Here is a 56053-nt window from a genome sequence, read left to right as displayed (position 1 = left end):
TATGCCCTGTCGATTCAAAAAAAGGCATTGTAACAGATGTCACGCAATAGGATGGAACGTTCGCCGTCGCCCAGTTCCACCGCGCCTGAAGGGTCAGCCGGTCCTCTTCGTCCGGCACCAATAACAAACCGCCGGGGCTATCGAATATATCGGCCAGCGACTTTATCACGCGTTCGTAAAAGGGGGCGGCTTCCTTCGATGGGAAACCGATCGTATCGGCAAAGCGCATCCATTCGGACCTGTAGTCATAGCGATGCTGGAAAAAATTCTTGGCAATTACCACATTGAGCCAGCTTTTGAACCGGCCTGACGGCAATACCAAAAGCGCGGTCAGCGACATGCCGAATATCAGCGTGATCTGGGCCAACCGGACATATGTCCCGCCGACAATCTCCAGCGCGGTGGCCAGAACGACCATGCCAAACATATAGACCGCAATGGCGACAAGCGACACCGACCGAAATGCAACGGACCGTGACAAACGCAGCCCCCAATTGCTGTTCCGGTGGGCGGCCATGACGAACACCGGTGCCAGCATCGCGGCGGCAAGCCCCCGGGTTTGCACCAGTTCGGCCGAAGGTTCGGCGGTGATATAGCTGATCGTGTACAGATTGAGATCATAGGTCCACATTGCGGCCAGCGCGGCCATGGGCAGGCTGATCCCCCAGCGCGCCTCGGGTGCGGATACTGTGTAGAGATTGTGCACCACAACCAGCGCGCCCACGGCATAGATCATCCGCAATGTCATTGATGACTGGATTGCAATATCCGTGTTGAAGCCGCGCATTCCAAACAACGCGACAACCGCATCGTTCGCCGGTTGGAATAGCAATATAATCAACAGCACGGCGTAAATCATGTTGATCGTGCGCGGTTGTTCCCTGCCCTCTCCGCTTTTCAGAAGGAAGAACATGAAACACAGCCACGCAAGATTTCGCGCGCTTTCGGCCAACAGCGCGGCAAGGCTTAACGGCCCCGAAAAAAGCGCAGCAACCCCCCATAAGGATGTCGCCGCCATCGCACTGATCAGCAATATCTGCTGACGATTACTGGTGCCATATTTGTGGAACAGCCAGATTGCGAGGGCCGCATATCCAAAGCCTACCGCTGCGTGCCCCCAAAATCCGATGAAGGTCATCATACCGTCCATCAGCGCGCACCTTCGGGCCAGATTATGACCCGGATCGTCTGCAACAAGATCAACAGATCAAGGAACGGCGTATAATTTTTGGCGTAATACAGGTCATATTCCAGCTTGTGCCGCGCGTCTTCTTTGGATGCCCCATAGGGATAATTGATCTGCGCCCATCCGGTGATACCCGGCTTGACCATATGTCGCTCTGCGTAATAGGAAAGCTGCTGTTCCAGATCCGCCACAAATTCGGGGCGTTCGGGGCGCGGCCCGACGAAGCTCATCTGGCCTTTCAAAACATTCCAGGTTTGCGGAAGTTCGTCCACCCGCACTTTGCGGATAAAACGCCCGACTTTTGTAATGCGCGGATCATCCTTTTCCGCCCAGACAGCTTTCCCGCCGATTTCCGCATCTTCGCGCATCGAACGGAGTTTCAGCACAGTATAGGGCTGGCCAAAAAGCCCGACCCGGACTTGCCGATAAAAAGCAGGCCCTTTGCTTTCGAGTTTCACCAATATGGCGAACAGGAAAATGATCGGTGCCGTCAGGAACAGCAAAAGCGAACTGGCCGCAATGTCGAACAATCGCTTGGACAGTCCCGAAAGCCGCCGGCCCGATGAAAACCCGTCGGAAAAAATAAGCCAGCTCGGGTTGACGCTGTCCAGATCGACACGACCGGTTTCCCGTTCCAGAAAGGTCGAGATATCGTTGACGTGCACACCGGTGGTTTTGATCCGTAACAGATCGTCAAGCGGCAAGGCGTTGCGACGTTCTTCAAGCGCAAGCACGACTTCGCTGGTTCCCAGTTTCACGACATAATCGGACAGGTTATAGATGGCGCTGCGGTTGATCGCTTCGGGTATAACGCGCTTGTTTTCGTCCATCGCGATATAGCCAACGACGACAAATCCAGACCCTGCCTTCGCTTCCAGATCCTTGATCCGTTGCGCCCTGCGCCCGGCGCCCAGCACCAGCAACCGCCGCTTGAAACTCTCGCCGCCAATCAAGCTGCCCAGGATGGCGCGGCTTGCGGCCAGATATATGAACGCAAGGATCATCGCGTATAAGGAATTGGACCGCCACAACGTCATTCCGGGCAAAGCAAACGCCATGACCGATTGAAATATGACGCCCAAGGACACCGCAACCAACAACCGCGCAATTGCAAATCGCAAGGATTGCAGGGCATCAGGCCCATAGACACCGACTGCCATTGCGGCGACATGGACCGATGCCGCAAATGTGAACAACTGGCCAAACCGGTTGCCTATATAGTCGACATGCATCCCGATCTGGTTCGCGCGGATGACCCACGCGGTTTCCGCTGCAACGATCAAAAGGCAAAAATCGATTATCGCGAGAAACAACACCGCATAAGGTATGTAATGCTTGAAAAGGCGGATCATGTCGGGATTTTTAACAGGCAAAAGTAAAGTGTCGATTAACTTTACACATTTGTTACAACATTCTGGAATATTTCTTTTTTTTGATGTTTGACGGTGACTATTTCGGAAGTATTAAGCGCACGGATTGAACAACATCTGTATTGGGGAAAACGGTGACTATTACGCCTGTAATCTTGTCCGGCGGCGGAGGCACGAGATTGTGGCCGATGTCCACACCAAAAACGCCAAAGCAGTTTCTGGCGCTGACCGGTGAGCACACGATGTTTCAGCTGACTGCGTTGCGCGTAACAGACCGCAGCCGCTTTGCTGCGCCGATTATTGTTGCCAACGAGGCCCATGCTGAAATTGTCGAGGCCCAATTGCGCGAAATTGGTGTCGATGACGCGGTGATATTATTGGAACCTTGCGCCCGCAATACGGCTCCGGCAATTGCGTTGGCAGCATTGGCCATGCGCGATCCGCAAGGCGCGATGCTCGTCATGCCAAGCGACCATGTCATCCACGATCTTGATGCATTCCATGCGGCAACAGATGCGCTGTTACCTATCGTTAATCAGGGGTGGCTTGCAACTTATGGCATCAGCCCGACGGGTCCGGAAACGGGCTATGGCTATATCCAGATGGAAACCGAACAGGCTCAGGGCGTATTCTCTGTCAAGCGCTTTGTCGAAAAACCCGACAGTACACGTGCTGCCGAAATGATCGCCAGCGGGGACCATGTCTGGAATGGCGGCATATTTTTGTTCCGTGCAGATATTTTCCTGGGTGAATTGGCAAGGTTTTCACCGGACATGGTTGAAGCTGCAAATATCGCAATGAAAGCCGCCGATACACATGGATGCTGTATTACACCACAATTGGCTGCTTTTGAAAAATGCCCGTCAGACAGCATCGATTATGCCGTTATGGAAAAAGCGGACCAGGTCGCCGTCGCCCCTGTCAGCATGGGGTGGTCCGACGTCGGCAGTTGGGATTCCTTGCATGAAATCAGGACCAAGGATGAAAACGGCAACGCCTTGTCGGGCGTGGTCCGGATCAACGATAGCAACGGAAATCTGATCCATGCCGACGGCATACGGGTTTCTGTGCACGGGGTCAGCGACCTGATTATCGTGGCAAACGGCAATGAAGTCATGATTTTGCCGCGAGGAACCAGCCAGAACGTCAGAAACTTCGCCAAAGATTAGGCTCAGTTCGAGGCGTTGATCTTCATCAAATTGTGGACCTGTTGCCATTCAAAACGCCGGATCATGTAGCGTGTCGACGGCAATATAAAGTCAAAAACCACTTCGCTTCCCAATGTTGCTGGATCCACAGCTTCAAAGCGAATGTTGCTCAGGCCCATTTCGTCCGCTTCCATTTTGGCGACGATAATGTCTTCGGCACAGGCATCAAAGCCGGTGAAGCGACTGTTGGGATAAAGTTTGGCCAATTGATTGATCGCCTGACCAGTGCCGCAGTTGATGTCGGCAACATCAATCCCGCGCTCCAGTCTGTTTACAAGTCCGGGTTCAAGTCGCATAATATGATCTTCCAATGCCATTACAGCGGTGCGATTATTTTCATCGGCAATATAATCATAAGAATAATTGCCATCCAGACGGGCGCTTTTTTCCATGCCTTGTCTGTCAATCAAATCTTGTTTGCAGATGGCGTCCTGCCGATCCAATCCGTTAAGCTTGTTATACATGAGTCGCTCCTTTACATAGCTCACGCCCTATATTACCCTTTCTGCAACGACCGTTTGTTTCACCGTTTGAACCAGCGTTGTAATTTTATAATTTACCGTATGAATTTGGAGCAAAGGAGATTTATTTGCCGCTTGGTTTGCAAATCCATGCTAACCTGCTCGGTGAAATAGCGTTATTCCGCGGCGGTGAGCCTTTGGAATTACCTGCATCGCGCAAAACACGCGCATTGTTTATCTATCTTTTGCTTAACGCCAAGCCGGTGCGTCGGGAACGGCTATGCGAGATTTTCTTCGACATTCCCGATGACCCGCGTGCCGCATTGCGATGGTCGCTATCCAAATTGCGGATAATGCTCGGCAAAGACGCCCATCGCCTTGATGCGGATCGCGAACGGGTGTCGCTGGATGCTGCCGGGTTCAATCTCGATATCGATCATCTTGATGCCGAACAGGCCTTGGAATCGCCGTTACCGGGAATCGATTTACCCGGACTAGATGAATATTCATTGTGGCTGGGTGCCGAACGCGCGGCAATTGACAAAAAACGCGCGCGCAGGCTGGATGAAGCGGCCCGTAACGGGCGATATTCGGATGCCGAACGCAAACGCTTTGCTGCTGCCGCGCTTTCCCTTGGGAACGACTTCCCTGCCGAAGTTCAGCCGGTGGCACATCAAAAAATCCAATATTGTTTTGCCCAAGACGGCACGCGCATAGCCTATGCCGTTACCGGTTCCGGCCCCGTGATGGTCAAAACAGCCAATTGGTTGAACCATTTGGAGCTGGACTGGGGCAGCCCATTATGGGGCCGAATGGTTGGTGGCTTGTCCGAAAACTTTCAACTGGTGCGCTATGATGAAAGGGCCAATGGCCTGTCAGATTGGGACGTCAATGACCTGTCATTTGAAACGTTGGTCAGCGACCTTGAAGCGGTCGTCGATTCTTTGGGGCTAAAACGCTTTCCGCTTTTCGGGCTTTCACAAGGTGCAGCGGTCAGTATCGAATATGCCGCACGTCATCCCGACAGGGTATCGCATCTGATATTGCTGGGTTGTTATAGCAGCGGATGGCGTCATTGGGCCGATGCCGAGGACGCTGCCGAACGGGAAGCCGTTATGACGCTCGTAAAAAACGGATGGGGCAAGGATTCGCCATTATATCGCCAGATATTCTCGGAATCATTCACCCCATCGGCGACACCTGCGGAATTGGAATGGTTTAACGATTTCCAGCGGCAGACCGTTTCCCCATCCAACGCCGTCGCCTTTCTTGAAATATTCAGCCGCCTTGATGTCCGCCACCGCTTGCCTGACCTAAATGTTCCGACCCTTATCTTTCATGCCCGTGGCGACAAACGTGTCGGTATGGAGCATGCGATCGAACTGGCATCCACGATCAAAGGGGCATCTCTCGTGACGCTGGACACCGACAACCACATATTACGCGCGCAGGAACCCGCAATGGAAGTCGTGCTGGAACGGATCAGGGAGTTTTTGGGATTTTAGGTGGGGGCGCTGCTGCATCCCTCCCTTCACCTTCAATCCGACTCCCCATCAAATCCCACTCACCCGTCACCCTGAACTTGTTTCAGGGTCCATCGTACAGCGGTATCCATCGTGTGAATGAAAACCCACCCCCGCGGCCCTGTTTAGCGGGCCACGACAGGGCAGGAAGTGACTGACAAATAGACCCTGAAACAAGTTCAGGGTGACGGTAAGGGTGTGGGGTATGTTAGATTACTCCCCTCCCGCTTGCGGGAGGGGCTGGGGGAGGGTGAGACGGTGAGGCCCCAAGGCGCGCCTGCGGCCCGCACCCTCCCCTAACCCCTCCCGCAAGCGGGAGGGGGATTGATCTCTTTTTCTCTCGCCCCTTCTTTCTTATTCCTTCTGACGAAAAAATCCTTGTCACTCCATATCGAAAGAAAATGGTGACAAGCCTCGTTCGCGCTCGTTGAATACCAGCACCCTTCCCGCAGGCGGGGCGCTGCGTTGGGGGCATTCGGCGCGGGTGCAGGCGGGGCAGCCTAGGCCAATCGGGGTTGCTGATCCTGCATTCAGGTCAATGCCTCGGGCTGCTGCCAAAGGTGCCGCCAGTTTTGCATCCAGGCCCAGACATATCGCAAATTCCGCTTCTACCGAACCGCTTACCGCCGTTTGCGGGTGTACCGTGCGTGACAAGGTGAACCATCGGTCGCCGTCTTCCAGTTCGACGAGATGCGGCAATAACGTGCCGGGGCGGGCAAACACATTATGCACCTGCCACAAGGGGCAACGCCGTTCCGTCCCGACGAGCGGCGATGCGCTGGCACCGGCAAAACGCTTGCTGCTTTGGCCAGCGCGATCAATCCGCAGCATGAAAAAAGGCAAGCCGCGTTGGCCGACGCGCTGCAACGTCGTCAGCCGGTGGGCAACTTGTTCAAAGCCTGCACCAAAGCGGCGTTGCAACAGGACGATGTCATAGCCGGTTGCCTCGCACGCACGCAGGAAACGGGCATAAGGCATCATGACAGCGGCGGCGAAATAGCTGGTCAAATGGCGGCGGTACAACCGTTCTCCTGCGCGTTCGGCAAAGCTGGCCCCTGCCACCAGTGCATCGATTTCGGCCTTTGCCTCGATCAACGCGAGCTGGAACGCGGCGGCAAAGGTGCGGCTAGCCGGATCAAGCAGTTCGGAAAGCTGAAGCTGGCGAGCATGAAGATCCAGCTTTCTCAAATGGCCGGGCATGACGTCAAAGGGCAGGATACGGATGCTGAGTTGATGCTTGACCCGCAACCGTTCGGTAATCGCACCATAAAGATCGGCATTGGCGAGGCGCAATTCATCGGCCAGCTTTTCGGCCGCGACATCAAGGTCGGCAAAATGGTTACGCCACCGTTCGATCTCGCGCCGTGCCGATGCGATGGCTTCGGGTTCTATGGTCGAACCACGTGCAGCACTGCTCTCGCCGCTGCTGCCATGCGAACCGCCTGATATCCGATCAAATGCGCGGGCGAAGGCTTCGGCGGCGTCGGGGCTGGCGGCGATCCAGTCTTCGATCTGGACCCGTTCGATATTAAGGTCGGCGAACATCGGGTCGGATAACCGGCGGCGAATGGCCTCCACCCCGCCACCCGGTGTGGATCCGGTCAGGGTGCGCGGGTCAAAATCATAGCGTTCGGCCAGTTTGAGCAGCAAGGATGCCGTCAACGGACGCTGGTTGCGCTCAATCAGGTTCAGATAAGAGGGCGAAACATCCAGTGCTTCGGCCATTGCGGCCTGGGTCAGGCCATTGGCCCTGCGGATACGGCGGACGGCGTGGCCCGCAAAAAGCTTTTGCTCGGACATAGGAAGGCATTTGTCACATTATTTACAACATTACAACGTTAATCTTATTTTGTGCGACGCACACACAACAAATATTACAATCCAGACTCGCTTTTTCCGGCATTTTATGCTACCCCAAGCTTCAGCCGAGTTAACAACCTCGAAGGAATTGTAAATGTCGTACAAAGAACAGATAGAACAAACCAGCAAGCTGATCGCAGCGCAAAATGGAACCTGGGATTCAATCAGCCCCGAATCCGTCGCCAGAATGCAGCTGCAGAACCGCTTTCAAACCGGCCTTGATATTGCCCGCTACACCGCCAATATAATGCGGCAGGACATGGCAGCTTATGATGCAGATCCCGCTTATTACACGCAGTCGCTCGGCTGCTGGCACGGGTTTATTGCGCAGCAAAAGATGATTGCCGTGAAAAAACATTTTGGCACGACCAAACAACGCTATCTGTATCTGTCGGGATGGATGATCGCGGCCCTCCGCAGCGAATTCGGTCCCCTGCCCGACCAGTCGATGCACGAAAAAACCAGTGTTCCTGCGCTGATCGAAGAACTCTACACCTTCTTGCGCCAAGCCGACAGCCGTGAACTCAACATCTTGTTCCGTGACCTCGACAAAGCCCGTGAAACCGGCGATGCGGCGCGCGAAACCGAGTTGCTTGCCAAGATTGAGGGCTTTGAAACCCATGTCGTTCCAATCATCGCAGACATTGACGCAGGCTTTGGCAACGCAGAAGCAACCTATTTGCTCGCCAAGAAGATGATCGAGGCGGGCGCCTGTGCCCTGCAAATCGAAAATCAGGTGTCGGACGAAAAGCAGTGTGGCCACCAGGATGGTAAAGTCACCGTGCCCCACGAAGATTTCTTGCAGAAAATCCGCGCTTGCCGTTACGCTTTCCTCGAATTGGGTGTGCCCGATGGCATCATCGTGGCCCGCACCGACTCGTTGGGCGCTGGCTTGACAAAGCAAATCGCTGTTTCAAAAGAAGCGGGTGATTTGGGTGATTTGTACAACAGCTTCCTCGATTGCGAAGAAATCGATCCCGCGACCGCACAAAATGGCGATGTTATTTTGAACAGAAATGGAAAGTTGCTCCGTCCAAAGCGTTTGCCATCGAACCTGTTCCAGTTCCGGTCTGGCACCGGCGAAGACCGCTGCGTTCTGGATTGCATCACCAGCCTGCAAAATGGCGCTGATCTGATCTGGATCGAGACGGAAAAACCCCATATCGAACAGATTGCAGGCATGGTTGACCGTATTCGCGAAGTCGTTCCCAATGCAAAACTGGCCTATAACAACTCGCCTAGCTTCAACTGGACGTTGAATTTCCGTCAGCAGGTATTCGACGCCTGGAGCGCCGAAGGTAAGGATGTTTCGGCCTATGACCGCGCCAATTTGATGAGCGCATCCTACGACGAAACCGTACTGGGCGAAGAGGCGGATAACCGTATTCAGAACTTCCAGCGGGATTCGGCAAAGCGTGCCGGTATCTTCCACCATCTGATCACCTTGCCGACATATCACACCGCGGCGCTCAGCACCGACAATCTGGCCAAGGATTATTTCGGCGAAATGGGCATGCTCGGCTATGTTGCAGGCGTTCAACGCAAGGAAATCCGCCAGGGCATCGCCTGCGTCAAGCACCAGAATATGTCCGGATCAGACATTGGTGACGATCACAAAGAATATTTTGCCGGTGAAGCCGCGCTAAAAGCGGGTGGCAAAGACAACACCATGAACCAATTCGCCAACGCCGCTTGATATTGGGAGAATTCAGATGAGCGAACCACAACGTGCAAGAGCAGTGCTTTCAACCGAAGATCTGACCTTGTTGCGTCAAGCGTTGGTCTTTTATCTGGAAGCTATCAAAGACAAGCCGGAATCGGTGAAATTTGCGAGGCTTTACCACAGGTTAGGCAGCGCAGGCGGCAAGTAACCGCGCGCCCTTAACTTACAGGTTTCCTGGGGAGGAAAACGCCTAAGCCGCCGACAGAGATGTCGGCGGCCTTTTTCATCCGGAGTGTATGCATCGCTAATATATTATTAACAGGCTTGCGCTAACACGAGCGCTTGAAACAGGTCGGGATCGAGTATGGACAACATCTTGAAATTGCTATTGGGCGTGCTTGGTGTTGCCGGGCTGATCACCTTTGTGACCTCTAGCCTTACGTTCGAAGAGCCGCCGGTCGCGGTCGCGCAGGCCGCACCTGCCCCAACTCCTGCGACTCCGGTCGCCGAAAATGCAGCTTTACCGAACCCCGACGAGGTAACTGACGAAGGCTCTCCTGAAGAAGATGGAGAGGATATTCTCGCAATTGGTGTGCCCGTAATTGATGGCAATCCCTATGGCAGCAGCAACCAGCAATCGCTTCAAAATGAGGTTCAAATCCCCCAAGAGCAGATTCCGAATGCGCCACAATATTATGGTCAGGTTCCGCAGCAATCCTATGCGGCTCCCCAATATAACGTCCCACAGTCAGCGACCGGCAATTTTGATCCGGCACTAAACGGGCAATAAAATTTGGACTTAATTCAGGTCTATTCAGACAAATACTTTATTATTGAGCAGTCCAGCCACCGTCGACGGATAAGTTCGTTCCAGTAATTGCACTTGCTTCATCGCGACAAAGGAACAACGCAAGTGCCGCCAGTTGATCAACCTGCACAAATTTCTTTTGCGGCTGATTGGCCAATAACACGTCATTGATAACCTGCTCCCGCGTTAATCCCCGTGCCTTCATCGTGTCGGGAATTTGATTTTCGACCAACGATGTCCACACATAGCCAGGACATATGCAATTGACCGTAATCCCCTGAGTTGCCACTTCAAGCGCGATAGTTTTGGTAAAGCCCGCCAACCCATGTTTCGCCGCATTATAGGCCGATTTATAGGGGCTTGCGACAAGACTGTGCATCGATCCAGTGTTGATGACACGTCCCCATCCGGCCTTTTTCATAGCGGGTAATGCTGCCTTCGTGGTGTGAAATGCGGACGACAAGATGATAGCCAGAACCGCGTCCCATTTGTCTTCAGGAAATTCATCAACGGGAGCGACATGCTGGATACCCGCATTGTTGATCAAGATATCGGGGCTGCCGAGTTCACGACTGCAATCAGCAATCATTGCACGAATCTGGTCAGGCTTTGTCATGTCCGCATCGCTGTAAGCTGCACCCGTCCCGCTCAACTGTTGCAGGTGGATAACATTTTCTTTGATGCCTTCAGTATCGCCAAAACCATTGATCATCACTTTCGCACCCTCTGCGGCCAAGGCACGGGCATAGCCCAGCCCAATCCCTGATGTGGAACCAGTAATAAGTGCTGTTTTGCCTTGAAGGAACATGATTGGTCACCTTTACATCAACTTGGAAGTTTACTTGCGCTTTCCACCGCTAACGGCAATGCTAGCCTGCGGCAATAAGGGAGAATCGTATGCGGCTCGATGATCTGGAATCCAGCAATAATGTTAGTGACCAAGGATCCGGCGGCGGCGGAATTTCTGGAGGTGGTGGCGGCGGAATGATCGGGCTGTTAATAAGCTTCCTGCCTATGCTTTTGGGCCGCAAAATGGGGGCTGGAACGCTTTTGATTATTGGCGTGGCCGGATATTTTTTGATGTCGAGTGGCCTGTTGAACATAGGCAGTCCCAATACTGCGGCGCGTTCCGAAGAACAGCCGGCGTCCGGTAATATTCCATGTGATACAAAAGAAGAGCTTTTGGCCTGCCGGGTGCTCAAATCGACGGAAGACAGTTGGGCTCAGATAATTAAAAACTACCGCCCGGCAAAGTTGAGTTTTTATCAAGGCGGAGGCAGTTCGGGTTGCGGCGAAGCACAGGCGGCAATGGGGCCATTTTACTGCCCTTCGGACGAAGGTATTTATCTCGACACCAGCTTTTTCAAGCAGATGGAAACGCAAATGGGTGCTGGAGGCGATTTCGCATATGCATATGTCATCGCCCATGAAGTCGGGCACCATATTCAAAATCTGGTTGGGATCGCAGATCAGGTAAGAAAATTGCAAGCGCGATCCGATCAAGCCGATGGAAACAGGCTGCAGGTTGGGATGGAGTTGCAGGCCGATTGTTTTGCTGGCGTTTGGGCGGGTATCAATGCCGACCGCATCGAGCCAGGCGATATCGAAGAAGGAATGCGCGCCGCCAACGCAATTGGCGACGATAACCTGATGAAACAAGCTGGCCGCGCGCCCGTGGAAAGTATGTTTACGCACGGAACTTCCGAACAGCGAATGGAAGCGTTAAAGCGGGGAATTCAATCTAAAAATCCGGAATCCTGCAACTATTTACAAGGCAAAATTTGATTAACACCATCATCAGAGGCTCTTTCTGCCTATGAGCTATATCAGTTGCAGCGATTTTGGGTCACCGCCAGAATGTTATGAGTGAACTGGGGGCAAAATGAAATTAACCGATTGTAATAACGTCGACGATTTTCGTCGTCTTGCCAAACGTCGCCTTCCCTCTCCTATATTTAATTATATTGATGGTGCGGCCGACGACGAGCGTACTAAAGACCGCAACACATCGGCTTTTGACGACTGCGATTTGGTCCCCGACGTTTTGGCCGGTGTTTCTGAAATTGATATGAGCGTGATGGTAATGGGTGAGCGCATATCCATGCCTTTGATGCTGTCGCCTACTGCGTTACAAAGGCTATTCCATTGGCAAGGCGAACGGGCCGTTGCAGCTACGGCTCAAAAGTTCAACACATGGTTCGGGATATCTTCACTTGCCACCGTAAGCATAGAAGAAATCGGCGAAACCGTAGCGTCACCAAAAATGTTTCAGCTTTATATCCATAAGGACAAAGGCTTAAATACATCCATGATCGAACGCTGCAAAGCGTCCAAATTTGATGCCATTGCATTGACGGTCGATACAATTGTTTCAGGCAATCGCGAACGATGCCTTCGCAGTGGGTTTACGTCACCTCCGCGATTTACACCGTCGTCCGTGTTAAGTTATGCGATCCATCCCATGTGGGCGCTGAATTACATATTCCGCCAGAAATTTGCCTTGCCCAACCTTCAAACCCATGTCGATGCTGGTACCAACGTAGCCGTGTCAGTTGCAGAATATTTTAACACCATGCTTGATACATCCATGGACTGGGCCATGGCCGAAAAGGTGCGAGCGGACTGGGGCGGTCAATTTTGCCTGAAAGGCATCATGTCAGTCGACGATGCCAAACGTGCTGTCGATATCGGGGCTACGGCGATCATGATCTCCAATCATGGGGGACGCCAATTGGACGGCTCACGCTCGCCATTTGATCAGATTGCAGAAATTGCAGACGCTGTGGGTGGAAAAATCGACATCATCTGCGACGGCGGAATTCGTCGCGGCAGCCATGTGTTGAAAGCAATCGCCGCCGGAGCAACGGCATGCTCCGGCGGACGCTTGTATTTATATGCACTGGCAGCCGCCGGCGAACCTGGCGTTCAACGCATTGTTGGCAAATTACGGGACGAGATCGAACGGGATATGAAACTTATGGGTGTTCGATCCGTCCCGCAACTTAACGCGACTAAACTGCGCTGGCGGTAGCCGTCTCCGGCGCGCTTCGCTGAGCGCCCCAGTCGATGGCCCGCGTGGCCCACATAACGACGGCCAGAGCGACAAAGAGCAGCAGAGAACCTATTATAAGCGAATATGCTTCCAGATTGAGCAACACGTAAAGTGTCGCGTAAAGCCCCACCAATAATCCACCGATGAACCGCGCGCGGAGCCAGCTTTTCAACACTGCCGCCGAATACGCTGTCAATAAAGCCGTTATTGCGCCCGCAGCAATCAGATAGGCCCACAAGAAGCCCACCACTTCGGCAAAGGCCAGAAGGAGCACGAAAAACAGCACCAGCCCCGCCCCGGTCAAAAGATACTCAGCCGCCGCCACACGGGCCCCGGCGATGATATCGAACATCAGATACGCAAGGAAAGTGAAGCCTATGAACAAAAACCCATATTTCACCGAACGATCGACTTGGCTGTATAAGTCCACAGGCTCGATTAAGCCAATCGTCGCAGCTTGGCTCGGGCCACCAACCGCCGGAATATCTCGTGCAGACGACACTGCGACCGCGCCATATTGTTCAGAAGTCAATGGAGGCGCGTTGTCATCGGTTGCCACAATGGCTTGCCCTAATGCCAGATTGGTAACCGCATGAGTCGACGAAAATCCCGTTGATTTTACCTCTCTTCTGACCGGAAGAAAATCACCGGCAAAGCTGGGGCTCGGCCAACTGGACTTCACATCCCATGTCGTTTCTCCCCCGCGAGGAACCATTGTCAGGGATTTGTTGCCGCGAATTGCAAAGCTGTATTTAACTTCAAGTGGTGCAGCCCCTGTCCAGTCGACAAAGCTGAAAAAGCCCGAATTATTGGAGGCAGCTAATCCCTTACCGGGCTGCAAGCCCAGGGCTGCTCCGTTAACTTGGACTCTGCTGTCTTTTTGTAACCCGCGCGCATCCGATACCCCGAAGCGAAGTTCAGCGCCGGCAAAATCGATATTTTCACGCGGAATGCCATAACGCGCAAAATCATTCGGCAAGGCAAAACGGGCGTTTCCGCTGTTCGTGGCAATAAACAGCACACTTTCGTAAATCGATTTGCGTTTCCGATCAGGTTTTAATTCCGTTTTTATTGCGTTTGTTTCAGGCGAAAGAAACAATTCCTTTTTAATCTGAACAGTGCGTGTTGTTTGCCGGCCATTTTCATTTACCGTTTCAACATTACTGGTCGTGTAAGGGATAACGAGAACCGGGCCGACTACAACTTGCGGTCCGCCCCAACCTGCTGCGATCGAATTTTGTGCAATATTGGATTGCTCCTGTCGATCCCATAAAAGCGCATAGACCATCATCAAGGGAATGATGAGGACAAGGCCAATGATTCCGGCAAAGAATAACTTCCAGCCGGGACTTCTTTCAGTTGCCATGATATGCATTCCTTTCACCGAAAATCGGTTTATCTACGAAATAGCACGGTTCGTCTATGAATAAGTCGATGAACGTCGGATTAACCAACAGCTGTGTTCTGCGTTGCTCACCTTTACTCATGCCGTGCTGCGTAAAAACCAAATTGCGATCAAGGCAATCATAACCGCGAAAATTCGTCGAATAAAGAATTGCCGGTTTCCCCGTGCCAGCCAGTTATGTGCCGAGCCTGCCAGTAAAACGATGATAAGATGAATGGCGGTTGCTATCCCGACATAGGTCAAAGAGAGAAATACTGTTTGCGAGGCCACTGAATCTTGAGGGTCAATATAGGCAGGCAGGACCGCAACGAAAAAAATGGCAGCTTTGGGATTTAACAGATTGAGTAACACCCCGTGCCTAAACCAATCAACCAATCCGCAATGATCTGCAAAGCTATCGCGCCCTTTGTCGTCACCGGTCCATGTGGACCAAGCCAGCCAAAGAAGATACGCAACACCGGCATAGCGCAGAAAGCTGAATATAATGGGTGAATTTATTGCAAGTTGGGACAAACCAAAGACGGAAGCACCACCCAAAAGTGCGAGCCCCAAGGCGATACCCGCCACCGCCGCAAACCCCGATTTGCGTCCCTTGCTCGCACTCGTCAATGCCAACCAAGCCATATTAGGTCCCGGGGTTAGCTCAATGAGCAATGCCGTGATCAGAAACGATACGTAAAACGCGGTCATCATCCAAGGCCTATGGCACGCCCGCATGGGATAGTCGATTGCGCTTGGCTTTATCCGTTGGGATAACCATGTAGACGTCATGACCAAATTTTCCCTTCTGGATCTTGTACCCGTTGTTGAAGGCGGAACGGTGCCTATGGCCTTGGCCAATGCTGCAGACCTCGCCAAACATTGCGAACAGCTTGGATTTACACGTTACTGGGTTGCCGAACATCACGGGATGCGGGGCATCGCCAGCGCGGCGACCAGCGTCGTTATCGGGCACGTTGCCGCCGCGACGAAAACGATCCGTGTTGGCTCGGGCGGCATCATGCTGCCCAATCATTCGCCGCTCGTCATTGCCGAACAGTTCGGCACGCTCGATGCTCTTTACCCCGGACGGATTGACTTGGGACTAGGCCGCGCCCCCGGCAGCGACCAGCGCGTCGTAGCTGCAATCCGCCGCACGCTCGACAGCGACCCCAACGCCTTCCCGCGCGATGTGATGGAGTTGCAAAGCTATTTTGCAGATGATGGCCAGACCGGTATCGTGGCCACACCCGGTGCGGGCGCTAATGTCCAGCTCTACATCTTGGGCAGCAGCCTATATGGCGCACAAGTCGCCGGTGCTCTCGGCCTGCCCTTCGCCTTTGCCAGCCACTTCGCACCCGACATGCTCGACGAAGCGCTGCACATCTACCGCAGCCATTTCCGGCCTAGCGCGGCACTGGACGCGCCATACGCGATGGCGGCGTTCAACATCATCGCTGCCGAAACCGACGCGGAAGCAGAATATCTTGCCAGTTCAATGCAACAAAGTTTCGTCTCGCTCCGCACCGGCAACCCCCGCCAGATGCCGCCACCGGTCGAAGGTTACCGCGCATCCTTGCCGCCGTCACACGTGGCGATGCTGGACAATGTGCTGTCGTGCAGCGCGATTGGTGCGGCGGATACGGTGAAGGCAGGCGTTGCGGCGTTTATCGAACGGACGAAGGCGGATGAGATTATCGTCGCCTGCTCGATATTCGACCCGGAAAAGCGACAACGCAGTTTGGAAATTGCTGCGGAGGTTTTCCACAGCCATAATTGACAAATTACCAAATATTGGTAGTACCGTCTTATGGTAGCAAAAAACACATCGATTGCCTTGGGCGAATACTTCGCAGATTATGCCCGTAGCAAGGTGCAGTCTGGCGAATTTGGCTCAACCAGTGAAGTAATCCGCGACGCTCTGCGCCTGCACGAAGAACGCGCGGCTTTCAAATCGAGACTTATTGAAGCTTTGGATGCAGGGCTGGCAAGCCCAGTAGATGGGAGCTTCGACATCGACACGTGGTATATTGAAGAATTTGATCCCAAGTGCGCCAAATAAAATTTCGCGTATTGGCGTCGGCGGATATGCGGGGAATTGCCCACTATACACGCAAGCGATGGCGTGAAGAACAAGCCGCCGCCTATGGCGCCAATCTCCGCGACCAGATCAAATCGTTGCGCGAATTCCCGCTCCGCTTCGCGGAATTTGACGGCAAATATGTCGGCTTGCGTCAGATGGGCTGCGGACATCATATGGTGTTCTATCTCGTTACCGACGACGCGATAGACATTGTACGTGTGTTGCACCAGGCGATGGATTTTTCGGAGCGGCTTTGAAGCAGAATTACGCATGGTATCCTCGGAACTCTGATGAGCGACGATCACCGCTGATATTCGACCTCAATCCTGTTCACTAATTTAGCGGCGTCGGTTCTCAAACTGCGTGTCACGATAACTTGCCGGTTAGTATAGAACCAATGGTTCTCGATCGCAGCCCGCAATGCCGGACTTCGTCCTAAAATCAGCGCAACTCTCTCGAATGAGGCCCCATCGACTGCGGACAGTCCTTCCACCTGCATGGAGTCCAAAACGCGAAAGCGGCTTTCCGCCAATCCTCGTTCGAACGTAAGCAATTGGTCAACCGACGCGTAATATTTCTGAATCTCGCTTAGGCGCGCGTGATCGCGGACGAGATTGGGGCCGTCGGCATTGATAAGCGCATTATACGCGAACCTGCTACCGTCGTAAGTCGCGAGAACAAATGTCTCAATCCCGAACGTGTAACCCGAATTGGGTTTAAATGGGGGGGCCTGTTCGACTTTCATAATGAACCGAGAGGAGGGGAATTCGGCGGGAGGATTCCACCCTCCTGACAATCGCAGAAGGTGATCCAAGGATGCCATACGGGATGACGCGTTCCGGATGTTGTCGTCCATTTCGGTCATATCGTCACGCAAATCGCGCGCGACGTTGAGCATCAATGAAACCTCTCTCGCCCGACTCTGCCTATCGTCGTTCCACTGCGTAAGCTGAAATCCTAGGAACACTCCTAATACAACAAGAGTGAATTCAATTCCCGCAGCAACCCAGTCCTGCGTGCGCAGCGCCCGCGCCAAACGCTGGAAAAATAGTCTGCCGCGAGCTTTGCTCAATATACCCGTGCCTTCGGCTTTATGTACTCCGCCTCATCCGTCAGCGTATAATCATGCACTGCGCGGTAATCGAGGGTCACCTTGCCACCTGATCCACCCCATCCGTCAAACCACGACGCCGTATGCTTCATCCAGTTCGCATCATCGCGGTCAGGGAAATCTTCATGTGCATGGGCACCGCGGCTTTCCTTGCGGTTGTTTGCGCTCTCCATTGTGCAGACGGCCTGTGCCATCAGATTGTCGAGCTCGAGCGTTTCGATGAGGTCGGTGTTCCAGATCAAGCTGCGGTCGGTAACAGCGACGTCTTCCATTTGCTTGTTGACCTTTTGCATCAACTGGACGCCTTCCGCGAGCAGTTCGGTATCGCGGAAAACGGCGGCGTGCTTTTGCATCGTCTGCTGCATCTCCAACCGGATTTTTGCGGTCGGCGAACCACCCTTAGCATTGCGGAATTTTTCCACGCGCGCCAGCGGCAGGTCGGCTGCACTCTTGGGAAGCGGGCGATGTGATGCACCAGGCTTCAAACTTTCCTTCAGATGCAAGCCGGTTGCACGGCCGAAGACGACAAGGTCGATCAGGGAGTTGGAACCCAAGCGGTTCGCGCCATGAACCGAAACGCAAGCGGCCTCACCCACGGCATAGAGTCCGGGGACAACCGCATCGTCATTGCCATCCTTTTTGGTCACAACCTGACCATGATAATTGCACGGAATTCCGCCCATATTATAATGCACCGTCGGGCAAACTGGCAGCGGTTGCCGCGTCAAATCAACGCCAGCGAAAATCTTTCCGCTTTCGGTAATACCCGGCAATCGTTCACCCAGCACTTTGGGATCGATATGGTCGAGATGCAGGTAAATATGGTCCTTGCCCGGTCCGACACCGCGTCCTTCGCGCATTTCAAGCGCCATCGAACGGCTCACCACGTCACGTGACGCCAGATCCTTGGCCGACGGCGCGTAACGCTCCATAAAGCGCTCACCTTCGCTGTTGGTCAGATAGCCGCCCTCGCCGCGCGCGCCTTCGGTAATCAGTACGCCCGCGCCATATATGCCGGTCGGATGGAATTGCACGAATTCCATATCCTGCAAAGGCAATCCCGCGCGTAACACCATACCGCCGCCATCGCCAGTGCAGGTATGCGCCGATGTCGCCGAGAAATAGGCGCGACCATAACCGCCGGTGGCGAGAACTACCGCATGGCTTTTGAACCGGTGAATACTGCCGTCTTCCATGCACAGCGCAATCACACCCCGGCATTCGCCGTCTTCCATGATCAGATCGAGCGCAAAATATTCGATGAAAAAGTCTGCGTCATATTTCAGGCTTTGCTGGTACAAGGCATGCAACATAGCATGGCCTGTACGGTCAGCAGCAGCGCAGGTGCGCTGGACGGGAGGCCCCTCGCCCATATTCTGCATGTGGCCACCGAAGGGGCGTTGATAAATTGTGCCGTCCGTGTTCCGCGAAAACGGAACGCCAGCATGCTCCAGCTCATAAACAGCGGCCGGTGCCTCACGCACCATATATTCAATCGCGTCTTGGTCGCCCAGCCAGTCCGAACCCTTTACGGTGTCGTACATATGCCATGTCCAATGGTCAGGACTGTTGTTTCCGAGCGAGGCAGCGATGCCGCCTTGTGCAGCTACCGTGTGGCTACGTGTCGGGAAAACCTTCGTAATGCAGGCCGTTTTCAAACCGGCTTCCGCGCTTCCCATAGTGGCACGCAGGCCAGAGCCGCCGGCGCCGACAACAACGGTGTCATAGGTGTGGTCAATAATCTTGTAAGCGTCTGACATCAGGCGGGAGCTCCGGTGAATGCAAGTTTAGCGACGGTAAAAATGCCGAAGACGGCTCCGCCAACTACATAGAAATTAAGCAACGTCATGGCACCGAATTTCAAGGCGTCGTCATGGACATAGTCCTCGATAAGCACTTGAAGACCCAAACGTGCGTGCCAAAAAACACTGACCAGCATCAGGATCATCGGCACGGCAACCGAGGGCTTTGCAAGCCAGAGTGCCAGAGTGGCCTGATCAAAATTTGGCATGATCAATAACGAAACGACGAGCCAGGTTGTGAGCAATAAGTTGCCAACCGCGGTCGTGCGTTGGCTTATCCAGTGCGAACCGCCATGCTTGGCCGAACCCAACCCCCGAACTTTGCCGATATTTGTGCCGCTACCCATCATTCAAACTCCGATAACGCGTGATGCCACGACCAGTGCAACCAATGCAGTTGCAAAAAACGCTGCTGCAAATGCAGCCAACGCCCAAGTCCGGTTGGACTTCAGTTCATAACCGGCCCCCATATCAAGAACGAAATGGCGCAACCCAGAAAATAAATGTTGAAAGAAACTGAACGTCACCGCGAGGGCAACCAATCTGAAAAACCAGTTGCTCGCAGTCTGGAACGTTGTCGCCCCTTCGCCTGCATTGACAACATATTCCTGGAAAATGGCATAGCTTTCTTCGCCACCACCAATCGCCGAAAGCCACCACAACAATGTGACCATGCCCGCAGTAGCAAGAATGAAACCGGTGGCGCGATGAAAGATGGAAATCGCCATTTGTGGCGACCAGCGATAGACTTGCAAATGCGGCGACAATGGCCGTGTCGATTTTTGCCCCATGACTTGCTGTCCTTCAGATAGCTAGGATTGATCCCATATTCACGATTATGTGTCGCTCTTTAATGTTTTAGTAGCTGTGCGCAAGGCCTCTGACACCACTATTCTTCTTTGTGATAGACAGGAATACATAACCCGCCGTTAACCATTTCGGGTGTATTAAAGCCCATAGGCCAGCAATATTTGGCAAAGTGTGGATATGGAGCGAATGAATGGACCAAAATAATTCCGGGCATCGACTGGACATCGAAGCCATAATTGCTCCGTATGATCAGGATGGTTGCCTGTCCGACAATTGCAAAAAATTGTCTGATATATTTGACGGGCGTTATTCGGAACTTAGCGATGACTATTGGTCATACTGGAAAAATTCGCCCGTCTTTGGCCCTCACCTGGTTGGTGAAGCTTATGACAAGTCTCGCGATTTGTTATCGACTTACATGGAAATGCGAATTACGCGCTTTGCGGAACGTAAGTGGCTGAATATCAGCAAGGCGCTGATTGTAGACTCTTTTGAAAAAGGCATTCCACTCGACGCTGTTTTAGCAGCAACAGGAACAGCAAACGCCCGGTCGGTCGGCAAAATCCTTAGCCAGGCCGGACTATCGATCGATGATATCCAGGTTTTTGTGGATACGATGACAAAACTCAACTCAATCGAAATGACCACATTTTCCGTAATTTATCGTGAATATGAACAAAAGCGCTTTTTTGAAGCCAAGGCCGCCAATTCAGCAAATTTCGAAGCGGACATTGGCAATGCTACTTCTGCAATTTCCGAACAAACAAATATGCTGAAATATCAAGCGGCCAATAGCTCGCAAATGGCCCACGGTATGTTGGCAAAAACGTCTGAAGTTGCCGCGGCATCGGAGCAGTCAGCGGTCGCAATGCGCGAAGCCGCACAGACGGCCGCCGGCCTTATTCGCGCGATCGAGGATGCGCGTACCGAAGTGGAAACGGCGTCCGATGTTGCCACCCGTGCGGCGGCTCAGGCGTCGCAAAGCGTCATCGCAACCGATACGTTGTCTGAACAATCGCAATCCATCGATTCCATTCTGGCATTGATCCGGGAAATTGCCGGGCAGACCAATTTACTCGCGCTTAATGCAACCATCGAAGCGGCCCGTGCAGGTGATGCAGGACGCGGATTTGCCGTCGTGGCACAAGAAGTAAAAAGCCTCGCCAATCAAACAGCGCAGGCAACTGATGAAATTGCCCAGAAAATATCGGCCATCCAGAACGCAACGAAAGCATCTGTCGAATCCAACACTGCTATTCGTTCCATTGTCAGCGAAGTGCAACATTCTGCCGAACGCATACGCCATGCAATGGAAGATCAGGCGCAAACCGTAACAATGATTACAGCGTCGGTAGATGAAACGGCACTGGCCGCAGATTTAATGTCCAACACCATTTCAGCCATTCGATCCGACACCGAAAATGTCGTCTCCGAAATTACAGCCCTCGAGCAAGGCTTTAACGAGGTCAATTCCAAATTGACGTCGCTGCGACTGAATGCCAGCAAATTTGCGGGCAGCCTTGGATAAGTATCATTGAGTTATTCGTCCCGTTGTGAAAAAGCAGCGGTCATGAAAATCAAAATTTTAGTGACAGGTGCCTCGCGGGGAATTGGTGCCGCTATCGTCGATGCTTTTAATCCGGATGCATTCGACGTCGTCGGCCTGTCAACGCGGGATGGCGACTTGGCGGACTCTCTGGTGCCATCGCGACTTTGGCACGATGCAATTCAGAGGCTCGGCGGGCATGTTGACGTCTTGATCAACAATGCCGGTGTGTTCGACTCCAACCCGCTTGATTCAGGCGAGAAGGACTGGCTCGAGAGTTGGAACCGGACCATGCAGATCAACCTGACGGCGAGCGCTGCGCTCTGCCGCTTGGCTGTTCTCCAATGGAAAGAAACAAAGCGTCACGGTCGTATTGTCAATATTGCAAGCCGCGCCGCCTATCGCGGGGATAGCCCGGAGCATTGGCATTATGCCGCGTCCAAGGCAGGCATGGTTGCAATGACAAAAACCATTGCGCGTGGCTACGCTTCCGACGGAATTCTGGCCTTTGCAATCTGCCCGGGCTTTACCATGACCGGAATGGCAGAAGACTATTTGGCTAGTCGTGGCGGCGAAAAGCTTTTGGCGGATATTCCCCTTGGAAAAGTCGCCGACCCCGAAGAAGTCGCGGCCATTGCAAAATTCTGCGCGGTCGATGCCCCGCCATCAATGACCGGAGCGGTTCTTGATGTGAACGGAGCAAGTTATGTCCGGTAATTGGAAGGTTACTCTGCCTTGCACACGGCAAGAAGCCGAAGCGTTGCATGAAGATGACGAATGGCTGGCGTCTTTAGACCCTGTGCCAACTTTAGTTGCCGATGAGGTTGAAGCATTCAACGATGCCAAATGGCGGATAGAGGCTTATTTTCCCGAAGAGCCGAATGCGGATTCCATAGCGATGATACAGTCAAAAATACCGAGCGCCGCTCGTGTAGCGGCAGTAATTTCAAGACTGCCCGACGAAGATTGGGTTGTCTTGAGCCAACAAGGTTTGAAACCCGTGCGCGCAGGGCGTTTCTATGTCCATACCGAAGCGAACAAAGGCCAGATACCGGACGGCACCGTTCCATTTCATATTGAAGCAAGCCGCGCTTTTGGCACCGGTGGTCACGAAACCACCAGCGGATGCCTGGCGATGCTGGATAATCTAAAACGTCAGGGCAAACGGTACGAAATGATCGCCGATATCGGTACAGGCACCGGATTGCTGGCCTTTGCCGCCTGCCATCTGTGGCCCCGCGCCTATCTTACTGCGTCAGATATCGACCCCGTAAGTGTTGACGTAACTGCCGACAATGCGCGATTGAACGGATATCCGCTGGGCGCAAGACAAGGCGAAATTGCTCTGTGCTCTGCGCTCGGAACAGATCACCCCCTTATTCAACAACGCGCGCCCTATGACCTTGTGATTGCCAATATTTTGGCGGGGCCGTTGATCGAACTGGCCCCATCATTTGCACATATTTTGGGAGAAGGTGGAACATTGATGCTCGCCGGATTGCTGGATAGCCAAGCCCCTGCAGTTATCAGCGCGTATAGAAAACTCGGTTTTCGTTTGCAAAGGCGGGAAGTCACCGGTGATTGGCCTTGTCTTACGTTTATCAAACGAACTTGTTATGGCTGGCAACGACCCTTGCGGGCCGATGGCCGAACCAGCCAGCCACCCGGAGATTTTGGAACATGGTAAGATATTGGCCAATTGCATCGCACCCTTCGATCGGTCATATCGTCGGGTAATGGCAACAGATTCTGTTACGGTAGATTTTGATGCAGCGCGTCGGGCCGCGCTGAGCGACGCACTGTTGCGCACTGGAAAAGGCGACAGATCAGCCTTTGAGACCGTGTATAAAGCCACGTCAGCGAAACTATTTGGGGTTTGCCTTCGTATCTTCTCCGACAGAAATGAAGCGGAAGAAGCATTGCAAGACGCCTTTATCACAATCTGGAACAGAGCGGCAAGTTTCGAAGCCGGCCGTGCAAGCCCGATAAGCTGGCTCGTTACCGTCACCCGTAACCGTGCAATTGACCGCTTGCGTGCCAAAGGAAAAGCCGGACTGGCCTCGCTCGACGAGGCTGCGGAAATTGCAGACCAAACACCTCTGGCCGATGCGCAACTTCTCGCAAAAGGAGAAGATGATCTCCTTCACGGCTGCATTGACGGACTTGATCGTCGTGATGCACATTTCATCCGCAGCGCATTTATCGGCGGGGCGACCTATGCCGATCTTGCCGCGCATGAGGGCGAACCATTGGGCACAATCAAAAGCCGAATACGGCGTGCCTTGATGAAATTACGCACCTGCATGGAAGGGGCGTCATGACTAAGTTACATGAAGATGATATTGCACTGGCAGGCGAATATGTGCTGGGTCTCCTCGATGCAGCATCATCCGCAATGGTCGAAGCACGCATGGCAACCGATTCCAGTTTTGCCGCGGAGATTGAGGCATGGCGATTGCGCCTGCACCCGATGCTGGGCGGTGAAGAAACCCCTTCTGCCCATATATGGCGCGTCATAGAAAGCGCTTTACCCCAGCCAACGGATCAAGATGTCGGCGCTGGTAAATTGCTATTTTGGCGGTCGCTGACGGGCATATCGGTCAGCGCTGCCGCCATATTGGGCATTTTGCTATTACAACGGCCCGACAGCGGACCGATACCAGCGCCCCAAGCTCCTTTAATTGCTGCCTTGGGTAGCGAAACCGGCTCCGCCTCTTTGACCGCAAGTTACGACGCAAGTACCGGTCGTATGATTGTTACGCCCGTTTCGCTCGAAACCGGTAATCTTTATCCAGAGCTCTGGATTATACCTGCGGATGGAACCGCTCGGTCATTGGGCATTGTCGGCAGTAAATCAGCCACCGCCATAATCGTCCCTGCGGATTTGCGACAATATCTCGGTTCAGGCGGCACTTTAGCAATCACCCCTGAACCCGAAGGCGGCGCACCTGGAGGAAAAGCCACGGGTCCTGTCATTGCGAGCGGGAAAATCGCAACTTTATAAAATTATTTTCGTCCGCCTGCATCCGGCCGATCCATGAATTCGTACCTGCTCACAGCACGCCACCCCTGGGACGTGCGCTGAACAGGAAAGTTGAAACCATGAACAAGTCGAACCAATTTATTTTAGCACTCGCCCTCGCCTCGTCGGCCATTGGCGGCACCGCAGCCTTTGCAAATCATCACAAGATGGCCAACCCAACGGTCGGTGGCGCAGCGATGTTCCCTGCAAAAACCATCGCGGAAAATGCTTCGGCAGCCCCGAACCTGACCACACTGGTTGCAGCGGTAAAAGCAGCAGGCCTGGTAGAAACTCTCGCAAGCCCTGGTCCATTTACGGTATTTGCGCCGACAAACACGGCGTTTGAAAAATTGCCAGCCGGCACTGTCGGCACATTGGTAAAACCTGAAAACAAAGCAACCTTGACCAAGATACTGACCTATCATGTTGTATCTGGCAAGCTGACGGCGAGCGATATTATTGCAGCGATCAAATCTGGCGGTGGCAGTGCGTCGTTGACGACAGTGGCCGGTGAGACTTTGACCGCACGTCTGTCGGGCAACAGCGTTGTCATTACCGATGGCAAAGGCGGGCAGTCTGCCGTTACGACGGTCGATGTTATGCAGTCCAACGGCGTAGTTCACGTTATCGATTCAGTCTTGCTGCCTTAAACGGCAGTGACTGCTGGGGCCGGTTGCTTTTCCCCTCCCTTTTAGTGACCGGCCCTTTTTTCATAGGCCTGGGTACCGCGCGTTAAAACGAGGTCACCATCGACTATATCGCCAATCTTAATATCCGGCAGATGTTCGAGCTGTTCATATAACGGCGCAAAATCTGTGCTGACCGTCACTTGCAAAAGATGATGAAGGCTAGGGATCACAAAGTAATTCTGTTGAAAATCGTCTATCCGATATTCGGTCCGCATGACGCGCATCAGGTCAAAATGGACGCGGTTAGGGCTTGGATCATCCAGTGCGAAAATACTTTCGGCATAGCTCGAAACAATACCGGCGCCATAGATGCGCAATCCATCAGGCTGTTGAAGCAGACCGAACTCCACGGTGTACCAATAAAGCCGGGCCAAATGGTCAAGCGCGCCATAGCCTAAAGACCGCAAACCACCTTGGCCATATGCCACCATATAGTCCGCAAAAGCCGGATCTGTGAGCATCGGTACATGCCCGAAAACATCGTGAAATACGTCAGGTTCCTGCAAATAATCGAGTTGATCGAGACTGCGGATGAAATTGCCCGCTGGAAAACGGCGATTGGCGAGATGTTCGAAAAACACTTCATCGGGCACGAGTCCCGGAACAGCGACCACCTGCCACCCTGTCGCTGCCATTAGGCGCTCGTTGAGTTCGCGATAGTCGGGAATGCCCGGCCTTGATAATTTTAGAATATCAAGGCCACGCAAAAATGCGTCGGCAGCGCGTCCGGAAAGCATATCAGACTGCCGTTTAAATAGCTGGTCCCACATCGCGTGTTCGTCGGGGCTAAAAACGTCCCAATTTTGGGGGATTGTCCAATCGGGCTTGGCCCCGTCCGGCGGCGAGTCATACACATTTTGGTATTCAGTCATACCAAAGTGGTTACACTTGAAACCGTTTCTGCACAACACCGTCCATCGGTGGAATGAAGGTGTACCTTATTTGTCGAGGGGTACTTCAGTATTGGGAGCGACTTGCGCCGCTGCGGGAGCAGCTTCTGGCGCTGGTGCGGTTTCGGGCGCTGTCGTTTGCGATGCGGGCAATTCAGTGCGCTCCAGACTCGTGTCGATCTTGCTGGGTCCGCCTTCTCGGGCGGCAACAAATGCCAAAGAAATTGATAGCAGAACAAACATAGACGCCAAAATTGTCGTCAAGCGGGTCATAAAGTCGGCCGCGCCGCGTGCTGACATTAGTCCGGACGGGCTTCCGCCCATGCCCAAGCCGCCACCTTCTGACCGTTGCATCAATATAACACCGACCAAAGCTGCCGAGACAATGGCTTGTACAACGATAAGAAAATGAAAAAGACCCATATAAAATCCACAATTTAAGGGCGATAAAACGCCAGTTCAGCCGCCCACATAGCGATGCCGACCTTAATCTTCAATGCTATTCGCAGGAATAACGTCGTTACTTAGGTCCTGACCCTAAGCTGCGGCGTCGATGATAGGTTCGAATTTAACGGCTCCAAGACTGGCCCCACCAATAAGGCCTCCGTCTACATTTGGTATTGCCAATAATATCGATGCATTTTCGCCGTTCATAGAACCACCATATAAAATGCGGATCGCTTCACCATCAGATCCAAAACGCGAAATTATATGTTTGCGGATTGCAAAATGCATTTCGGCTACATCAGATTCATCAGGTATTCTGCCGGTACCAATGGCCCAGACAGGCTCATATGCAACGCTAAGCCAATCTCCGTCCGCTTCGTCTGGCAAAGAACTCTCCAATTGACCAAGAACAATTTCAATTGCCTTGCCGGCATCACGCTGCGTCAATGTTTCGCCAACACAGACAATAGCTCTCAGTCCCGCGTCGTGCGCCGCCATTGCTTTTGCACAAATATTCGCATCGGTCTCATATTGGTCCGCCCGACGCTCGCTGTGCCCGATTATTGTCAATCTAGCACCCGCGTCAACGAGCATTGGGGCGGAAATGCAACCGGTGTGGGCGCCACTGGCTTGCTGGTGGCAATCCTGACCGCCTATGGCAAATCCGGGAACCAGAGACGCGGCGCGTGCAATTAGTGTTGCGGGCAAGCAAATGGCAATGTCGACCGCAGGATATTGGGTGGCCAAAGCGGCAATTGCAGAAATCTCCTGTAAATCGTTCGACGTGCCGTTCATCTTCCAATTACCGACAATATATTTTCGCATCTAATAAACCCCTAAAACGCCCCATTCCGAATCTGAGAAACGCTATGCCCGTCTTTCGGCCGCGGCTGCAAGTCTATCCCTTGATTGACGATGCCTTGCCGCCTAAAGCGACACCCTAAATATCCCTTATCGAGAAACGCTACTCCATGATTAGTTTCATCCGTTCGCTTATCAATTCAAAAATCGGCGCAGTCGTCGCACTGATGTTTATCGGAATGATCGCGGTCGCCTTTGCGCTTGGTGATGTAAGCGGGTCCGGCAATTTCGGCGGGTTGAGCGGAGGTAACGTCGCGCGTGTTGGTGATCGTAACATTACGCTTGGCGAATTGAATGACGCACTTGAAAACCGTTTGAAGGCAGAACGGCAAGATAACCCTACTCTCGACATGGCTCGCTTTGTTGAAAGTGGTGGCCTTGATTCTACGCTCGAACAACTCATCAACCGCTATGCGCTGGCTGAATTTGGCGAAGAATATGGCGTCGCGGTTAGTGAGAGACTTGTTGGTTCCGAAATACGCAAAATCCCGGGAGCGATGGGGTTAGACGGAAAGTTTAGCGCGGAAGCATTTCGTGCCTTTGCGCAACAAATTGGCATAAGCGAACAGGCTATTCGCGAAGATATCGCGCAAAATCTATTTGCCCAGCAATTGCTGCCAACCGCAGCGAGCGGCCCTATGGCCCCCGATGGCATGATTTTGCCATATGCCTCTTTGGTTTTGGAACAGCGGTCAGGACAGGTTGCATCCTTGCCATCTTCGGCATTTTTCCCTGCTGCACCGCCGAGCGAGCCTGTTTTGGCTAAATATTACAAGGACAATGCTGTAAAATTTACGATCCCTGAAAAGCGGGCCGTAAGCTATGCCATATTTGACAAGACTATTATTGCAGCACGCGCAAAGCCGACATCTGCCGACGTTGCCGCCTATTATAAAGCTAATGCTGCAAAATTTGCTGCATCGCAGTCGCGCAATATAAGCCAGGTCATCGTTCCTACAGAAGCTGCAGCAAAATCTGTCGTTGCTCAAGCAAGTGGCGGCAAGTCTCTGGCCGAAGTCGCAAACGGCCTTGGTCTTTCGGTAACCAGCGTGAACGATGTTACCAAATCGAGCCTCGTCAACAGTGCATCATCCGCCGTTGCCGATGCCGTATTTTCTGCCGCCCAAGGCAGCATTGCAAAACCCGCACGGGGCAAGCTAGGTTGGGCAGTCGTTCGCGTTGATAAAGTCAATCAGGTTGCAGCAAAATCGATTGAACAAGCGCGCGCCGAAATTGAGTCCGAGTTGACCAAGTCGCGCAGCGAAGAAATGCTGACCGAGATGACATCGGAAATCGAGGATGCATTTGCCGACGGCTCAACTATTGCCGATATGGCGAAGCAAAATGGGCTAAAAATCGAAACGTCACCGAAATTATTGGCCAATGGCCGGAATATTGCAAACCCTGCATATAAACCCATCCCGGAAATGCAGGTCATTTTACCAGCTGCGTTTCAACTTGAAACCAACGGCGAAGCGCAATTGATCGAAATTGTTCCCGGCGAACGCTTCGCCATGATTGCAATCGCCGATTTCGAAGAAGCCGCACCTCCGCCGCTTGCCTCTGTCCGTGCAATTGTTCAACAGCAATGGGCGCTAGCCGAGGGCGCCAAAGGCGCGCGCGCCGCCGCAGAACGCATTCGTAAGGCAGTAGACAGCGGCATGGCACTACCTGCCGCTCTAGCAGCGGCCAACATAAACGGGGCGCAGATTGAAGCCATAAATGGAACCCGCGCCGATTTGACACGCCAAGGCCAACCCATCCCGCCCCCTTTGGCCATGATGTTTGCCATGAAAAAAGGCACAGCGAAAACATTACAGGGCGGTGCGGATCGTGGTTGGTATGTTGTTTCTCTGACCGATGTCAAAAAGGGCGATGCCAGTGGGAATGCAGAAATGCTGCGCGCAAGAAAGCTCGAACTTTCGGGACTGATGCAAAACGAATATGGCGCGCAATTGGTTGGAGCCGCTGCAAAAGCCGTAGGGGTGGATAAAAATAGCGATGGCATCGCCGAATTGCGTTCGCGCCTGACCAATCGTGACGGCAACTAATCCGGTCTTGATTTGGCGCAAACGTATCGCGGATACCGAAACACCGGTTTCCGCCGCGCTTAAGCTGTTCGAACCTGAACGCGGCGACTTCATTCTGGAATCAGTTGAAGGCGGAGAAACCCGAGGACGTCACAGCTTGATTGGACTAGCGCCCGATCTTGTTTTCAAGGCGCAAGGTGATCGGGCGGAAATCAACCGGCAATGGGTCCAAAATCGAGAAGCGTTCGAGGCGGAGCCATTGCCGGCTTTAGACGCATTGCGTGCTTTGGCGACCCAGTGCCGAATGGATGTGCCACCTGAATTACCGCCGGCTTTGGCATGTCTGGTGGGCTATTTTGGTTACGAAACCATTGGCCTTGTTGAAAAGCTTCCACGGGCACCACAGTCGGCGCTTGAATTGCCGGATATGCTGTTTGTCAGGCCAACCGTCATACTAGTTTTTGACCGGCTAAAGGACGAAATGTTCCTTGTCTCGCCGGTATGGACAGGCCCAAGTGACGTCGACGCAATCGCACGGGCGAATGAAAGGCTTGACGATGCGGAGCGGCGTTTGAACAGCCACCGTCCGCAATTAAAATCTGATGTCCACAATGGAACCGACTCCGCAACCCATCTCACACCCGTATTGCCCCACGGCCATTATGCCAAGATGGTGGCAAGGGCGAAACAATATATCGATGCGGGGGATATATTTCAGGTCGTTCTGGCACAACGCTTTACGGCGCCTTTTGCGTTACCACCCGTCGATCTCTACCGTGCATTGCGTCGCATAAATCCGTCGCCATTTCTTTATTTTCTCGACCTTCCCGGATTTGCTTTAATCGGTTCGAGCCCCGAAATTCTTGTGCGCGCACGTGGTGGTGAAGTGACTATTCGCCCCATCGCAGGCACGCGGCCGCGGGGTAAGAACAGCATTGAAGATTCAGAAAACCGGTCTTCGCTTTTGTCCGATCCCAAAGAACGTGCCGAACATCTCATGCTATTGGATCTTGGCCGTAATGATGTGGGTCGCGTCACAAAAGGCGGGAGCGTTACCGTCACCGACAGCTACATGGTCGAATTTTACAGCCATGTGATGCACATCGTTTCGAATGTGGTTGGTGAACTGGCCGACGACAAGGATGCTATTGATGCCCTTTTCGCAGGCTTTCCGGCGGGTACGGTTAGCGGGGCGCCAAAAGTCCGGGCGTGCGAAATCATCGCCGAATTGGAGATTGAAACCCGCGGAGCCTATGCAGGAGGCGTTGGTTATTTCTCGCCCAATGGTGACATGGACAGTTGCATCGTCCTGCGCACTGCGGTCGTCAAGGATGGTGTAATGCATGTTCAGGCGGGTGCCGGTATTGTTGCAGATAGCAACCCCGAATATGAACAACGCGAATGCGAAGCCAAGGCGGGCGCGCTGATTGCCGCTGCACGTGAAGCTCTTAGGGTCGCTGATGAAGTCGGGTTTGGACAATGATATTAGTCATCGACAATTATGATAGCTTCACCTGGAACCTCGTCCATTATCTGCTGGAACTTGGCGCAGAAGTCGAAGTCGTGCGCAACGACGATATGTCGGCGGGACAAGCGATGTCTTCGGGGGCAGAAGCTTTTCTGATTTCTCCGGGGCCTAAAACACCCAATGAAGCAGGCGTAAGTCTTGAATTGGTCGCCGCATGTGCCGATGCGGGTAAACCCTTGCTTGGCGTATGTCTCGGCCACCAAACAATAGGCCAGCATTTTGGCGGAACAGTAACACGCGGCGGGTTGATGCATGGAAAAACTTCTCCGGTTACCCATGATGGAACCGGCCTCTATTTAGGTTTGCCGTCACCCTTTATAGCGACACGATATCACAGCCTGATCGTTGAAAATATTCCCGAAAGCCTGATCGTCAACGCAACCGGTGATGACGGTCATGTCATGGGTTTCAGGCACCGGACACTTCCCATACATGGCGTGCAATTTCATCCTGAAAGCATCGCCACCGAACATGGCCATGCAATGTTGGCCAATTTTATGAAAATTGCCGGCATGACGGTAAAAGAACGTCGATGACCGCCCTTCCCGACGTATCCGCACCACTTACCGCGGACCTTGCCGCGACGGCTTTCGCCCGCATTCTTGATGGAGAAGTCGATGCTGACGATATACAGCATTTTCTCACGATCATGTCCCAACGTGAAGAGACAAGCATCGAAATTGCGGCAGCGGTGCGAGAGATGCGGAAGCGGATGATTCCAATCAACGCACCGACCGGCACGATCGATGTATGCGGCACCGGAGGCGATGGCAGTCACAGCCTGAACATTTCGACGGCGGTCGCTATTGTGGTTGCTGCGTGCGAAGTACCAGTCGCCAAACACGGGAATCGCGCTGCGTCATCCAAGGCAGGGGCCGCAGACACGCTTGAAGCACTTGGTCTTAACCTTGACCGCGCCAGCGAAACCGCAGAAGCTACACTTGCCGACCTTGGTATTTGCTTTCTTTTCGCGCAGAAACATCATCCAGCGCTCGGTCCGCTCGCCCCAATCCGCAAAGCCATTGGCAGGCGGACGATCTTTAATCTGACCGGTCCTGCGGCCAATCCCGCTGGTGTTAAGCGACAGTTGATCGGCGTTGCAAACCCAGATTTCCTCCCCGTTTACGCTGGCGCGCTAGAGCTCTTGGGATATGATGACGCGATGCTGGTCGCCGGCGACGAACCGTTGGACGAACTGTCGATTTCGGGTCCAAGCACTATGGTTCGGCTAGGGCAGTCCATGGAACGCATAAACCCCGAAACAGCAGGCCTTCCCCTTCATCATTTCACAAAGTTGAAAGGCGGCGACGCCGGCTTTAACGCCGCAGCCCTCACCCGCTTGCTCGACGGAGAGGCAGGTGCTTATCGCGACGCCGTCCTCCTGAACGCAGCCGCGGCTCTTATGGTTGCAGGTGCTGTGAACGACTGGCAAAGCGGCGTGGAAGAAGCAGGCGAAGCGATTGACAAGGGGTTAGCCAAGGCATTGCTGCGGTGTTGGGTGGAATATTGATGACGGACAAACTCGCGGAAATCTGCGCCACGAAAAGCATCGAGGTTACCTCGCGCAAAATGCAAGGCCTGTCCCATTGGCCAGAGCCATCACCCGTGCGTGGGTTCGAAGCAGCTTTACGTGCCAAAGCGGAATCAGGTTTTGCATTGATTGCAGAAATCAAAAAGGCAAGCCCGTCAAAGGGCCTGATCCGCGCCGATTTCGATCCGCCGGCCCATGCCCGAGCCTATCAGGCAGGCGGCGCGACGAGTCTGTCTATTTTGACCGATGCACCATATTTTCAAGGGCATGAAGATTATCTGGTTGCAGCCCGCGCTGCTTGTGATCTGCCAGTTATCCGGAAAGATTTCATGGTCGACCCGTGGCAATGCGAAGAAGCGCGGGCAATGGGTGCGGACGCGATTTTGATTATCGTCGCTGCACTTGACGACGTTGCGATGATTGAAATCGAAGATGCAGCGCTAAAGCAAGGGCTCGACATACTGGTCGAGGTGCATGACGAGGCCGAAATGGAACGGGTCTTATCGCATCTGAAGTCGAAACTGATTGGTATAAACAATCGAAATTTGAAAAGTTTCGATGTCGATCTTGCAACCACTGAACGGCTTGCCAAATTGGTACCCGCTGATCGACTACTGGTTTGCGAAAGCGGGATTACCTCGCACACCGATTGCCTTAGAATGGCGGATAGTGGTGTGCACACGTTTCTGGTCGGTGAAAGCCTGATGCGGCAGGATGATATCGAGAAAGCAACCCGCCTGCTTTTAACAGGGCACACCCGCTCAGTTTAAGCTCCGTTTGCCGCACTCAAGATGGCACGAACACTGGCGGTGGCAACGTCGCGGCTGATACCGACGCCGTGCAGCACCGGCCCCTCACCCACCCGGCATTCGATATAAGCCGCGGCACGGGCGTCTGTGCCATGGCCGATGGCGTGTTCGCTATAGTCGATAATATCAAGCGGCCCGCCCAGTGCGCTTTCCAGTGCGTTTGCAAGGCTGGAGATCAGGCCATTTCCACGGCCACTGACACTTTGCTCGACACCGTCAATGCGGATTTTACCCGCAAATATGCGCTCGTCTTGTTGCTTCGGGCTTTGGCTTTCCTGAAAATCAATAAGACGGAAGCGACCTTCGCCCTTTAGATGATATCGTTTCTCAAACGCTTCCCAAATATCGGTGCTGGTCAGTTCGCGTCCCGTGCTGTCGGAAAGCTCCTGTACGGTAGACGAGAAATTAGCCTGCATCCGCTTGGGAAGTTTGAGCCCGTGATCCTGTTCCAGCACCCATGCAACGCCGCCCTTGCCGCTTTGCGAGTTGACCCGGATGACCGCTTCATAGCTTTGGCCAAGGTCAGCGGGGTCGATGGGCAGATAGGGCACTTGCCACAGTTCGTCATTCCTCTGCGACTGTGCGGCGAAACCCTTTTTAATGGCATCCTGATGCGAGCCCGAAAAAGCAGTGAACACCAGTTCGCCAGCATAAGGGTGGCGCGGATGGACGGGCAACTGGTTGCAATATTCGACGGTCTTGATGACTTCATCGATATCCGAAAAATCGAGGCCGGGGTTCAGCCCTTGCGTATACATGTTCAGCGCGACGGTGACGAGGTCGACATTGCCCGTTCGTTCGCCATTACCGAAAAGACAGCCTTCGACACGGTCGGCACCGGCAAGCAAGCCCATCTCCGTCGCCGCAACACCCGTGCCGCGGTCATTATGCGTGTGCAGCGAGATGATGACGCGTTCGCGGTTGGGGATATTTCGGCCGAAATATTCGATCTGGTCGGCATAAATATTGGGCATCGCTGCTTCAACAGTCGCGGGCAGGTTGAAGATGATGGGGTGATCCGGTGTCGGCTGTAAGATCTCCATCACTGCGCTGCACACCTCCAGACTGAAATCCAGTTCTGCGGTGGAGAAGGTTTCGGGGCTATATTCGAAATGCCAATCGGTATCGGGCTGTGCCGCGGCATTATCCCGCAGCAGCTTTGCGCCATCGATCGCGATTTGTTTGATTTCGGGCATGGTCATGTTGAACACGATCTGCCGCCACGCGGGCGATACCGCGTTGTAGAGGTGGACAATAGCCGCACGGGCGCCGCGCAGGCTTTCAAAACTGGTGTCGATCAGGTCCTTACGCGACTGGGTCAGCACCTGTACCATCACATCGTCAGGGATTCGGCCCGATTGGACGAGGCCGGAAATGAAATCAAATTCAGTTGCCCCCGCACTAGGAAAGCCAACTTCAATTTCCTTGATACCTACCTTGACCAACAGGTCGAAAAACCGTTGCTTCTTTTCCGCGCCCATCGGATCAATAAGCGCCTGGTTACCATCGCGCAGATCAGTCGACAGCCAGCGCGGGGCTTTTGTGATCATGCGGCTGGGCCATTGCCGGTCGGGTAAATCTACCTGCGGAAAGGGGCGGTATTTTCGGCTCGGGTCGGATAACATCATGATTTGCAACTTCGCTAGAACACGCAAGTCTACGTGCTGTGGGGTTTCTTGGGCTGGCTGTAAACCCTTAGGCGGGTTGTTCCGGGCAAGACCGGACTATCCACACGCCTAAGGGCGTGTAAGTCGTAGAAGAAGCAGGCAAGAGGCAGTCTTTGACATTATGTTGCGGCGATAGCCGTATTACGCAACATTCGTCCAGCCTTAATTTTGCCAGTCGATTATTTCCTTGCTCGGGCTGGCCGTTAAATCTCGACCTGACTGCCCAATTCGACCACGCGGTTGCTCGGCAGCTTGAAAAATTCCATCGCATTGGCCGCATTACGCAACATCCAGGCGAAAACCTTTTCGCGCCAGATCGCCATTCCGGGAATTTTCGACGCAATCAGCGTCTGCCGCGATAGGAAGAAGCTGGTATGCATCATATCGAATTTGGGACCACATAGATCGACCTTGTCCAGCGTCGCCGGCACATTGGTTTCTTCAAGAAAGCCGAAGCGCAGCTTTACACGGAAGAAGCCCTCGCCAAGATCCTTGCAAAAAACGCGGTCGGCCGGATCGACAAAAGGCATATCTTCGATTTGCACGGTCAATATCAAAACCCGCTCGTGCAGAATTTTGTTATGCTTGATATTGTGCAACAGCGCCGATGGAACGCCACTTGCCGATGATGCCATAAAGATTGCCGTGCCCGGGACGCGCGTGGCACTGGTGGCCGCCGACTTAATGAAAATCTCCATCGGCATCGTGCTTTCTGCCATGCGTTCGCGCATCAAGGCACGACCCCGCGACCAGGTGGTCAGTAAAGTAAATATGATAAGTCCAATCAACAGTGGCACCCAACCGCCCGAGGGAACCTTAAGCAAATTGGCCCCGAAATAGGCGAAGTCCACGATAAAGAACAACGCAAGTATGGGCAGCGCTTTCCATTTTGGCCATTTCCATAAAGTCACCAACACCACTGCGATCAAGCAGGTATCGATAAACATCGCACCGGTAACAGCAATACCATATGCAGCGGCAAGATTGGACGATGACTGGAAAAACAATACCAATATGAGAACCATGACCGCCAGACCCCAGTTGATCGCCGGAATGTAAATCTGCCCCGCCGCCTTTTCGCTTGTGTGCAAGATACTAAGCCGGGGCATAAAACCAAGCTGGATTGCCTGCTGTGTCAACGAGAACGCTCCGGATATAACAGCCTGACTGGCGATAATCGCGGCAAGGATAGTGAGGATGATGACCGGTGTGCTGATCATTTCCGGCACCATGAGGAAGAACGGATCGCGAATGGCCTCCTGCGCTTCGGCAGGGGTCATGGACAGGATCATGGCACCCTGCCCCATATAATTTAGCATTAACGCCGGCAAAACGAAAAACAGCCAACTGAACTTGATTGGACGCCGCCCAAAATGCCCCATATCGGCGTAAAGCGCCTCTGCCCCGGTTACTGCCAGCACGACCGTGCCCATCGCAACAAAGGCGGTGAAGCCGTCGATATAGAAGAAGTACAACGCGTGTATCGGGTTAATTACATCGAATACAATCATCGGCATCTTTAGAAGATGCATGATGCCAAGGCCCGCAAGCGTTGCAAAATACAACAGCATGATAGGTCCAAACCATTGACCTACTTTTGCGGTTCCCCGCGACTGGAACGCAAAAAGGGCGGCAATAATCGCTACAGAAATTGGGACAATCCAGTTATCAAAGCCAGAGCTTACATATTTCAAACCTTCTGCCGCCGACAATATCGACATGGCAGGCGTGATCATGGAATCGCCATAAAATAACGCCGTTGCAAATACACCGAGCATTACAATGGGCGCTGTCCATTTGGCACCCGCGGTTTGACGATTGATCAGGGCTAGCAATGCAAGACTTCCCCCCTCGCCCTTATTGTCCGCCTTCATAATTGTGAAAACATATTTGAATGTCACGACAATCATCATGGACCAGAATACCAGGCTCAATACGCCTTTAATATGCATCGGGTCGGGATCTATGGGATGGTGGCCGGCAAAGGTTTCACGAAAAGCGTAGATCGGGCTCGTCCCGATATCACCAAAAACAACGCCAATGGTTCCGACACACAAAGCCAATAGCGATCCTTGCGGGGCGTGGCCCTGGTGCTGACTTTCCTCAGTATGACCAAAATCATCTGCTGCTTGCGTAGCGACCATTTATTACCTCTGAAACAAGGCCCATTGACTAAGTGAATTCTATCAGGCGGGCGGGGGGCGATAGCACGGCCTTATCCCCTTAACAACAACGCAATATTGCCTGAATATTCTCAAATTTATTATTTTATATCAATTGTTTATTTTATTAACCAGAGGCATGGCCCGAGCCTGCACTTGTAAAGTCTTTGCTGCCTGAAGTTGCGACTCAAGCCGAGGCTTCCACTTTGCCTTGGGCGTGGCGAGTGACAATGCCTTTTCCCATAGCAAAATCGCCGAGTTCAAATCACCATCAAATATTCTCGATAGTCCCGCAAAATAATATGGTGCCGGATAATTGGGTCGGATTGTACGTGCCTTATCAAAGGCCAATTGTGCCGGCGGCGACATTTGCCCTTCACTTGCCAACATCAACTGCAACCCAAAAGCAGACCATAAATCCGGATCATTTGGATTCTGTCGCAACCCTGCCTGAATATAGGACGCCGAAAGCCCGTAATCGCCCTGCTTTGCAAAGGAATCCGCGGTCACCAACCACCGCTTCGCGCCACCAAAGCTCTGATCCATATCGGCGCGCATTTCGATGAGTTGAACCGCCACATCCTCTTTACCGATTACAGATTTCGCGATTGACGCAGGCGCCATAGGACGCCCCTGTAATGCATAGCCAGTCATTCCCAATAAAATCGCGGCGGCTGCGACTTGCCACAATCCGCCTTTGAAGCGGCCTATGGCTAAAAGCGCACAAAGGCTTAGGACCGCCAACAGACCAAGACTTACCCAACCGCTCATGATTTCCTCCGGAACAGGCCACGTGCTATAAACAGGCCGAGCAACAACAGCAGTAAGGGTGCCGCCCACAACACTAAGCCTGAGCCTTTCATGTCAGGTTCAAAGCTGACCCACTCTCCATAGCGTTCTATCATCCATTGGCGGATTGCGCCGGGCTTTTTGCCATCAGCTATTTGTTGCCGCACTTCAGCGCGCATCGTTGCCGCCATCGGTGCGTCGCTGTCGGCGATGGATTGGCCCTGGCACTGGATACAACGCAAGGCGTGCATCACTTGTGTCGCCGCCTTTTCCTGAGCTGGGTCTGCAAGCTGGCGATTTGCTAGTTCAGGCGTTGGGCCACTGCCCTGCGCCACTGCAAGTTGCGGAACCACTGCGAAGAGAAGTGCACACGCGAGGAGTAGTGAAGGCCGCATCACCGCGCCTCCCGCAATTTTTCAAGCAGCATCGGCACATGTTCGGCCCGAATATCGCCGATATGCTGGTACAAAATCGTCCCGTCCCCTCCGATCACATAAGTCTCCGGCACGCCTGAGGAGCCAAGTTTCAACTGCACGGCCATTTCGCTGTCCGAACCTATCCGCCGGAACGGATTGCCGAACTCTGCAAGAAACGCGGCCACATCTTCAGGCTTGTCGCGAATGGCAATCGCGTCGATTTGTGCGCCGGATTTCTGGAGCACCTCCAAAAAAGGCGCCTCCGCCTTGCACGGGATGCACCAGCTTGCGAAAATATTCAGCAGACGCGGCTTGCCATCAGCAAGGTCACGGCTGGACAACCCTTCAATCCCCAAGGTCGCGGGTGGCAGAGCAAATTCTGGCAGTTTGCGTCCGACCATGGCGCTATGCACCATGTCGTCCTTCGGCACGACCAGCCCGTAGATGGCAAGGCCGCCGATGAAGGCGACGACGGCCAAAGGCAACCAGAGGAGCCAGAGCCTGTTCATGCCTGCGTCCATTTGTTGACAGCGGGCTTTTTCGGGCGGCGGAGCATACGACCCAGCAAGGCAATTGCGCCTCCTAGTGCAATGAGCAATCCGCCGAACCAGATGAAGGTTACAAAGGGTTTCCACCACAGACGAACTTGCCAGCGACCATCGCCTTTTTCATCAGGCTGGGCAATGACAACATAGAGCTGCCCATTCCAGCGCGTGAGCAATGCCGCTTCGCTAGTCTGTTGTTCGGGGCGATAAAATTGGCGGGATTGCGGACGCAGGATAAATTTCCTGTCGTCATTGCGGGCGATTAACTGTCCTTCGATAGCCACCCAATTGTCGCCCACGACTGGTCGGACATCATCCAGCTTGACCTGCCAATCGGCAACCTTCGTGCTTTCGCCGGGGGCGAGCGCGGTCAGGGTTTCGCGTGAAAAGCCGGATTCGGCGGCCATACCAAACACGCTGACAGCTAAACCAAAATGCGCAATCACCATGCCAAAGACCGGTAAGGGCGTCCGCAGCAATTTGCGTCCTTTGAGCGGTACCCAAGCGGCGATGGCGAGGGCCAACGATAGAGCCAGACCCAAAATCGGAAAAATGCCGACGCCGGGTATGAAACGCCAAATGGCAACGCCGGTCCACAGGCTGATCGCGAAAAATCCCACAAGCCAATATTTGTGGCGATTCAATTCGTCCCGCCGCCAGCGGAGCATGGGTCCCAACAGCAACGCTACCATCAAAAGCAATGCAATTGGCGCGGTAGCCTTGTTGAAATAGGGGGGGCCAACGGAAATCTTGTCGCCCATCGCCTCTGCCGCCAAGGGGTAGAGCGTGCCGATCAGGACAATTGCCAATATGACACTCAAGAAGATATTGTTGGCGACAATACCGCCTTCGCGGCTGACAATCTGGAATGGCTCGCCTTGCTTGACGGTACCGATGCGGGTTGCAAAAACGATGAACGCAAGGCTTGTGTACATCAGCATCAAGACAAGAATGAAGGACCCACGTTCCGGATCAACCGCAAAGGCATGCACGCTGGTCAATATGCCCGAACGGACAAGAAACGTTCCAGCCATCGACATGGCAAAGGCCACCAACGCCAGCATAATCGTCCACGCCCGCAGAGCGTTACGCGTGGCCAAAACGCTGACTGAATGCAACAGAGCCGTCGCGGCGAGCCACGGCATGAGCGACGCATTTTCAACCGGATCCCAGAACCACCAGCCACCCCAGCCCAGTTCATAATAGGCCCAATAGCTGCCCGCCGTGATGCCGACTGTAAGGAATATCCAAGCCCCCAACACCCATGGTCGCATCGCCCGCGCAAATGCAGGGCCAACCTGCCGGGTCAACATTGCGGCCACGGCAAAAGAGAATGCGACCGACAGGCCAACATAGCCGATGTAAAGCGTCGGCGGATGGAAGGCGAGACCGACATCTTGCAACAACGGGTTTAGCCCAGCCCCTTCGACCGGCGCGGGAACCAGGCGCTCGAACGGATTGGACGAGAACAGCAGAAAGGCGAAAAAGCCTAATGCCACAAAAGCTTGCACGGCCAAGGTCGCGTTTAACGTGCGCGCATCGATCCGCTTTTCCAGTAAGGCAATAGCAGCACCCGAAAGCGATAACACCGACACCCAAAGTAGCATCGATCCCTCATGGTTGCCCCATGTTCCTGCCAGTTTGAAAATCAGCGGCTTGTCGATATGGCTATTGCTGGCGACCAGCAACACCGACAAGTCGGTGACATAAAATAGCCAAATCAGCGAAGCGAACGACACGATACATAGAGCGCCCTGCACCAGTGCGGCGGGTTTGATGAGCGGGGCGAGTTTTCCTTCACCCCGCAACAACGTCAATCCGCCAACCAATTGCAACAGCGCCATCGCTGCCGCCAGCCAAAGCGCGGCCAATCCGGTTTCGGCGATCATTTCGAGAGGGTGTCCTTGGTATGCTCGGCGGTGTTCATATCGATATCGGCCAATTCCTTGGGCACGTAATTTTCGTCATGCTTGGCCAACAGGCTGTCAGCTACAAAAACGCCGTCGGGGCGCAGGCGGCCATCGGCAACCACACCCGATCCTTCCACAAACAGATCAGGCGTAATGCCGCGATAGGCAACTTTCTGTGTTGCGTCGCGATCCTGCACGATGAAGGTAATCGACACCCCGTCTGCGCCGCGTTCGATCGAGCCTTTCTGGACCATACCACCCAGGCGGATGGCTTTACCCGGTTCGATCTTAGCCTTTGCCATGGTGGCCGGAGTGTAAAAATAGGATGCCTCTTCCTTCAGGGCCGCAGCGGCGATGAACCCTGCGCCGATTAGGGCGACGAAAGCCACGAGGGCCAGCATGAGACGTTGATGTTTGGGTTTCATCCCACACCACCCCCCGTTCGTGTCGAGCGTAGTCGAGACACCTTCACGCAGCGCCATGCGGTTGGATCTCTCGACTTCGCTCGAGACAAACGGAATTTATATGGCGTTACGGGCTTCATGGTTGCTGCCTCAATTCATCGGCCAAAGCTTCCGAACGGCGCATGGCGAGATAGCTCGACACCGTGAGCCACAGCATGCCCACGCCCGTCACCGCAAAAGCGGCGATGATGAAAGGCAAATGTGGCATTAGTCGTCCGCCATGCGGCGCATACGCGCATCAATACGCATTTCTGCAAGTGCCGCGCGCATCCGCATCAGCACTAGCGCGCCGAACAACAGACTGAAACCCGCCACAGCCACGAAAAGAGGCGCAAGATAAGCACCGTCGATTGATGATCCGCCGAGCGTAATGCTCGCCTTTTGATGCTGACTTTCCCACCAGATGACAGATCGGTTGATGATCGGGATATTCACGGCACCGATAATACCGAAGACGGCGGCCACGCGGCTTGTATCGCCCTTTTCACTGCTGGCGTTGGCGAGCGCGATATAGCCTAGATACAGAAAAAAAAGGACCAGCATCGACGTCAACCGACCATCCCAGACCCACCAAGTTCCCCAAGTCGGACGTCCCCATATCGACCCGGTCACTAAACAGATGGCGGCAAACGTTGCACCGGGGACAGCGATGGCGCGCGCGGCGATGCCCGCAAGCGGATGGCGCCAAACGAGTTGCACCAAACTGGCAATCGCAATGCCCATCCATCCACCCATGCCGAGCCATGCGGCAGGAACATGGACGAAGATGATCTTGACGGTGTCGCCCATCAGTCGTTCGGTCGGCACCGCCAACAGGCCCCATAAACAGGCCCCAAGCGCCAATAACAGCCCCGGCCAGAACAGAGCGGGCGTCAGTGGCTTTGCAAGGCGCAAAAAACGGGCAGGATTGGCGAAGCGGTGCATATTATTCCCCGCCTCTAGCACCGCGAATGCGTTACGCCAATGGATTCACATCAACGGCCGATAAGCTTTTGAGCCATTTTGTCGGCAACTTCCGCAGGTGTAGAACCGCTGGCATCGCTTTCCTTCCAGATTTCCGAAAGGCGTCCCGGAATCGTGTCGATCCGGCGGTTGATTTCTGCGTCATCGGCCGCATCAACGTGGCGCAGGACGTTGATGATCCCACCCGCATTGATGACATAGTCGGGAGCATAGAGGATCCCGCGGTCCGCCAACATCCGGCCTTCGATTCCCTTCGCGAGCTGGTTATTAGCGCCGCCCGCGACGGCTTTTACCTTCAGTCCCGCGACCGTATCTTCGGTCAGTATCGCACCCAGCGCACAAGGACTGAAGATATCGGCCTCGACACTCATGATAGAATCGGCTGCAACCGATACGCCGCCGAGTTCGGCAGCAAGCGCCGCAGCACGTGCGGAGTCCACATCGGCAAGCGTCAATTTCGCGCCCTGTTGCGCCAGATAGCGGGCCAGTCCGCCTCCGACGCTACCTACGCCCTGAATGGCCACATGCACACCTTGCATATCGTCCGTACCGAACACATGCTTTGCGGCTGCCTGTACACCCAGATAAACGCCCCGCGCCGTATAGGGTCCGGGGTCGCCGCCTTGATTGGGCAGGCCTGCAACATGGGCGGTTGTCTTGGACAGGTGCACCATGTCGGCCTCGGACATGCCGACGTCTTGCGCGGTCACATATTTGCCGCCCAGCGAATCAACCGCACGCGCAAAGGCATCGAGCAGTTCAACTGGCTTGGAACGCGACGGATTGGCAAGGATAACAGCTTTACCGCCACCTGCGGAAAGCCCCGCCATTGCATTTTTATAGCTCATACCACGCGACAGGCGCAGCGCATCGGTAATCGCCGACTGGCTATCGGCATAATGCCAGAAACGGGTGCCCCCCGCAGCGGGACCCAAATGGGTCGAGTGAACCGCAATAACAGCCTTAAGGCCGGTCGCGCGATCTTCAAAAAGATGCACGGCTTCGTGCGAATCAAAATCAGGCAAATCCCAGATTGCGGGCATCACTCATTCCCCCTTGAGGTCGCGCAGACAAAGCTGTGTGACGGAATCAAATTGCGAAGTCGCGTAATAATATTACGCGAGCTATTTGTCATCCTGAAATTGGAGGGAATAATGGGGCGATCGAGGGGTCTTGAACCCCCGACCTCTGGTACCACAAACCAGCGCTCTAACCAACTGAGCTACGATCGCCATAGCGCCACTAAGGCAGGCGCGTTCCTTAAGGGTTGCTCCCGTCCGGCGTCAAGCCTTGTCAAGAGGTGCCCGATATTGAGTGCGGCGCAGGGATATGATCCCCACCACCCCTTATTTCTTGAGGCTGAGTCCGCCGAAACGCTTGTTGAACTGCGCAACGCGGCCGCCGGTATCCAGCATACGGCCCGAACCACCGGTCCATGCGGGGTGCGAGGTCGGATCAATGTCGAGCGCCAGCGTGTCGCCTTCCTTGCCCCAGGTGGAGCGGGTTTCGAAGACAGTGCCGTCGGTCATCTGCACTTTGATCATGTGATAATCGGGGTGAATATCGGCTTTCATGTATAAATCCTTAGCTCAGCCTCCGGTTTCCGACCGGAAGCCCTAAAATTCGGAAGCGCCGCCCTTAGCGGCACGTGCTGCGCTTGGCAAGGTTGAAAAACCCTGCCCCAGCGCAAACGCCTTTCTTTGCGACTAGGCGGGCGGGTCGGCGATCATCGCCATAAACTCCGCCTCGGCGGCAACCGTGTCGCCCATCAGCGCGCGTCCGGCAAATTTGCACACACGTGGGCGCTTCTGTGTGAAGGTCACATCGAGATGAAGAAGACAGCCTGGCTCCACCGGAGCGCGGAATTTGGCGTTGTCGATGGCCATGAAATAAACCAGCTTGCCCGAACCGGCCAAGCCGAGGCTTTCCATCGCGAGGATACCGGCGGCTTGCGCCAAAGCCTCCACAATCAGAACGCCCGGCATAATCGGCCGCCCTGGAAAATGACCTTGAAAAAAACCTTCGTTGATCGTCACGGCTTTGACCGCGCGGATTCGCTCGTCAACGACAAGCTCCTCTACGCGGTCAACCAAAAGCATTGGATAACGGTGCGGAAGCACCGCCATCACGCGGCGGACATCATAATTCGTGAAATCTGCCGATGCAGTCATAAATTAGCGGCCGTCAGGCTGCTGTGCTGGCGTTTGTGCAGCCGGGGCCTGATTGGCAGCCTGAGCAGCCTGTACCCGTGCCGCATTTTCAAACAGCTGCTGAATTTGCTGATACAGATTTGCACCCTGACGCGAAGGACGCCAATCCGCAGGTGGAGTGGTTCCTACTGTAGGCGCTACTTTATCAAGTTCAGCGGTGATAGCTGCCGAAACATCAACCGCATCAGGTGCCCATACAAATGCATCAGGCGCCAGAATGATGTTAATTTTCTTGGCGGCAATCACAGCCTGCTGCGCGGCTTCATATTTCAAAGCGATTTGTTCGACGGAGTAAAGCTGTGCCTTGATAATCGGGTCCTGCAACTGGCCGATTTCCTTTTGCTTGGCTTCGATCTGCGCCACCAAAGGATTTTTGGCTTTTACCGCAGCATCAAGCTCGGCCTGCGTCAGTTCCTTGTCCTTATTGGTATCAAGCTGGACATTCATGTCATTGATTTCTTTGCGCTTCTGCTGAATTTGCTGAGCATAAGTCGCATATTGCGTGCCAATTGATTGATAAGCAGCGCCCAAAGCCTTGGTGCGGGCAATGACGACGGAAGTATCTGCGGTAGCTATACCTGCAACCTGTGCACTAGCTGGAGCAGAGATCACTGCGGCCGACAAAAGCGCCGCAGCAAATGCGGAGTTACGAGTTTTCATTAGAATTGAGTCCCTACGTTGAATGTAAATAATTTGGTATCATCGCCCGTCTGTTTGAGGAGTGCGCGGGCTATATCGATCCTGAACGGACCAAATGGGGAATTCCAGTTAACACCAAAGCCAACCGAGAGGCGTGGCTTGAAAGAGTCACCGAAAAAGCGTTCTTCGAACTGCAGTACAGGCGTTCGCGCCGAACCATCTGCGTTTGTTGCCACGGTATCCTGTTCAAAAACGCCCGCGGCGTTCACGACGCCCGTGAAGAATAACGGTGCGTTTGGCACAGGTGCTGTTGAGGCCGATCTCGCCTGTAAAGATTGCAAAATCGGACGGGTAACGTCGAACACGGAACCCACATCCATGAATATCGAGGGTCGCAAGCCAAGTTCTTTTGCACCAGTCCCAAGCGGGATTTGAAGTTCAGCTCTTCCGAGATAATAGAATCGGCCGCCGATCGCGTCATCCTGAATCTGGTTGCGATCAAAATTGGGAACATTGACGACAACGCCGTTTTGCAATTCCTGATTGAATGTGACGCGCTGAACCCTTGGACCAATACCCCGGATATCAAAACCGCGCATTTGCGGTTCGCCAAGGTAGAAGCGATCCGTTAAACGGATGTCGTCAGAGCCAGCAATACCCCGATTTTCAAGCGGGTGGATATATCCACCCTCGATTGCCATCGAAAAGATGAAATTGCTTCCGCCGACACGCCAATATTTATCGGCGTTTATCCGCGTTTTGATATATTTAACATCGCCGCCCAGTCCGGCAAAATCCTGACTGATACCGGCGCTTTGGCCACGGGTCGGACGCGCGCGGTTATCGCGATCATCAAACAGTAAGGTATAACCTAATGAAGATGTAAGACGATTCCCGATCGCATCACACAAGAACCGACCTGCGAGCAACGGATCACAGGTCGCGGGCAAAGGCCCTGTCCCATCAGGGTCAGAGAAGAACGAATTACGGTCGAGAGTAATATCGTCCTGACTTAAGCCATAACGCGCTTGAAAATAGACAAACTCATTGATCGGCACGCCCACACGGATCTGAAGACCGGTTGTCGCCTGTTCAAAGGTTGTGTTGCGCTGGTTATTGAAGAAGTTGAAACTGTTCAAATCGCGCCGGAAAATATCGCCTGAAATCGCAATTGAGCGATCTAAAAGATAAGGTTCAGTGAACCCGATTTCAGCCGACTTTGAAAACGACGAATATGAAATATTCGTCCGAAGTTCCTGACCCAAGCCACGGAAGTTGCGTTGTTTTATCGATCCTTGGAAAATGAAATTCTCAATCGAGGAAAAACCGGCGGACAATGAAAGCTCGCCGGTTGCCTTTTCTTCAACATTGGTGGTCAGCACGATACGGTCGGGCGCGCTGCCTTGTGCTTGCTCTACCGCCAATTCTTCCTGAAAATATCCGAGTGACTTGATCCGGTCGGCGGTCCGCTTGACCTGAATGCTGTTAAATGCATCCCCTTCATTCAATCGGAATTCGCGGCGAACCACCTTGTCTTGCGTCAATGTATTGCCGTTAATATCAATGCGCTCGACAAACACACGCTGGCTTTCGGCAACATCAAAGGTGATGCCCATGGTCAGCGTTTCTTTGTCGCGAATGAAGTTCGGATTCACATCGGCAAAGGCATAACCAAACAAGCCAGCGGTTTCAGAAAGGCCCTCGACGGTATCTTCTACCATCTTGGCATCATACCAATCGCCTTTTTTCATGCGCAATGTGGAGGTCAGCTTTTCCGAGTCAAAATCGCGGATCTGGCTTTCGACCTTCACATCACCGAATTTATAGCGTTCGCCTTCTTCCACCACATAAGTGATGATAAAATCCTGTTTATCAGGCGTAAGTTCCGCAACAGCCGAAACAACACGGAAATCCGCATAACCCTGCGTCAAATAGAATTGACGCAGTTTTTGTTGGTCAAATGCCAGACGGTCGGGGTCATAGCTGGTGCCGGAGCTAAAAAACGTGTAGAAACGCGACTGTTTCGTGACCATTTCACCACGAAGGCGATTGTCTCCGAATTTGTCATTTCCGATGATATTGATCTGTTGGACCTTGGATTTTGGCCCTTCGGTAATTTCAAACACAATGTCGACGCGATTCTGGTCCAACTGAACCAGCTTGGGTTCGATAGACGCAGCGAAGCGTCCTTGTCTTTTGTAAAGCTCGATTATTCGGGCGACGTCGGCACGAACCTTTGACCGCGAATAAATCTGGCGCGGCGCCAATTTTATTTCCGGTTCTATCTTGTCGTTTTTGATCCGCTTATTGCCCTCAAGAATGATCCGGTTAACGACCGGGTTCTCGCGAACTTCAACAACTACTGCGCCCGAGTTATTCCGAATCGAAACATCCGCGAATAATTCGGTAGCATATAATTCCTTCAACGCCTGGTCACCGGCGACCTGGCTCCAATTTTGCCCGACGCGCAGTCGCATATAAGCGCGAACGGTATCAGGTTCGAGCCGCTGTGAACCAACTATTGTGATTGACTGGATCTGGTCCGCCTGTGCGACAGGCGCAGGCTGTGCAGGTGTAGACGCGGCCTGTGCAAATGCAGGAGCGGTGAGCAACATTGTGCCCGTCGCCGCCAACGCGGTTGAACCCATCAAATATATGCCAAGTGCTTTGAAATTCATTGTCATCCGATCTGATGTCCGGCCCCCACCGGTGATTTGGCCAATGGCCTCTTAATTCGATTGCGTCCCTGCCCCAAGCCGCGTCAGCAATCAAGTGTGCAGTGATCTCTATCCACCACCAAATAGGCCAAAAGATGCAAGGTCGTTGAACGTCACCATAATCATAAAGCCCACCAACATCGCAAATCCGGCCCGAAACGCCCATTCCTGCACTTGCGGTGTCGCGGGTCTTCTTCGAACCGCTTCAACCGCATAGAGCAGCAAATGGCCGCCATCGAGCATCGGAATTGGCAGGAGGTTGATGAACCCCAAGTTAATCGAGATGAGCGCAGCAAGGCTGATAAAGGTCAAAATTCCCATGCTCATGGCTTCACCCGAAACCTTGGCAATTTTCAAAGGACCGCCCAGTTCCGATATCGGACGTCGCCCTGAAATGATCTGGCCCAAACCGATCATTTGTTGCCGCAAGATATTACCGGTTTGAACGACAGCAGCCCAAGGTGCTTCAAGAATTCCCACTTCACGCACTTCAATCTTGTTCGCGGCAATTCCGATACGTCCGATGCGATATTTATTTCCGAAACGGTCAATTTCCTCGACAACTGCAATCCGGGCATCTTTAACAAGGACCTGATCGCCGCGTTTGACTTCAATATTCGCCATGTCGCCGGGAATCATGACAATCTCGTTTGCCATTTCATCAAAGGTTTCAATCGACCGGCCGTTGAATTTCAATATGCGATCGCCCGGAACCAATCCCGCAACCGCAGCCGGACTGCCCGGTTGAACTACGTCAATGACCGGTGGCGTAACCGATTTGCCAAATGCCAGCAGGAACCCCATTGCAATCAGGATTGCCAACAGAAAATTGACCGCTGGTCCGGCAAAAACGATCAACGCCCTCTGCCACAGTGCTTTGGACTGGAAAGTCTGGTTCCGTTCGGCGTCGGGGAGCGATTTCCAGCTTTCGTCCGCTTGGCTCGACGGATTCATATCGCCTGCAAACTGCACATATCCGCCCAACGGAAGCGCACCCACACGCCACAAGGTGCCACGTTTATCAGTCCGTCCATATATCTGGGGACCAAAGCCGATGGAGAATTTTTCTGCCTTCACGCCGAACCAGCGCCCGACAAAATAATGGCCAAGCTCATGCACAACAACCAGCGTACCGATCAGAGTCAGAAACGCCAGCAGAGTGAGAAAAATATTGGGAGATTCAACTTCCATGTGCGACCTTTTCTAGTTGATCCTGCGCATAGCGCCTTGCTTCTGCATCAATGCTGAACAAATCATCGAGCGACACGGGTGCGTCAGGGACAAAGCCCATCAGGGTCTGCTCAACCAAAGTGGCGATATCGAGAAAGGCAATCTGCTCTTTCAAGAAGGCGGCAACGGCCACTTCGTTTGCCGCATTCAGGATAGCAGGCTTGGCTCCGCCCTCGCTTATGGCCGCGCGTGCAAGTCGCAATGCGGGGAAACGCACAAGATCTGGCGCTTCAAAGGTAAGCTGGCCTATTGCCGCCAGATCCAGCGGTTGGCACGTAGTGGCAATCCGTTCCGGCCAGGCCAGCGCGCTTGCAATCGGAATACGCATGTCAGGCGATCCGAGTTGCGCCAAGGTCGAGCAATCCTGATACTCGACCATCGAATGGATCACCGACTGGGGGTGCACCAGGATGTCCAGACGGTCGAGACCGACGGGAAACAGGTGATAAGCCTCGATAAGCTCAAGGCCCTTGTTCATCATCGTTGCCGAATCGACGCTGATTTTTGCACCCATGTCCCAATTGGGATGAGCGACCGCTTGGGCAGGTGTGACATAACGCATCGCATCATATGAAAGACTTCGAAACGGCCCGCCACTCGCGGTCAAGGTGATTTTACGCACCTGTTCCAGCTTGCCTCCGGCCAGACATTGAAAAATGGCATTATGTTCGCTGTCCACCGGAAGCAAAGTCGCGCCGGAACGCTCGACCGCGGCCATCATCAGGTCACCCGCCGAAACCAACGCCTCTTTATTGGCAAGCGCAACCGTGCGTCCTTGCTCTATGGCGGCCATAGTGGGCGGCAGTCCGGCACAGCCCACAATCGAGGCCATGGTCCAGTCCACATTGCGCCGTGCCGCAGCAACAAGGGCATCGGCCCCCGTGGCCGCTTCGGTGCGCGATCCTGCGAGCGCGGTCTTGAGTGCCGGATAGGCATCCTCTTCGGCCACTACCGCCAGATCGGCGTCAAACTCCTGCGCCAATGCGGCGAGCTTTGCGGCATTCCCATTGGCCGTTAGCGCAACGACGCGAAACGTATCGCGATGTTGGCGCACAAGATCGAGTGTGGAAAGGCCTACCGAACCGGTTGCGCCGAAGATGGATATGGAACGTGTCATGGCTGGCCGGTCATCTGCAATAAAACCACGAGCAATGCGGTAACGCACAAAACGGCAATCAGCCCGTCCGCGCGGTCAAACAGGCCGCCATGGCCGGGGATGAGATTGCCCGAATCCTTGACCCCTGCCCGTCTTTTCATCCAGCTTTCGAAAAAATCACCTGCCTGCGCCACAATTGCAAGTCCTGCGCCGGTCAGCGGTTGCCAAAGGGCGAAGCCTTCGGTGTTATGGCCCAATATGCTAAGGAACAAAGCCGACGCGGTCATCCCTCCAATCAGTCCGGACCAGGTTTTCGACGGACTGATGGCCGGGGCAATTTTTGGTCCGCCAAAAGTGCGGCCTGCAAAATAAGCGCCGGTGTCGGTAGAGATGACAAGGCCGACAAGCCCCAAAAGAATATAGATTTCCGCAAATTCCCGAAGAAAGACAAGAAAGGCAGTCGCCAAACCTACATAGGCTAGGCCGCCCATTATCCAGACAAACCGGGCTACGAGCTTGGGCGTCAGGCCAAGGACCAATTTGGTCCATTCATAGAGCAGCCCGACGGTAATGAGTGCGATAAAGATCGCAAAAACCGGCCCGCCGATCCATATGGCTCCGGCCGCCACCAGCATCATCACCACGCCCGAAAACGTGCGAATGCCGAGGTCGGAACGCGGCTTGGGAATCGGCGCCTGTGCTCCGCTCATCGCCCGCCAAAACGCCTTTCGCGGCCAGCGAATTCATCAAGGGCGCGCGCCAACTCAGCCTTGGTGAAATCGGGCCATAGCGTATCTGTGAACCAGAATTCAGCATAAGCCGCTTGCCAGAGCATGAAGTTCGACAGGCGCTGCTCGCCCGATGTGCGGATCAGCAAATCCAGCTGGGGCATATCGGCGGTGTCCAGATTTGCCTCGATTGATTGCGCCGTAATCGGCCCTTGTGCCGCGGCAGCCTGCGCCGCGCGCACCAACTCGTCCTGCGATCCGTAGTTCAATGCGACGGCCAATGTGGTCCGGCTGTTCTTGGCAGTACGGTCCAGTGCTTCGTCCAGCATGTCGACAATATCTGGGGCCAATGCGCGGTAATTACCAATAATCTTCAAGCGGACATCGTTGGCGGTAAATTCGTCTATGTCGGATTTGATAAAGCTGCGCATCAATCCCATCAGGTCGCTAATTTCATCCTCAGGCCGTTTCCAATTCTCGCTAGAAAACGCATAAAGGCTCAGTGCCTCCAAACCCAACTCGCCCGCCGCCCGAACAATATTGCGCACGGTCTCCACGCCCTTTTTATGCCCCATAGCACGGGGCAGCATCCGCTTTTTGGCCCATCGGCCATTGCCATCCATGATGATCGCGACGTGGCGTGGCATCTGACCGGTGCCTGCCTCTACGCGGGCCGTGGTGGTGGCGGCAACGGCACCCATTATCCGGCCACACATCCAAAAAAGGAAGAAGTTAAAGCCAAAATCACTGGCTCATGATTTCCTTTTCCTTGTGCGTGGCCGCTTCGTCGACTGCCTTGATCATGTCGTCAGTCATTTTTTGCACCTCGGTTTCAAGGCGCTTGCGGTCATCTTCGCTGATTTCTTTTTTGTTTTCATCGGCTTTCAATCCGTCATTGGCATCACGTCGCACATTGCGAATGGCTATTTTCGCCTTCTCCGCATATTGCCCGGCCAGTTTTGCAAGTTCCTTGCGACGCTCCTCGGTCAAATCCGGAATCGGCAGACGAAGCATCTGGCCATCGGTTATCGGGTTCAAGCCGAGCCCTGCAGACCGAATTGCTTTTTCGACCGGGGTTACATTTGATCGGTCCCAAACCTGCACCGACAACATGCGTGGTTCAGGTGCGCTAACCGTCGCGACCTGGTTCAACGGCATGTTGGATCCATATACTTCAACCACGACCGGGTCGAGTAATGTCACATTGGCGCGCCCAGTGCGCAATCCGCTCAAGTCGCTCTTGAAGGAATCGACAGCGCCCTTCATGCGACGTTCCACATCAGCTTTGTCATATTGTGGCATGGTTTAATTCCCTTCACTTTCAACCACAGTGCAGGTGCCACTGCCGTCGAGCACCTTCAAAATATTTCCGCGCTCGCGGATCGAAAACACCACGATCGGAATTTCATTATCCCGGCATAACGCGACCGCGCTCGCGTCCATCACTTTCAAATTATCGGCCAAAACGCGGTCGTAAGACAATCGTTCATATCGTGTAGCGGAAGCAACCTTTTTAGGATCTGCATCATAGACGCCATCCACCGACGTTCCCTTGAAGAGGGCGTCACATTTCATTTCGGCTGCGCGCAGAGCAGCGCCACTATCTGTGGTGAAATAAGGTGCGCCTACGCCTGCTGCAAAGATAACAATCCGTCCCTTTTCCAAATGCCGTTCGGCACGGCGGCGGATGACGGGTTCACATACCTTGTCCATTTCAATTGCAGACTGCACGCGTGTCGGAACACCAAGCTGCTCCAGCGCGTTTTGCATGGCCAAGGCGTTCATGACCGTTGCAAGCATGCCCATATAATCGGCCTGCGCGCGATCCATCCCCTTGGCCGCACCCGCCATTCCGCGAAAAATATTACCCCCGCCAATCACAAGGCAAAGCTGAAGACCCGTATCCTTGGCAGCCTTCACCTCTTCGGCGACGCGAACAACCGTTTCCGGGTCGATCCCGAAAGACTGTTCGCCCATCAAAACTTCGCCCGACAATTTCAACAAAATGCGGCGATAGCCGGTTACGCCCATATAATCCTCAATCCCCGATACGATAATGGCGTACAGCTATAGGAGCCGCACGCCACATCGCCAAGTGTATAAACCTAACTATTGCAAATGGGGACGGTCCCCGATGTTTGCTTAGGCGCCAACCGCCGCTGCAACTTCGGCAGCAAAGTCGGACACTTCCTTTTCAATACCTTCGCCAAGCTGGAAACGGACATAGTCCTTTAGCACAATCGCCTTGCCGGCTTCCTTGCCTGCAGCAGCAACGACGTCAGCAATCGCGGTCTTGCCATCCATAACGAACAACTGGCTAAGCAGCGCGTTTTCTTTTGCAAACTTTTTCACCGCGCCTTCAACCATCTTTTCGACGATATCGGCAGGCTTGCCGCTTTCGGAAGCCTTTTCGCGGGCGATGCCGCGCTCACGCTCCAACGTGTCGGCGTCAAGGCCGCTTTCATCCAATGAAAGCGGGAATGCAGCAGCGATATGCATGGCGAGCTGTTTGCCAAGCCCATCAAGAACGGAGGCATCTGCTTCGCTTTCCAGAGCAACGAGGACACCAATACCACCCATGCCAGGTGTCGCAGCGTTATGGACATAAGAGACAACGCGGCCCTTATCGACCGACAACGACGCTGCGCGGCGGATGACCTGGTTTTCACCGATGGTCGCGATGTTTTCGGTAAGCTTTTCCTGAACAGTACCGCCGCCGGGATAGGCCGCTGCGAGGATCGCTTCAGAATCGTTTGCACTCAAACCAAGAGCAACTTCGGTCACCGAGCGCACGAAATCCTGAAACTGTTCATTCTTGGCGACAAAGTCGGTCTGGCTATTCACTTCAACAGCGGTGCCCTTGGTGCCTTCGACGGCAACGCCGACAAGACCTTCAGCCGCAGTACGGCTCGATTTCTTGGCGGCGGTTGCGAGGCCTTTGGCCCGCAGCAGATCGACAGCTGCTTCCAAATCCCCATTGGTTTCTTCAAGCGCCTTTTTGGCGTCCATCATTCCGGCGCCGGAAAGCTCACGCAATTCCTTGACGGCAGAGGCTGTAACTACAGACATAATGTGTCCTTTCGAATTTGGTTGGCGAGGTAAAATGCCCTCTGCCCTTTGAATGTGTCATCCCCGCGAAAGCGGGGATCCATGGACTGACCACTAGGCTTAAACCGGCAGTTCAGGCCATGGACCCCCGATCAAGTCGGGGGTGACAAGGTTTTAATTTCAGACCTGCGCTTCAGGCGTTTCGTCTGCAACAACTTCCGCTACCGGCGCCTCTTCGGCTCCAACGGCTTCTTCCATCGTTGCAGGTGCATCTTCGGATACAGGCGCTGCTTCAACCAATGCTGGCTCTGCGTCGGGTTCTACTTCCGCGCCGAGGTCAACACCCTTGGCTACCTTAGCACTGACATTGCCCTTGCTCGATGCGGTCGCAATCGCGTCGCAATACAGACGAATGGCGCGTGCCGCGTCGTCATTGGCGGGAACAGGGAAAGCAATGCCGTCGGGCGAAACGTTTGAATCGAGGATTGCAATAACCGGAATGCCAAGGACATTGGCTTCCTTGATAGCGAGTTCTTCCTTGTTGGCGTCGATCACGAACATCACGTCCGGAATGCCGCCCATATCGCGGATGCCGCCCAAGCTCATTTCAAGCTTGTCACGCTCGCGGGTCATTTGAAGGATTTCCTTCTTGGTGAACCCGTGGGTGTCGCCCGAAAGCTGCTCTTCAAGCGTTTTCAGCTTTTTGATCGAGTTGGAGATGGTCTTCCAGTTGGTGAGCATGCCGCCCAACCAGCGATGGTTGACGAAATGCTGACCCGAAGCGCGCGCTGCGTCCGCGATGGGGCCTTGCGCCTGACGCTTGGTGCCGACGAACAAAACCTTGCCGCCCGAAGCGACAGTTTGCGCGACGAAGTCGAGTGCGCGTGCAAACAAAGGCACAGACTGCGACAGGTCAAGAATGTGGATGCCGTTGCGCGCGCCGAAGATATACGGCTTCATACGCGGGTTCCAACGGTGTGTTTGGTGGCCGAAATGGGCCCCAGCTTCAAGCAATTGCTGCATGGTAACGACAGGTGCCGCCATGGTACTTCTCCTTCCGGTTGAGCCTCTGGGAAACTAGAACGTCACACAGCCCTGAAAGGGAGCGATCCGCACCGGTATGTGTGTTTCCCATGTGGAATGAGCGGGCCGTTAGAGAGCAATGCGGGATTCGTCAAGCGGTAAAGCCGATTAATAGGAGGTTCACCACCCGCAGCTACCTGCTGTTACCCCACCATAAGGAGAATCGCGATGGCCGTTATCAAATCCCTGCTAATGGCTAGCGCCTTTTTAACTTCAACCTACGCCCCTACCCAGGATGAGGTCATACCCTCCCCTTCCGAAATGCCGGAGCGGATTTCGTTCCTGGTCGCCATTGGCGATGAAAAATGCCGTGAGCCTGAGGGCGATGAAATCGTGGTCTGCGCCAATGTACCGGAAAACGAGCGATACCGTATACCTATTGCTCTGCGAAAGAAGGAACAGGTTTTAACTGACCGGTCTTGGACCTCAGCCGTCGAAACTCTTGATACATTCGCGGCAGACCTGCGTCCAAACAGCTGTTCCGTGAACGGTACCGGTGGATTTACCGGCTGCACTCAAAAAATGTTGCAGCAGTGGTTCGCCGAGCGTCGATCAAAAAAATGAACAGATTGAACCTTTTAAGCCGATGCTAGTTATCCACAAACAATCCACACCCTATCCACAGTCGACCACCGAAGCATAATAGCCCTTGACAAAAAGAACATAAAAGGAACATATGCCGTAAGTCGTTCATAAAACATCAAGCTAAACC

58 protein-coding genes and 1 tRNA gene (1 of these 59 running past the window's edge) are annotated in these 56053 nt (G+C 53.8%); 22 read left to right on the top strand and 37 right to left on the bottom strand.

Annotation, left to right across the window (positions count from 1 at the left end):
• Positions 1–1150, bottom strand: partial view of an XrtA/PEP-CTERM system histidine kinase PrsK gene (gene prsK, locus ACKVOS_RS02375; RefSeq protein WP_409210415.1) — the 5' portion only. The gene continues 944 nt to the left of window position 1, outside the view; only the first 1150 of its 2094 coding nucleotides appear in the window; its start codon is at positions 1148–1150; the stop codon falls past the left edge of the window.
• Positions 1150–2538, bottom strand: coding sequence for a TIGR03013 family XrtA/PEP-CTERM system glycosyltransferase (locus ACKVOS_RS02370; protein ID WP_409210414.1), 1389 nt, complete (start codon positions 2536–2538; stop codon positions 1150–1152). The genes prsK and ACKVOS_RS02370 overlap by 1 nt, the downstream gene beginning before the upstream one ends.
• A gap of 152 nt (positions 2539–2690) precedes the next feature.
• On the opposite strand from ACKVOS_RS02370, the gene ACKVOS_RS02365 reads away from it, so the two are divergent.
• Positions 2691–3725 (top strand): mannose-1-phosphate guanylyltransferase/mannose-6-phosphate isomerase, encoded by a 1035-nt coding sequence (locus ACKVOS_RS02365; RefSeq protein WP_409210413.1) that lies wholly within the window; start codon positions 2691–2693, stop codon positions 3723–3725.
• 2 nt (positions 3726–3727) lie between these two features.
• Here the strand turns inward: ACKVOS_RS02365 and ACKVOS_RS02360 are convergent, their stop codons facing one another.
• Positions 3728–4228 (bottom strand): class I SAM-dependent methyltransferase, encoded by a 501-nt coding sequence (locus ACKVOS_RS02360; protein ID WP_409210412.1) that lies wholly within the window; start codon positions 4226–4228, stop codon positions 3728–3730.
• 125 nt (positions 4229–4353) lie between these two features.
• On the opposite strand from ACKVOS_RS02360, the gene ACKVOS_RS02355 reads away from it, so the two are divergent.
• The gene (locus ACKVOS_RS02355; protein ID WP_409210411.1) at positions 4354–5730 is read left to right on the top strand and encodes an alpha/beta fold hydrolase; all 1377 of its coding nucleotides are present in this window, start codon (positions 4354–4356) and stop codon (positions 5728–5730) included.
• A 399-nt stretch (positions 5731–6129) separates the two neighbouring features.
• Here the strand turns inward: ACKVOS_RS02355 and ACKVOS_RS02350 are convergent, their stop codons facing one another.
• Positions 6130–7548: a short-chain fatty acyl-CoA regulator family protein gene (locus ACKVOS_RS02350; RefSeq protein ID WP_409210410.1), complete on the bottom strand. Its 1419-nt coding sequence runs from the start codon at positions 7546–7548 to the stop codon at positions 6130–6132.
• Between the two features lie 154 nt (positions 7549–7702).
• Here ACKVOS_RS02350 and ACKVOS_RS02345 point away from each other — a divergent pair, with 154 nt between their 5' ends.
• The 3 genes from ACKVOS_RS02345 to ACKVOS_RS02335 all read left to right on the top strand — a co-directional run bounded on the left by ACKVOS_RS02345 (position 7703) and on the right by ACKVOS_RS02335 (position 10061).
• Positions 7703–9304, top strand: coding sequence for an isocitrate lyase (locus ACKVOS_RS02345; RefSeq protein ID WP_409210409.1), 1602 nt, complete (start codon positions 7703–7705; stop codon positions 9302–9304).
• Positions 9305–9320: 16 nt separating this feature from the next.
• Positions 9321–9479: a hypothetical protein gene (locus ACKVOS_RS02340; RefSeq protein ID WP_179956505.1), complete on the top strand. Its 159-nt coding sequence runs from the start codon at positions 9321–9323 to the stop codon at positions 9477–9479.
• 156 nt (positions 9480–9635) lie between these two features.
• A complete protein-coding gene (locus tag ACKVOS_RS02335) occupies positions 9636–10061 on the top strand; it encodes a hypothetical protein (RefSeq protein WP_409210408.1) in 426 nt (141 codons plus the stop codon).
• 40 nt (positions 10062–10101) lie between these two features.
• Here the strand turns inward: ACKVOS_RS02335 and ACKVOS_RS02330 are convergent, their stop codons facing one another.
• Entirely contained in the window at positions 10102–10887 is a 786-nt protein-coding gene (locus ACKVOS_RS02330) for a 3-hydroxybutyrate dehydrogenase (RefSeq protein WP_409210407.1), read from the bottom strand.
• Between the two features lie 89 nt (positions 10888–10976).
• On the opposite strand from ACKVOS_RS02330, the gene ACKVOS_RS02325 reads away from it, so the two are divergent.
• Together ACKVOS_RS02325 and ACKVOS_RS02320 are read left to right on the top strand one after the other, a co-directional pair.
• Positions 10977–11864 (top strand): neutral zinc metallopeptidase, encoded by an 888-nt coding sequence (locus tag ACKVOS_RS02325; protein WP_409210406.1) that lies wholly within the window; start codon positions 10977–10979, stop codon positions 11862–11864.
• Positions 11865–11961: 97 nt separating this feature from the next.
• Positions 11962–13110 (top strand): alpha-hydroxy acid oxidase, encoded by a 1149-nt coding sequence (locus tag ACKVOS_RS02320; protein ID WP_409210405.1) that lies wholly within the window; start codon positions 11962–11964, stop codon positions 13108–13110.
• Here the strand turns inward: ACKVOS_RS02320 and creD are convergent.
• Positions 13091–14497, bottom strand: a complete 1407-nt coding sequence (creD, locus tag ACKVOS_RS02315; RefSeq protein WP_409210404.1) for a cell envelope integrity protein CreD — start codon at positions 14495–14497, stop codon at positions 13091–13093. The genes ACKVOS_RS02320 and creD overlap by 20 nt on opposite strands.
• A 117-nt stretch (positions 14498–14614) precedes the next feature.
• Positions 14615–15229, bottom strand: coding sequence for a LysE family translocator (locus ACKVOS_RS02310; protein ID WP_409210403.1), 615 nt, complete (start codon positions 15227–15229; stop codon positions 14615–14617).
• A 76-nt stretch (positions 15230–15305) separates the two neighbouring features.
• Here ACKVOS_RS02310 and ACKVOS_RS02305 point away from each other — a divergent pair, with 76 nt between their 5' ends.
• From ACKVOS_RS02305 to ACKVOS_RS02295, 3 genes are read left to right on the top strand one after another with little or no spacing between them, the layout of a single operon-like run.
• Positions 15306–16295 carry an LLM class flavin-dependent oxidoreductase gene (locus ACKVOS_RS02305; RefSeq protein ID WP_409210402.1) on the top strand — a complete coding sequence of 330 codons (990 nt, stop codon included), beginning with the start codon at positions 15306–15308 and terminating at the stop codon, positions 16293–16295.
• A 30-nt stretch (positions 16296–16325) separates the two neighbouring features.
• Positions 16326–16577, top strand: coding sequence for a type II toxin-antitoxin system ParD family antitoxin (locus tag ACKVOS_RS02300; RefSeq protein WP_409210401.1), 252 nt, complete (start codon positions 16326–16328; stop codon positions 16575–16577).
• Entirely contained in the window at positions 16565–16855 is a 291-nt protein-coding gene (locus ACKVOS_RS02295; RefSeq protein WP_409210400.1) for a type II toxin-antitoxin system RelE/ParE family toxin, read from the top strand. Before ACKVOS_RS02300 ends, ACKVOS_RS02295 begins: the two co-directional genes overlap by 13 nt.
• Positions 16856–16899: 44 nt before the next feature.
• Here the strand turns inward: ACKVOS_RS02295 and ACKVOS_RS02290 are convergent, their stop codons facing one another.
• Genes ACKVOS_RS02290 through sdhC form a run of 4 tightly spaced genes read right to left on the bottom strand, consistent with a single transcriptional unit; the run spans position 16900 to position 20302 of the window.
• Positions 16900–17670, bottom strand: coding sequence for a hypothetical protein (locus tag ACKVOS_RS02290; RefSeq protein WP_409210399.1), 771 nt, complete (start codon positions 17668–17670; stop codon positions 16900–16902).
• Positions 17667–19469 carry a succinate dehydrogenase flavoprotein subunit gene (gene sdhA, locus ACKVOS_RS02285; protein WP_409210398.1) on the bottom strand — a complete coding sequence of 601 codons (1803 nt, stop codon included), beginning with the start codon at positions 19467–19469 and terminating at the stop codon, positions 17667–17669. The genes ACKVOS_RS02290 and sdhA overlap by 4 nt, the downstream gene beginning before the upstream one ends.
• A complete protein-coding gene (gene sdhD, locus ACKVOS_RS02280) occupies positions 19469–19858 on the bottom strand; it encodes a succinate dehydrogenase, hydrophobic membrane anchor protein (RefSeq protein WP_409210447.1) in 390 nt (129 codons plus the stop codon). Before sdhD ends, sdhA begins: the two co-directional genes overlap by 1 nt.
• Before the next feature lie 3 nt (positions 19859–19861).
• Positions 19862–20302: a succinate dehydrogenase, cytochrome b556 subunit gene (sdhC, locus tag ACKVOS_RS02275; RefSeq protein WP_409210397.1), complete on the bottom strand. Its 441-nt coding sequence runs from the start codon at positions 20300–20302 to the stop codon at positions 19862–19864.
• A 209-nt stretch (positions 20303–20511) separates the two neighbouring features.
• Here sdhC and ACKVOS_RS02270 point away from each other — a divergent pair, with 209 nt between their 5' ends.
• The 6 genes from ACKVOS_RS02270 to ACKVOS_RS02245 all read left to right on the top strand — a co-directional run bounded on the left by ACKVOS_RS02270 (position 20512) and on the right by ACKVOS_RS02245 (position 25539).
• Entirely contained in the window at positions 20512–21849 is a 1338-nt protein-coding gene (locus ACKVOS_RS02270) for a methyl-accepting chemotaxis protein (RefSeq protein WP_409210396.1), read from the top strand.
• 42 nt (positions 21850–21891) lie between these two features.
• Positions 21892–22584 (top strand): SDR family NAD(P)-dependent oxidoreductase, encoded by a 693-nt coding sequence (locus ACKVOS_RS02265; RefSeq protein WP_409210395.1) that lies wholly within the window; start codon positions 21892–21894, stop codon positions 22582–22584.
• Positions 22574–23554: a 50S ribosomal protein L11 methyltransferase gene (locus tag ACKVOS_RS02260; protein ID WP_409210394.1), complete on the top strand. Its 981-nt coding sequence runs from the start codon at positions 22574–22576 to the stop codon at positions 23552–23554. Before ACKVOS_RS02265 ends, ACKVOS_RS02260 begins: the two co-directional genes overlap by 11 nt.
• Positions 23484–24188 carry a sigma-70 family RNA polymerase sigma factor gene (locus ACKVOS_RS02255; protein WP_409210393.1) on the top strand — a complete coding sequence of 235 codons (705 nt, stop codon included), beginning with the start codon at positions 23484–23486 and terminating at the stop codon, positions 24186–24188. Before ACKVOS_RS02260 ends, ACKVOS_RS02255 begins: the two co-directional genes overlap by 71 nt.
• Positions 24185–24871, top strand: coding sequence for an anti-sigma factor domain-containing protein (locus ACKVOS_RS02250; RefSeq protein ID WP_409210392.1), 687 nt, complete (start codon positions 24185–24187; stop codon positions 24869–24871). The genes ACKVOS_RS02255 and ACKVOS_RS02250 overlap by 4 nt, the downstream gene beginning before the upstream one ends.
• A gap of 98 nt (positions 24872–24969) precedes the next feature.
• Positions 24970–25539 (top strand): fasciclin domain-containing protein, encoded by a 570-nt coding sequence (locus ACKVOS_RS02245; RefSeq protein WP_409210391.1) that lies wholly within the window; start codon positions 24970–24972, stop codon positions 25537–25539.
• Between the two features lie 41 nt (positions 25540–25580).
• Here the strand turns inward: ACKVOS_RS02245 and phhA are convergent, their stop codons facing one another.
• The 3 genes from phhA to tpiA form a co-directional block, all read right to left on the bottom strand.
• Entirely contained in the window at positions 25581–26450 is an 870-nt protein-coding gene (gene phhA, locus ACKVOS_RS02240; protein WP_409210390.1) for a phenylalanine 4-monooxygenase, read from the bottom strand.
• Positions 26451–26516: 66 nt separating this feature from the next.
• Positions 26517–26891: a preprotein translocase subunit SecG gene (gene secG / locus ACKVOS_RS02235; RefSeq protein ID WP_409210389.1), complete on the bottom strand. Its 375-nt coding sequence runs from the start codon at positions 26889–26891 to the stop codon at positions 26517–26519.
• Positions 26892–27005: 114 nt separating this feature from the next.
• Positions 27006–27740, bottom strand: coding sequence for a triose-phosphate isomerase (tpiA, locus tag ACKVOS_RS02230; RefSeq protein WP_409210388.1), 735 nt, complete (start codon positions 27738–27740; stop codon positions 27006–27008).
• A 146-nt stretch (positions 27741–27886) separates the two neighbouring features.
• Here tpiA and ACKVOS_RS02225 point away from each other — a divergent pair, with 146 nt between their 5' ends.
• From ACKVOS_RS02225 to trpC, 5 genes are read left to right on the top strand one after another with little or no spacing between them, the layout of a single operon-like run.
• Entirely contained in the window at positions 27887–29827 is a 1941-nt protein-coding gene (locus tag ACKVOS_RS02225; RefSeq protein ID WP_409210387.1) for a SurA N-terminal domain-containing protein, read from the top strand.
• Positions 29814–31289, top strand: coding sequence for an anthranilate synthase component I (gene trpE / locus ACKVOS_RS02220; RefSeq protein WP_409210386.1), 1476 nt, complete (start codon positions 29814–29816; stop codon positions 31287–31289). The genes ACKVOS_RS02225 and trpE overlap by 14 nt, the downstream gene beginning before the upstream one ends.
• Complete coding sequence (locus tag ACKVOS_RS02215; protein WP_409210385.1) at positions 31286–31870, top strand: anthranilate synthase component II; 585 nt, start codon at positions 31286–31288, stop codon at positions 31868–31870. Before trpE ends, ACKVOS_RS02215 begins: the two co-directional genes overlap by 4 nt.
• Positions 31867–32844 carry an anthranilate phosphoribosyltransferase gene (trpD, locus tag ACKVOS_RS02210; protein WP_409210384.1) on the top strand — a complete coding sequence of 326 codons (978 nt, stop codon included), beginning with the start codon at positions 31867–31869 and terminating at the stop codon, positions 32842–32844. Before ACKVOS_RS02215 ends, trpD begins: the two co-directional genes overlap by 4 nt.
• Positions 32844–33635 carry an indole-3-glycerol phosphate synthase TrpC gene (gene trpC, locus ACKVOS_RS02205; protein WP_409210383.1) on the top strand — a complete coding sequence of 264 codons (792 nt, stop codon included), beginning with the start codon at positions 32844–32846 and terminating at the stop codon, positions 33633–33635. The genes trpD and trpC overlap by 1 nt, the downstream gene beginning before the upstream one ends.
• Here the strand turns inward: trpC and leuA are convergent.
• The 23 genes from leuA to rpsB all read right to left on the bottom strand — a co-directional run bounded on the left by leuA (position 33632) and on the right by rpsB (position 55302).
• Positions 33632–35302, bottom strand: a complete 1671-nt coding sequence (gene leuA, locus ACKVOS_RS02200) for a 2-isopropylmalate synthase (RefSeq protein ID WP_409210382.1) — start codon at positions 35300–35302, stop codon at positions 33632–33634. The genes trpC and leuA overlap by 4 nt on opposite strands.
• 242 nt (positions 35303–35544) lie before the next feature.
• Positions 35545–37485: a potassium transporter Kup gene (locus ACKVOS_RS02195; protein ID WP_409210381.1), complete on the bottom strand. Its 1941-nt coding sequence runs from the start codon at positions 37483–37485 to the stop codon at positions 35545–35547.
• Between the two features lie 129 nt (positions 37486–37614).
• Complete coding sequence (locus tag ACKVOS_RS02190; protein WP_409210380.1) at positions 37615–38274, bottom strand: tetratricopeptide repeat protein; 660 nt, start codon at positions 38272–38274, stop codon at positions 37615–37617.
• Positions 38271–38687, bottom strand: coding sequence for a cytochrome c-type biogenesis protein (locus ACKVOS_RS02185; RefSeq protein ID WP_409210379.1), 417 nt, complete (start codon positions 38685–38687; stop codon positions 38271–38273). The genes ACKVOS_RS02190 and ACKVOS_RS02185 overlap by 4 nt, the downstream gene beginning before the upstream one ends.
• Entirely contained in the window at positions 38687–39217 is a 531-nt protein-coding gene (locus ACKVOS_RS02180) for a redoxin family protein (RefSeq protein ID WP_409210378.1), read from the bottom strand. Before ACKVOS_RS02180 ends, ACKVOS_RS02185 begins: the two co-directional genes overlap by 1 nt.
• Complete coding sequence (locus ACKVOS_RS02175; protein WP_409210377.1) at positions 39214–41142, bottom strand: heme lyase CcmF/NrfE family subunit; 1929 nt, start codon at positions 41140–41142, stop codon at positions 39214–39216. Before ACKVOS_RS02175 ends, ACKVOS_RS02180 begins: the two co-directional genes overlap by 4 nt.
• Positions 41139–41588: a cytochrome c maturation protein CcmE gene (gene ccmE, locus ACKVOS_RS02170; protein ID WP_409210446.1), complete on the bottom strand. Its 450-nt coding sequence runs from the start codon at positions 41586–41588 to the stop codon at positions 41139–41141. The genes ACKVOS_RS02175 and ccmE overlap by 4 nt, the downstream gene beginning before the upstream one ends.
• A gap of 115 nt (positions 41589–41703) precedes the next feature.
• Entirely contained in the window at positions 41704–41835 is a 132-nt protein-coding gene (locus ACKVOS_RS02165; RefSeq protein WP_409210376.1) for a hypothetical protein, read from the bottom strand.
• Positions 41835–42551 carry a heme ABC transporter permease CcmC gene (gene ccmC, locus ACKVOS_RS02160; protein ID WP_409210375.1) on the bottom strand — a complete coding sequence of 239 codons (717 nt, stop codon included), beginning with the start codon at positions 42549–42551 and terminating at the stop codon, positions 41835–41837. The genes ACKVOS_RS02165 and ccmC overlap by 1 nt, the downstream gene beginning before the upstream one ends.
• Before the next feature lie 50 nt (positions 42552–42601).
• The gene (locus tag ACKVOS_RS02155) at positions 42602–43633 is read right to left on the bottom strand and encodes a Leu/Phe/Val dehydrogenase (RefSeq protein ID WP_409210374.1); all 1032 of its coding nucleotides are present in this window, start codon (positions 43631–43633) and stop codon (positions 42602–42604) included.
• A gap of 112 nt (positions 43634–43745) precedes the next feature.
• Positions 43746–43822: transfer RNA gene (locus tag ACKVOS_RS02150), tRNA-His, on the bottom strand.
• A gap of 114 nt (positions 43823–43936) precedes the next feature.
• Entirely contained in the window at positions 43937–44164 is a 228-nt protein-coding gene (gene rpmE / locus ACKVOS_RS02145) for a 50S ribosomal protein L31 (RefSeq protein WP_125230382.1), read from the bottom strand.
• A 132-nt stretch (positions 44165–44296) separates the two neighbouring features.
• Positions 44297–44761 carry a 3-hydroxyacyl-ACP dehydratase FabZ gene (gene fabZ, locus ACKVOS_RS02140; protein ID WP_409210373.1) on the bottom strand — a complete coding sequence of 155 codons (465 nt, stop codon included), beginning with the start codon at positions 44759–44761 and terminating at the stop codon, positions 44297–44299.
• 3 nt (positions 44762–44764) lie between these two features.
• On the bottom strand, positions 44765–45460 hold the full coding sequence (locus ACKVOS_RS02135) for an OmpH family outer membrane protein (protein WP_409210372.1): 696 nt from the start codon (positions 45458–45460) through the stop codon (positions 44765–44767).
• The gene (bamA, locus tag ACKVOS_RS02130; protein WP_409210445.1) at positions 45460–48087 is read right to left on the bottom strand and encodes an outer membrane protein assembly factor BamA; all 2628 of its coding nucleotides are present in this window, start codon (positions 48085–48087) and stop codon (positions 45460–45462) included. The genes ACKVOS_RS02135 and bamA overlap by 1 nt, the downstream gene beginning before the upstream one ends.
• Positions 48088–48225: 138 nt before the next feature.
• On the bottom strand, positions 48226–49347 hold the full coding sequence (gene rseP, locus ACKVOS_RS02125) for an RIP metalloprotease RseP (protein WP_409210371.1): 1122 nt from the start codon (positions 49345–49347) through the stop codon (positions 48226–48228).
• Positions 49337–50503, bottom strand: coding sequence for a 1-deoxy-D-xylulose-5-phosphate reductoisomerase (locus ACKVOS_RS02120; protein WP_409210370.1), 1167 nt, complete (start codon positions 50501–50503; stop codon positions 49337–49339). Before ACKVOS_RS02120 ends, rseP begins: the two co-directional genes overlap by 11 nt.
• A complete protein-coding gene (locus tag ACKVOS_RS02115) occupies positions 50500–51192 on the bottom strand; it encodes a phosphatidate cytidylyltransferase (protein WP_409210369.1) in 693 nt (230 codons plus the stop codon). Before ACKVOS_RS02115 ends, ACKVOS_RS02120 begins: the two co-directional genes overlap by 4 nt.
• Positions 51189–51911 (bottom strand): polyprenyl diphosphate synthase, encoded by a 723-nt coding sequence (gene uppS / locus ACKVOS_RS02110; protein ID WP_409210368.1) that lies wholly within the window; start codon positions 51909–51911, stop codon positions 51189–51191. Before uppS ends, ACKVOS_RS02115 begins: the two co-directional genes overlap by 4 nt.
• A 43-nt stretch (positions 51912–51954) precedes the next feature.
• The gene (gene frr, locus ACKVOS_RS02105) at positions 51955–52512 is read right to left on the bottom strand and encodes a ribosome recycling factor (RefSeq protein WP_409210367.1); all 558 of its coding nucleotides are present in this window, start codon (positions 52510–52512) and stop codon (positions 51955–51957) included.
• Positions 52513–52515: 3 nt separating this feature from the next.
• Complete coding sequence (pyrH, locus tag ACKVOS_RS02100; RefSeq protein WP_409210366.1) at positions 52516–53241, bottom strand: UMP kinase; 726 nt, start codon at positions 53239–53241, stop codon at positions 52516–52518.
• A gap of 111 nt (positions 53242–53352) precedes the next feature.
• Positions 53353–54279 carry a translation elongation factor Ts gene (tsf, locus tag ACKVOS_RS02095; protein WP_409210365.1) on the bottom strand — a complete coding sequence of 309 codons (927 nt, stop codon included), beginning with the start codon at positions 54277–54279 and terminating at the stop codon, positions 53353–53355.
• A gap of 159 nt (positions 54280–54438) precedes the next feature.
• Positions 54439–55302, bottom strand: coding sequence for a 30S ribosomal protein S2 (gene rpsB, locus ACKVOS_RS02090; protein ID WP_409210364.1), 864 nt, complete (start codon positions 55300–55302; stop codon positions 54439–54441).
• Between the two features lie 207 nt (positions 55303–55509).
• Between rpsB and ACKVOS_RS02085 the strand changes: the two genes are divergently transcribed.
• A complete protein-coding gene (locus ACKVOS_RS02085; RefSeq protein WP_409210363.1) occupies positions 55510–55905 on the top strand; it encodes a hypothetical protein in 396 nt (131 codons plus the stop codon).
• Positions 55906–56053: the final 148 nt, after the last annotated feature.

The organism is Sphingorhabdus sp., assembly GCF_046154385.1.
Taxonomy (GTDB): domain Bacteria; phylum Pseudomonadota; class Alphaproteobacteria; order Sphingomonadales; family Sphingomonadaceae; genus Sphingorhabdus_B.
The sequence above is the reverse complement of the archived record's forward strand: the minus strand, read 5'-3'. Positions and strand labels throughout refer to the sequence as shown.

What these genes read in the sequence shown, in the direction of transcription:
- ACKVOS_RS02195 (WP_409210381.1), bottom strand. Translation starts at nt 37,485, where the DNA reads ATGGTCGCTACGCAAGCAGCAGATGATTTTGGTCATACTGAGGAAAGT.
- ACKVOS_RS02310 (WP_409210403.1), bottom strand. Translation starts at nt 15,229, where the DNA reads ATGATGACCGCGTTTTACGTATCGTTTCTGATCACGGCATTGCTCATT.
- phhA (WP_409210390.1), bottom strand. Translation starts at nt 26,450, where the DNA reads ATGACTGAATACCAAAATGTGTATGACTCGCCGCCGGACGGGGCCAAG.
- ACKVOS_RS02215 (WP_409210385.1), top strand. Translation starts at nt 31,286, where the DNA reads ATGATATTAGTCATCGACAATTATGATAGCTTCACCTGGAACCTCGTC.
- tsf (WP_409210365.1), bottom strand. Translation starts at nt 54,279, where the DNA reads ATGTCTGTAGTTACAGCCTCTGCCGTCAAGGAATTGCGTGAGCTTTCC.
- ACKVOS_RS02255 (WP_409210393.1), top strand. Translation starts at nt 23,484, where the DNA reads ATGGCTGGCAACGACCCTTGCGGGCCGATGGCCGAACCAGCCAGCCAC.
- creD (WP_409210404.1), bottom strand. Translation starts at nt 14,497, where the DNA reads ATGGCAACTGAAAGAAGTCCCGGCTGGAAGTTATTCTTTGCCGGAATC.
- ACKVOS_RS02180 (WP_409210378.1), bottom strand. Translation starts at nt 39,217, where the DNA reads ATGAACAGGCTCTGGCTCCTCTGGTTGCCTTTGGCCGTCGTCGCCTTC.
- ccmE (WP_409210446.1), bottom strand. Translation starts at nt 41,588, where the DNA reads ATGAAACCCAAACATCAACGTCTCATGCTGGCCCTCGTGGCTTTCGTC.
- ACKVOS_RS02190 (WP_409210380.1), bottom strand. Translation starts at nt 38,274, where the DNA reads ATGAGCGGTTGGGTAAGTCTTGGTCTGTTGGCGGTCCTAAGCCTTTGT.
- tpiA (WP_409210388.1), bottom strand. Translation starts at nt 27,740, where the DNA reads ATGCGAAAATATATTGTCGGTAATTGGAAGATGAACGGCACGTCGAAC.
- ACKVOS_RS02330 (WP_409210407.1), bottom strand. Translation starts at nt 10,887, where the DNA reads ATGTTCCTTCAAGGCAAAACAGCACTTATTACTGGTTCCACATCAGGG.
- ACKVOS_RS02270 (WP_409210396.1), top strand. Translation starts at nt 20,512, where the DNA reads ATGGACCAAAATAATTCCGGGCATCGACTGGACATCGAAGCCATAATT.
- ACKVOS_RS02305 (WP_409210402.1), top strand. Translation starts at nt 15,306, where the DNA reads ATGACCAAATTTTCCCTTCTGGATCTTGTACCCGTTGTTGAAGGCGGA.
- secG (WP_409210389.1), bottom strand. Translation starts at nt 26,891, where the DNA reads ATGGGTCTTTTTCATTTTCTTATCGTTGTACAAGCCATTGTCTCGGCA.
- ACKVOS_RS02265 (WP_409210395.1), top strand. Translation starts at nt 21,892, where the DNA reads ATGAAAATCAAAATTTTAGTGACAGGTGCCTCGCGGGGAATTGGTGCC.
- ACKVOS_RS02370 (WP_409210414.1), bottom strand. Translation starts at nt 2,538, where the DNA reads ATGATCCGCCTTTTCAAGCATTACATACCTTATGCGGTGTTGTTTCTC.
- trpD (WP_409210384.1), top strand. Translation starts at nt 31,867, where the DNA reads ATGACCGCCCTTCCCGACGTATCCGCACCACTTACCGCGGACCTTGCC.
- fabZ (WP_409210373.1), bottom strand. Translation starts at nt 44,761, where the DNA reads ATGACTGCATCGGCAGATTTCACGAATTATGATGTCCGCCGCGTGATG.
- rseP (WP_409210371.1), bottom strand. Translation starts at nt 49,347, where the DNA reads ATGGAAGTTGAATCTCCCAATATTTTTCTCACTCTGCTGGCGTTTCTG.
- ACKVOS_RS02350 (WP_409210410.1), bottom strand. Translation starts at nt 7,548, where the DNA reads ATGTCCGAGCAAAAGCTTTTTGCGGGCCACGCCGTCCGCCGTATCCGC.
- leuA (WP_409210382.1), bottom strand. Translation starts at nt 35,302, where the DNA reads ATGATGTTATCCGACCCGAGCCGAAAATACCGCCCCTTTCCGCAGGTA.
- uppS (WP_409210368.1), bottom strand. Translation starts at nt 51,911, where the DNA reads ATGGGTGCCGTTGCCGCCACCACCACGGCCCGCGTAGAGGCAGGCACC.
- sdhD (WP_409210447.1), bottom strand. Translation starts at nt 19,858, where the DNA reads ATGGGTAGCGGCACAAATATCGGCAAAGTTCGGGGGTTGGGTTCGGCC.
- ccmC (WP_409210375.1), bottom strand. Translation starts at nt 42,551, where the DNA reads ATGCACCGCTTCGCCAATCCTGCCCGTTTTTTGCGCCTTGCAAAGCCA.
- sdhA (WP_409210398.1), bottom strand. Translation starts at nt 19,469, where the DNA reads ATGTCAGACGCTTACAAGATTATTGACCACACCTATGACACCGTTGTT.
- ACKVOS_RS02360 (WP_409210412.1), bottom strand. Translation starts at nt 4,228, where the DNA reads ATGTATAACAAGCTTAACGGATTGGATCGGCAGGACGCCATCTGCAAA.
- ACKVOS_RS02225 (WP_409210387.1), top strand. Translation starts at nt 27,887, where the DNA reads ATGATTAGTTTCATCCGTTCGCTTATCAATTCAAAAATCGGCGCAGTC.
- ACKVOS_RS02175 (WP_409210377.1), bottom strand. Translation starts at nt 41,142, where the DNA reads ATGATCGCCGAAACCGGATTGGCCGCGCTTTGGCTGGCGGCAGCGATG.
- ACKVOS_RS02250 (WP_409210392.1), top strand. Translation starts at nt 24,185, where the DNA reads ATGACTAAGTTACATGAAGATGATATTGCACTGGCAGGCGAATATGTG.
- ACKVOS_RS02300 (WP_409210401.1), top strand. Translation starts at nt 16,326, where the DNA reads ATGGTAGCAAAAAACACATCGATTGCCTTGGGCGAATACTTCGCAGAT.
- ACKVOS_RS02335 (WP_409210408.1), top strand. Translation starts at nt 9,636, where the DNA reads ATGGACAACATCTTGAAATTGCTATTGGGCGTGCTTGGTGTTGCCGGG.
- bamA (WP_409210445.1), bottom strand. Translation starts at nt 48,087, where the DNA reads ATGGGTTCAACCGCGTTGGCGGCGACGGGCACAATGTTGCTCACCGCT.
- ACKVOS_RS02135 (WP_409210372.1), bottom strand. Translation starts at nt 45,460, where the DNA reads ATGAAAACTCGTAACTCCGCATTTGCTGCGGCGCTTTTGTCGGCCGCA.
- ACKVOS_RS02155 (WP_409210374.1), bottom strand. Translation starts at nt 43,633, where the DNA reads ATGCCCGCAATCTGGGATTTGCCTGATTTTGATTCGCACGAAGCCGTG.
- rpmE (WP_125230382.1), bottom strand. Translation starts at nt 44,164, where the DNA reads ATGAAAGCCGATATTCACCCCGATTATCACATGATCAAAGTGCAGATG.
- ACKVOS_RS02085 (WP_409210363.1), top strand. Translation starts at nt 55,510, where the DNA reads ATGGCCGTTATCAAATCCCTGCTAATGGCTAGCGCCTTTTTAACTTCA.
- ACKVOS_RS02340 (WP_179956505.1), top strand. Translation starts at nt 9,321, where the DNA reads ATGAGCGAACCACAACGTGCAAGAGCAGTGCTTTCAACCGAAGATCTG.
- pyrH (WP_409210366.1), bottom strand. Translation starts at nt 53,241, where the DNA reads ATGGGCGTAACCGGCTATCGCCGCATTTTGTTGAAATTGTCGGGCGAA.
- ACKVOS_RS02325 (WP_409210406.1), top strand. Translation starts at nt 10,977, where the DNA reads ATGCGGCTCGATGATCTGGAATCCAGCAATAATGTTAGTGACCAAGGA.
- ACKVOS_RS02245 (WP_409210391.1), top strand. Translation starts at nt 24,970, where the DNA reads ATGAACAAGTCGAACCAATTTATTTTAGCACTCGCCCTCGCCTCGTCG.
- ACKVOS_RS02120 (WP_409210370.1), bottom strand. Translation starts at nt 50,503, where the DNA reads ATGACACGTTCCATATCCATCTTCGGCGCAACCGGTTCGGTAGGCCTT.
- ACKVOS_RS02260 (WP_409210394.1), top strand. Translation starts at nt 22,574, where the DNA reads ATGTCCGGTAATTGGAAGGTTACTCTGCCTTGCACACGGCAAGAAGCC.
- sdhC (WP_409210397.1), bottom strand. Translation starts at nt 20,302, where the DNA reads ATGGGGCAAAAATCGACACGGCCATTGTCGCCGCATTTGCAAGTCTAT.
- ACKVOS_RS02320 (WP_409210405.1), top strand. Translation starts at nt 11,962, where the DNA reads ATGAAATTAACCGATTGTAATAACGTCGACGATTTTCGTCGTCTTGCC.
- ACKVOS_RS02115 (WP_409210369.1), bottom strand. Translation starts at nt 51,192, where the DNA reads ATGAGCGGAGCACAGGCGCCGATTCCCAAGCCGCGTTCCGACCTCGGC.
- trpC (WP_409210383.1), top strand. Translation starts at nt 32,844, where the DNA reads ATGACGGACAAACTCGCGGAAATCTGCGCCACGAAAAGCATCGAGGTT.
- ACKVOS_RS02185 (WP_409210379.1), bottom strand. Translation starts at nt 38,687, where the DNA reads ATGCGGCCTTCACTACTCCTCGCGTGTGCACTTCTCTTCGCAGTGGTT.
- ACKVOS_RS02165 (WP_409210376.1), bottom strand. Translation starts at nt 41,835, where the DNA reads ATGCCACATTTGCCTTTCATCATCGCCGCTTTTGCGGTGACGGGCGTG.
- ACKVOS_RS02345 (WP_409210409.1), top strand. Translation starts at nt 7,703, where the DNA reads ATGTCGTACAAAGAACAGATAGAACAAACCAGCAAGCTGATCGCAGCG.
- rpsB (WP_409210364.1), bottom strand. Translation starts at nt 55,302, where the DNA reads ATGGCGGCACCTGTCGTTACCATGCAGCAATTGCTTGAAGCTGGGGCC.
- frr (WP_409210367.1), bottom strand. Translation starts at nt 52,512, where the DNA reads ATGCCACAATATGACAAAGCTGATGTGGAACGTCGCATGAAGGGCGCT.